46 protein-coding genes (1 of these 46 cut by a window edge) are annotated in these 57,671 nt (G+C 36.1%); 22 read left to right on the forward strand and 24 right to left on the reverse strand.

Annotated elements, in window-relative coordinates:
* The first annotated feature begins 28 nt into the window (after window positions 1-28).
* The 12 genes from ACFQ13_RS14710 to ACFQ13_RS14765 all read left to right on the forward strand — a co-directional run bounded on the left by ACFQ13_RS14710 (window position 29) and on the right by ACFQ13_RS14765 (window position 13,064).
* A complete protein-coding gene (locus ACFQ13_RS14710; protein ID WP_114308262.1) occupies window positions 29-1,030 on the forward strand; it encodes an AAA family ATPase in 1,002 nt (333 codons plus the stop codon).
* 89 nt (window positions 1,031-1,119) lie between these two features.
* A complete protein-coding gene (locus ACFQ13_RS14715) occupies window positions 1,120-1,986 on the forward strand; it encodes a DUF58 domain-containing protein (RefSeq protein WP_386118659.1) in 867 nt (288 codons plus the stop codon).
* A gap of 152 nt (window positions 1,987-2,138) precedes the next feature.
* On the forward strand, window positions 2,139-3,770 hold the full coding sequence (locus ACFQ13_RS14720; protein WP_386119468.1) for a hypothetical protein: 1,632 nt from the start codon (window positions 2,139-2,141) through the stop codon (window positions 3,768-3,770).
* A complete protein-coding gene (locus ACFQ13_RS14725) occupies window positions 3,770-4,774 on the forward strand; it encodes a vWA domain-containing protein (protein WP_386119469.1) in 1,005 nt (334 codons plus the stop codon). The genes ACFQ13_RS14720 and ACFQ13_RS14725 overlap by 1 nt, the downstream gene beginning before the upstream one ends.
* A complete protein-coding gene (locus ACFQ13_RS14730; protein WP_386118661.1) occupies window positions 4,767-5,807 on the forward strand; it encodes a vWA domain-containing protein in 1,041 nt (346 codons plus the stop codon). The genes ACFQ13_RS14725 and ACFQ13_RS14730 overlap by 8 nt, the downstream gene beginning before the upstream one ends.
* A 144-nt stretch (window positions 5,808-5,951) precedes the next feature.
* Window positions 5,952-6,809: an aerotolerance regulator BatC gene (locus ACFQ13_RS14735; protein ID WP_386118662.1), complete on the forward strand. Its 858-nt coding sequence runs from the start codon at window positions 5,952-5,954 to the stop codon at window positions 6,807-6,809.
* A 99-nt stretch (window positions 6,810-6,908) separates the two neighbouring features.
* The gene (locus ACFQ13_RS14740) at window positions 6,909-8,684 is read left to right on the forward strand and encodes a BatD family protein (protein ID WP_386118665.1); all 1,776 of its coding nucleotides are present in this window, start codon (window positions 6,909-6,911) and stop codon (window positions 8,682-8,684) included.
* A 1-nt stretch (window position 8,685) separates the two neighbouring features.
* The gene (locus ACFQ13_RS14745; protein WP_386118667.1) at window positions 8,686-9,444 is read left to right on the forward strand and encodes a tetratricopeptide repeat protein; all 759 of its coding nucleotides are present in this window, start codon (window positions 8,686-8,688) and stop codon (window positions 9,442-9,444) included.
* A 99-nt stretch (window positions 9,445-9,543) separates the two neighbouring features.
* Window positions 9,544-9,789 (forward strand): hypothetical protein, encoded by a 246-nt coding sequence (locus tag ACFQ13_RS14750; protein ID WP_386118670.1) that lies wholly within the window; start codon window positions 9,544-9,546, stop codon window positions 9,787-9,789.
* Between the two features lie 94 nt (window positions 9,790-9,883).
* A complete protein-coding gene (locus tag ACFQ13_RS14755) occupies window positions 9,884-11,476 on the forward strand; it encodes a SulP family inorganic anion transporter (RefSeq protein WP_386118672.1) in 1,593 nt (530 codons plus the stop codon).
* A 141-nt stretch (window positions 11,477-11,617) separates the two neighbouring features.
* Window positions 11,618-12,250: a carbonic anhydrase family protein gene (locus ACFQ13_RS14760; protein ID WP_386118674.1), complete on the forward strand. Its 633-nt coding sequence runs from the start codon at window positions 11,618-11,620 to the stop codon at window positions 12,248-12,250.
* A 187-nt stretch (window positions 12,251-12,437) separates the two neighbouring features.
* Window positions 12,438-13,064, forward strand: a complete 627-nt coding sequence (locus ACFQ13_RS14765) for a carbonic anhydrase (protein WP_386118675.1) — start codon at window positions 12,438-12,440, stop codon at window positions 13,062-13,064.
* A gap of 48 nt (window positions 13,065-13,112) precedes the next feature.
* Here ACFQ13_RS14765 and ACFQ13_RS14770 read toward each other — a convergent pair whose 3' ends face one another.
* Entirely contained in the window at window positions 13,113-13,658 is a 546-nt protein-coding gene (locus ACFQ13_RS14770; RefSeq protein ID WP_386118677.1) for a CvpA family protein, read from the reverse strand.
* A gap of 234 nt (window positions 13,659-13,892) precedes the next feature.
* On the opposite strand from ACFQ13_RS14770, the gene ACFQ13_RS14775 reads away from it, so the two are divergent.
* Together ACFQ13_RS14775 and pheS are read left to right on the forward strand one after the other, a co-directional pair.
* Window positions 13,893-14,249: a hypothetical protein gene (locus tag ACFQ13_RS14775; protein ID WP_114308661.1), complete on the forward strand. Its 357-nt coding sequence runs from the start codon at window positions 13,893-13,895 to the stop codon at window positions 14,247-14,249.
* A gap of 241 nt (window positions 14,250-14,490) precedes the next feature.
* Window positions 14,491-15,510, forward strand: a complete 1,020-nt coding sequence (gene pheS / locus ACFQ13_RS14780) for a phenylalanine--tRNA ligase subunit alpha (protein WP_114308271.1) — start codon at window positions 14,491-14,493, stop codon at window positions 15,508-15,510.
* On the opposite strand, the gene ACFQ13_RS14785 is transcribed toward pheS, so the two are convergent.
* On the reverse strand, window positions 15,507-17,027 hold the full coding sequence (locus tag ACFQ13_RS14785; protein ID WP_386118679.1) for a pyruvate kinase: 1,521 nt from the start codon (window positions 17,025-17,027) through the stop codon (window positions 15,507-15,509). The genes pheS and ACFQ13_RS14785 overlap by 4 nt on opposite strands.
* Window positions 17,028-17,236: 209 nt before the next feature.
* Here ACFQ13_RS14785 and ACFQ13_RS14790 point away from each other — a divergent pair, with 209 nt between their 5' ends.
* On the forward strand, window positions 17,237-17,632 hold the full coding sequence (locus tag ACFQ13_RS14790; RefSeq protein WP_386118682.1) for a hypothetical protein: 396 nt from the start codon (window positions 17,237-17,239) through the stop codon (window positions 17,630-17,632).
* A gap of 54 nt (window positions 17,633-17,686) precedes the next feature.
* Here ACFQ13_RS14790 and ACFQ13_RS14795 read toward each other — a convergent pair whose 3' ends face one another.
* On the reverse strand, window positions 17,687-18,688 hold the full coding sequence (locus ACFQ13_RS14795; protein ID WP_386118683.1) for an NAD(P)H-dependent glycerol-3-phosphate dehydrogenase: 1,002 nt from the start codon (window positions 18,686-18,688) through the stop codon (window positions 17,687-17,689).
* 211 nt (window positions 18,689-18,899) lie between these two features.
* Between ACFQ13_RS14795 and ACFQ13_RS14800 the strand changes: the two genes are divergently transcribed.
* Window positions 18,900-19,841 (forward strand): nicotinic acid mononucleotide adenyltransferase, encoded by a 942-nt coding sequence (locus ACFQ13_RS14800; protein WP_386118685.1) that lies wholly within the window; start codon window positions 18,900-18,902, stop codon window positions 19,839-19,841.
* Between the two features lie 155 nt (window positions 19,842-19,996).
* Here the strand turns inward: ACFQ13_RS14800 and ACFQ13_RS14805 are convergent, their stop codons facing one another.
* The 4 genes from ACFQ13_RS14805 to mfd form a co-directional block, all read right to left on the reverse strand.
* Complete coding sequence (locus ACFQ13_RS14805) at window positions 19,997-24,433, reverse strand: CheR family methyltransferase (RefSeq protein WP_386118686.1); 4,437 nt, start codon at window positions 24,431-24,433, stop codon at window positions 19,997-19,999.
* A 611-nt stretch (window positions 24,434-25,044) separates the two neighbouring features.
* A complete protein-coding gene (locus ACFQ13_RS14810) occupies window positions 25,045-26,346 on the reverse strand; it encodes a TlpA family protein disulfide reductase (RefSeq protein ID WP_386118688.1) in 1,302 nt (433 codons plus the stop codon).
* A 186-nt stretch (window positions 26,347-26,532) separates the two neighbouring features.
* Window positions 26,533-27,390 (reverse strand): DMT family transporter, encoded by an 858-nt coding sequence (locus tag ACFQ13_RS14815; RefSeq protein WP_386118691.1) that lies wholly within the window; start codon window positions 27,388-27,390, stop codon window positions 26,533-26,535.
* Window positions 27,390-30,719: a transcription-repair coupling factor gene (gene mfd / locus ACFQ13_RS14820; RefSeq protein ID WP_386118694.1), complete on the reverse strand. Its 3,330-nt coding sequence runs from the start codon at window positions 30,717-30,719 to the stop codon at window positions 27,390-27,392. Before mfd ends, ACFQ13_RS14815 begins: the two co-directional genes overlap by 1 nt.
* Before the next feature lie 121 nt (window positions 30,720-30,840).
* Between mfd and ACFQ13_RS14825 the strand changes: the two genes are divergently transcribed.
* Window positions 30,841-31,272, forward strand: a complete 432-nt coding sequence (locus ACFQ13_RS14825; protein WP_386118696.1) for a TerB family tellurite resistance protein — start codon at window positions 30,841-30,843, stop codon at window positions 31,270-31,272.
* An 84-nt stretch (window positions 31,273-31,356) separates the two neighbouring features.
* On the opposite strand, the gene fbp is transcribed toward ACFQ13_RS14825, so the two are convergent.
* Window positions 31,357-32,367 carry a class 1 fructose-bisphosphatase gene (gene fbp / locus ACFQ13_RS14830; RefSeq protein ID WP_386118698.1) on the reverse strand — a complete coding sequence of 337 codons (1,011 nt, stop codon included), beginning with the start codon at window positions 32,365-32,367 and terminating at the stop codon, window positions 31,357-31,359.
* Between the two features lie 125 nt (window positions 32,368-32,492).
* Between fbp and ACFQ13_RS14835 the strand changes: the two genes are divergently transcribed.
* The 3 genes from ACFQ13_RS14835 to ACFQ13_RS14845 are packed head-to-tail and all read left to right on the forward strand — an operon-like array spanning window position 32,493 to window position 36,072.
* A complete protein-coding gene (locus tag ACFQ13_RS14835) occupies window positions 32,493-32,969 on the forward strand; it encodes a GNAT family N-acetyltransferase (protein WP_386118700.1) in 477 nt (158 codons plus the stop codon).
* On the forward strand, window positions 32,969-34,219 hold the full coding sequence (locus ACFQ13_RS14840; RefSeq protein ID WP_386118702.1) for an aspartate kinase: 1,251 nt from the start codon (window positions 32,969-32,971) through the stop codon (window positions 34,217-34,219). Before ACFQ13_RS14835 ends, ACFQ13_RS14840 begins: the two co-directional genes overlap by 1 nt.
* Before the next feature lie 20 nt (window positions 34,220-34,239).
* The gene (locus tag ACFQ13_RS14845) at window positions 34,240-36,072 is read left to right on the forward strand and encodes a GNAT family N-acyltransferase (protein WP_386118704.1); all 1,833 of its coding nucleotides are present in this window, start codon (window positions 34,240-34,242) and stop codon (window positions 36,070-36,072) included.
* A 69-nt stretch (window positions 36,073-36,141) separates the two neighbouring features.
* Here ACFQ13_RS14845 and ACFQ13_RS14850 read toward each other — a convergent pair whose 3' ends face one another.
* From ACFQ13_RS14850 to ACFQ13_RS14900, 11 genes are all read right to left on the reverse strand, one after another.
* Window positions 36,142-36,621 carry a YtxH domain-containing protein gene (locus tag ACFQ13_RS14850; protein ID WP_386118706.1) on the reverse strand — a complete coding sequence of 160 codons (480 nt, stop codon included), beginning with the start codon at window positions 36,619-36,621 and terminating at the stop codon, window positions 36,142-36,144.
* A gap of 74 nt (window positions 36,622-36,695) precedes the next feature.
* Window positions 36,696-37,082 carry a VOC family protein gene (locus ACFQ13_RS14855; protein WP_386118708.1) on the reverse strand — a complete coding sequence of 129 codons (387 nt, stop codon included), beginning with the start codon at window positions 37,080-37,082 and terminating at the stop codon, window positions 36,696-36,698.
* 64 nt (window positions 37,083-37,146) lie between these two features.
* Window positions 37,147-37,602, reverse strand: coding sequence for a DUF1801 domain-containing protein (locus ACFQ13_RS14860; protein WP_386118710.1), 456 nt, complete (start codon window positions 37,600-37,602; stop codon window positions 37,147-37,149).
* A 29-nt stretch (window positions 37,603-37,631) separates the two neighbouring features.
* Window positions 37,632-38,570, reverse strand: a complete 939-nt coding sequence (locus tag ACFQ13_RS14865) for a 2-hydroxyacid dehydrogenase (RefSeq protein ID WP_386118712.1) — start codon at window positions 38,568-38,570, stop codon at window positions 37,632-37,634.
* A gap of 202 nt (window positions 38,571-38,772) precedes the next feature.
* Window positions 38,773-40,146: a magnesium transporter gene (gene mgtE / locus ACFQ13_RS14870; RefSeq protein ID WP_386118714.1), complete on the reverse strand. Its 1,374-nt coding sequence runs from the start codon at window positions 40,144-40,146 to the stop codon at window positions 38,773-38,775.
* 58 nt (window positions 40,147-40,204) lie between these two features.
* On the reverse strand, window positions 40,205-40,993 hold the full coding sequence (rsmA, locus tag ACFQ13_RS14875) for a 16S rRNA (adenine(1518)-N(6)/adenine(1519)-N(6))-dimethyltransferase RsmA (protein ID WP_386118716.1): 789 nt from the start codon (window positions 40,991-40,993) through the stop codon (window positions 40,205-40,207).
* A 137-nt stretch (window positions 40,994-41,130) separates the two neighbouring features.
* On the reverse strand, window positions 41,131-41,451 hold the full coding sequence (locus ACFQ13_RS14880) for a DUF4286 family protein (protein ID WP_386118718.1): 321 nt from the start codon (window positions 41,449-41,451) through the stop codon (window positions 41,131-41,133).
* Window positions 41,452-41,618: 167 nt separating this feature from the next.
* Complete coding sequence (locus ACFQ13_RS14885) at window positions 41,619-43,403, reverse strand: tetratricopeptide repeat protein (protein ID WP_386118720.1); 1,785 nt, start codon at window positions 43,401-43,403, stop codon at window positions 41,619-41,621.
* 383 nt (window positions 43,404-43,786) lie between these two features.
* Window positions 43,787-45,058, reverse strand: coding sequence for a serine--tRNA ligase (gene serS, locus ACFQ13_RS14890; protein WP_386118722.1), 1,272 nt, complete (start codon window positions 45,056-45,058; stop codon window positions 43,787-43,789).
* A 208-nt stretch (window positions 45,059-45,266) separates the two neighbouring features.
* The gene (locus ACFQ13_RS14895) at window positions 45,267-46,586 is read right to left on the reverse strand and encodes an HTTM domain-containing protein (protein ID WP_386118723.1); all 1,320 of its coding nucleotides are present in this window, start codon (window positions 46,584-46,586) and stop codon (window positions 45,267-45,269) included.
* The gene (locus ACFQ13_RS14900; protein WP_386118725.1) at window positions 46,579-47,487 is read right to left on the reverse strand and encodes a bifunctional riboflavin kinase/FAD synthetase; all 909 of its coding nucleotides are present in this window, start codon (window positions 47,485-47,487) and stop codon (window positions 46,579-46,581) included. The genes ACFQ13_RS14895 and ACFQ13_RS14900 overlap by 8 nt, the downstream gene beginning before the upstream one ends.
* A gap of 94 nt (window positions 47,488-47,581) precedes the next feature.
* On the opposite strand from ACFQ13_RS14900, the gene ACFQ13_RS14905 reads away from it, so the two are divergent.
* Window positions 47,582-51,544 carry a reprolysin-like metallopeptidase gene (locus ACFQ13_RS14905; RefSeq protein WP_386118727.1) on the forward strand — a complete coding sequence of 1,321 codons (3,963 nt, stop codon included), beginning with the start codon at window positions 47,582-47,584 and terminating at the stop codon, window positions 51,542-51,544.
* 54 nt (window positions 51,545-51,598) lie between these two features.
* Here the strand turns inward: ACFQ13_RS14905 and pth are convergent, their stop codons facing one another.
* The 5 genes from pth to ACFQ13_RS14930 all read right to left on the reverse strand — a co-directional run bounded on the left by pth (window position 51,599) and on the right by ACFQ13_RS14930 (window position 56,976).
* Complete coding sequence (gene pth, locus ACFQ13_RS14910; RefSeq protein WP_386118729.1) at window positions 51,599-52,231, reverse strand: aminoacyl-tRNA hydrolase; 633 nt, start codon at window positions 52,229-52,231, stop codon at window positions 51,599-51,601.
* A gap of 118 nt (window positions 52,232-52,349) precedes the next feature.
* Window positions 52,350-55,085: a carboxypeptidase-like regulatory domain-containing protein gene (locus tag ACFQ13_RS14915; RefSeq protein WP_386118732.1), complete on the reverse strand. Its 2,736-nt coding sequence runs from the start codon at window positions 55,083-55,085 to the stop codon at window positions 52,350-52,352.
* Window positions 55,042-55,797 (reverse strand): GLPGLI family protein, encoded by a 756-nt coding sequence (locus ACFQ13_RS14920; protein ID WP_386118733.1) that lies wholly within the window; start codon window positions 55,795-55,797, stop codon window positions 55,042-55,044. The genes ACFQ13_RS14915 and ACFQ13_RS14920 overlap by 44 nt, the downstream gene beginning before the upstream one ends.
* Before the next feature lie 4 nt (window positions 55,798-55,801).
* Window positions 55,802-56,062 carry a hypothetical protein gene (locus ACFQ13_RS14925; RefSeq protein WP_386118735.1) on the reverse strand — a complete coding sequence of 87 codons (261 nt, stop codon included), beginning with the start codon at window positions 56,060-56,062 and terminating at the stop codon, window positions 55,802-55,804.
* Window positions 56,063-56,847: 785 nt separating this feature from the next.
* Window positions 56,848-56,976 (reverse strand): hypothetical protein, encoded by a 129-nt coding sequence (locus tag ACFQ13_RS14930; protein ID WP_386118736.1) that lies wholly within the window; start codon window positions 56,974-56,976, stop codon window positions 56,848-56,850.
* Window positions 56,977-57,334: 358 nt separating this feature from the next.
* Between ACFQ13_RS14930 and ACFQ13_RS14935 the strand changes: the two genes are divergently transcribed.
* Window positions 57,335-57,671: the start of a homogentisate 1,2-dioxygenase gene (locus ACFQ13_RS14935; protein WP_386118738.1), read on the forward strand. The gene runs 824 nt beyond the window's last position; 337 of the gene's 1,161 nt are visible here — the first part of the coding sequence; the start codon lies at window positions 57,335-57,337; the stop codon falls past the right edge of the window.

Consider the following 57,671-nt stretch of genomic DNA (forward strand, 5'->3'; position numbering starts at 1 on the left):
AATAGTTTTGTTCTTAAACCCTGATAAAATGGAAGAAACGAGTACAGTTGATATTAAATCAATTAATGAAAAGATAGAAAAAGAAAGTGCCTTTGTAGACTTACTAACCTTAGAAATGAACAAGGTTATTGTAGGACAAAAGCACATGGTAGAACGTTTGCTAATTGGTCTCCTTGGTCAAGGTCATATTTTATTAGAAGGTGTACCTGGTTTAGCAAAAACATTAGCTATTAATACACTCTCTAAAGCTATAGATGCTAGTTTTAGTAGAATACAATTTACACCAGATCTCTTACCTGCAGATGTGGTTGGTACCCTAATTTATAACATGAAAGAGAATGATTTCACGATAAAGAAAGGTCCTATTTTTGCAAATTTTGTATTGGCAGATGAGATTAACAGAGCGCCAGCAAAAGTACAATCGGCTTTATTAGAAGCCATGCAAGAAAAGCAGGTAACTATTGGGGATGAAACTTTTGGTTTAGATAAGCCGTTCTTAGTAATGGCCACCATGAACCCGGTAGAACAAGAAGGGACCTACCCACTTCCAGAGGCACAAGTTGACCGTTTTATGCTAAAAACCGTTATCGATTATCCAAAAATCGATGAGGAACAAATGATTGTAAGAGCCAATCTTAAAGGAAGCTATGAAAAGGTAAATCCTGTGGTTTCAGTAGCACAAATCTTAAGTGCTCAAAAAGCCGTGAGAGAGGTGTATATGGATGAAAAAATTGAGAAGTATATTCTCGATATCATTTTTGCAACACGTTACCCAGAGAAATATAAATTAGGAGATTTAAAACCTTTAATTTCATTTGGAGCTTCACCTCGTGGTAGTATTAACTTAGCTACAGCAGCAAAATGTTATGCGTTTATAAAAAGAAGAGGTTATGTGATTCCAGAAGATGTGCGTGCCATTGTACACGATGTTTTACGCCATAGAATTGGAATTACTTATGAAGCTGAAGCTGAAAATGTCACTTCTGAAGATATCATCAATAAGATTGTAAATGTTATTGAAGTGCCATAGAGGTTTACCCCTAGGCAATCAATCTTATTATATATCGAAAATTAAATTTGATCCATTTCGTATTAAGGACGGAATGACAAAATACTACAATGGACACTAAGGAATTACTCAAAAAAGTACGAAAAATAGAGATTAAGACACGTCGCTTGTCTGATCATATATTTGGCGGCGAATATCACTCGACTTTTAAAGGTCGGGGGATGACTTTTTCTGAAGTGCGTCAATACCAATTTGGCGATGATGTTAGAAACATAGATTGGAATGTGACGGCACGGACCAACCAGCCCCACGTTAAAGTCTTTGAAGAAGAACGCGAGCTTACCATGATGCTAATGGTAGATGTATCAGCCAGTGAAATGTTTGGTACCCAGCAGCAATTTAAAAATGAAGTGGTAACGGAGATTGCTGCAACTTTAGCGTTCTCTGCAACGCAAAACAATGATAAAATCGGATTGATTTTATTTTCAGATCAGATAGAACTTTACATTCCGCCAAAAAAAGGACGTTCTCATGTACTTAGAATTATAAGAGAGCTTATTGAGTTTCAACCACAAAGCACAAAGACCAATGTGTCTGAAGCTTTTAAATTCTTGTCTAATGTCTCTAAAAAGAAAGCTATCGTTTTTGTGCTTTCAGACTTTATTGCAGATGCCTATAAGCAAAATTTAAAGATTTCAGCAGGGCGCCACGATATTACAGGGATTAGAGTGTATGATCAGCGTGAAACTGAAATTCCTAATCTAGGAATGGTACAAATGGAAGATGCTGAAACCGGCGAAATGATGCTTGTTAATACCGGCTCTAAACAAGTTAGGAACGATTACAGTAAATTTTACAATGATAAAATAACCTATTTTAAAGATAGTTTTACAAAATCTGGCGCAGGGACTATAGATTGCCGTGTTGATGAAAGTTATGTAAAAAAATTATTAGGTTACTTTAAAAGAAGAGGATAAGGGGCTCTAAACTTTGCGTGAAAGCACAATGAAGTCCAAAAATGTAAAGTAAGACATAAAAGGTGAAAAGTTTAAAAGTTATATACAGTAAATTAAAAGCTATAAAGGGCACGGGTTGGAATAAAAATACCGCCTTAGTTAGCCTTTTTTCTATGCTCTTTTTTTTAGGCACTACTTTGGCAACCGCACAGGTAAAAACAGAAGTAGATACCACAACAATACGCATTGGAGAACAGATTAATTATAAAATTAATGTCCAAGCAGATTCTACAGCATTGGTGGTTTTTCCAGAAGGACAAACCTTTATGCCCTTAGAAAATGTTGAGGCTTTAAAAATTGATACCACCAAACAGAAGGCGCAGTTTTTACTCTCTAGGGTTTATAAACTCACACAATTCGATTCAGGCGCTTATACCATTCCAAGACAAAAAGTTATTATTGGTGAAAAATCATTTTTTACAGACTCTTTACGGGTCAATGTAAACACCGTGGCCGTCGATACCACAAAACAGAAACTCTACGATATAAAACCAATTATAGATGTAGAAGAAGCGGGTAGTGATTGGTGGAAATGGTTACTTGTAATTATCGGTATTGTAGGTCTTGTTGGCTTCTTATTGTATTGGTTTATTTGGCGTAAAAAGCCTTTAAGTGAAGAAGAGCAAATTACATTATTACCACCTTATGATCGTGCAAAACTAGCCTTACAAAAGCTCGATGAAAGTCAGTATTTAATACGTTCAGAAGTGAAGGAATACTATTCTGAATTGACCTTTATTATCCGAAAATATTTAGATGAAAAAGTCTATGATCGTGCTCTAGAAAGTACCACTTCAGAGCTTGTCGCACGATTAAACTTATTGAAGGAAGGAAATCAAATACCGCTGTCTAAAGAAACCATTTTGCATATCGAATCTATTTTGAAGCGTGCCGATTTGGTAAAATTTGCAAAGTCTGCTCCCGATACGGCTCTTGCTGAAATGGACAAGTCTACCATTGATAAAGCCATTGACAATGTTAAGGTGAGTCTGCCGGAGCCTTCCGAAGAAGAAAAACTATTAGACAAAAAATATAAAGAAGCTCAAGAGCGCAAAAAGAAACGTCAAAAAATAGCCTTAACGGTAGGGATATCCTTATTTCTGCTTATCGCCACCTTTATTGGTTTTGGTGTGAAATACGGTTTTGGTTATGTAAAAGACAGCATCATTGGGCATGAGAGTAAAACGCTTTTAGAAGGCCAATGGGTTAAAAGTGCTTACGGATTTCCGCCTGTATATATCGAAACACCTAAAGTATTAAAGCGTGTAGAAATTGAGCTTCCTGAGGACGTACAACAGCAAATGTCTAGAACTACGTTTGCTTATGGAACCTTGTTAGATGTGTTTAGTGTTGTAGTGAATACAACGACCGTAAATACACCAAAACAACCAACACAAGGCGAGACGACTGAAAATTCGACCTTCGATTTATTAAAGGTATCAGAGCAAACCATAGAAGGCTTTGAGGCTAAGGGTGCCGCAAATATTACGGTGAAAAAAGAGAAGTTTATCACCCCAAATAAAGCTGAAGGTTTAAAAACTTTTGGAACCTTGAGTCTTCCTGTACCAAACTCAGAGGCTTTTGTAGATGCTTCTTATATGGTGCTCGCTTTTGCAAATGAGAATGTTTTACAGCAAATAGTGATTACTTGGCCATTAGATGATGATTATGCGGATGATATGATAGAGCGCATTGTAAATTCTGTAGAAGTTAACCCTGAAGACATACAAGACAACATAAAATGATGTTTGAGCATATAGAATTTTTAAATAAAGAATTATTCTGGTTATTACTGCTATTACCTATAGCGATAGTTTGGTATGTCTTAAAACATAGCAAACAAACGGCAGAATTAAAAATGTCTACCCTACAAGGGTTTAAAACTAGTGGTTCTAATTGGGCCAAGTTAAGGCACGTGCTTTTTGCTTTACGTTTAATTGCATTAGGACTTCTTATTACGGCTTTAGCAAGACCACGGACTGTAGATGTTTCTACAAGAACGAAAACAACAAGCGGTATTGATATTGTGATGGCTATTGATGTTTCGGCGAGTATGTTGGCAAAGGATTTAAGACCTAACCGACTTGAGGCTTTAAAAGAAGTCGCAGCAGATTTTATAGATGGTAGACCAAGCGACCGTATTGGATTGGTAGAATATGCGGGTGAGGCCTATACAAAAACACCAATAACAAGCGATAAGTCTATTGTAAAACGTTCGTTAAGAGATATTAATTATAATAATATTATCGAAGGCGGAACCGCTATTGGTATGGGATTAGCCACTTCGGTTAACCGATTAAAAGACAGTAAGGCTAAAAGTAAAGTGATTATCTTACTTACGGATGGGGTGAATAATTCAGGCTTTATAGATCCTAAAATTGCGAGTGAATTGGCCGTAGAATACGGTATAAAAGTTTACGCTATTGGTTTAGGGACTAATGGTATGGCCTTATCGCCAGTAGGGATTAATCCTAATGGAACCTTTAGATATGGGCGTATGCAAGTAGAAATTGATGAGGCCTTACTTAAAGATATTGCGGCAGAAACTGGTGGTAAATATTTTAGAGCGACTAATAATGACAAGTTAGCTCAAATCTATGATGAAATCAATAAGCTAGAGAAAACCGATATTGAAGAAAAGAAATATTACAATTACGAAGAGAAATACAGACCGTTAGTACTACTCGCCGGGTTGTTATTACTGATAGAATTATTATTAAGAAATACAATATTTAGAAGCTTTGTTTAGACTCGATGAAAACATATGGTTTTGGACGCTACTGGTTATACCAGTCATTATTTTGTTGTTTATAGGACTGCAAATTTGGAGGCGTTCTGTGCAGAAAAAATTTGCCGATACAAACCTATTAAAGCGCCTTAGTCCTAATCAATCCTTATTTAAAAGCGTGCTAAAAGTGGTCGTGCTTTGTTCGGCTTTTGCGTGTTTATCTATCGCTTTAGTGAATCCTAAAATAGGAACAAAGTTAGAAACCGTACGTAGTGAGGGCGTCGATATTGTCTTTGCAGTAGACGTTTCTAAGAGTATGCTGGCGGAAGATATTGCCCCTAACCGTTTAGAGAAATCAAAACAATTGGTGACTCAGATTGTCAATAATTTGGTGAGTGATCGTGTGGGGATTATTGCTTACGCCGGTAAAGCCTTTCCGCAGTTACCGATAACCACGGATTACGCTTCGGCAAAGATGTTTTTACAGAATATGAATACCGATATGTTGTCTTCACAAGGAACAGCAATTAGTGAGGCCATTCAGCTTTCTAAAACCTATTATGATAACGAAGATCAAACCAATCGTGTTTTAGTGATTATTTCTGATGGAGAAGACCATGATGGTGAAGCCATGAGTGTTGCAGAAGAAGCGGCAGAACAAGGCATCAAAATCTTAACCGTTGGAGTAGGTGATGTTAAGGGAGGCCCAATTCCTATTAAACGAAATGGTGTGGTCTTAAGCTATAAGAAAGATAATAGTGGCGAAACCGTTATTACACGTCTCAATGAAACGACCTTAAAAGATATCGCTTCAGAAGCCAACGGTGTTTATATTAATGGTAGTAACACGGCAGAGGTGGTTAAAGCCATTAAAGCCGAGCTAGATAAAATGGATAAACAAGAATTTGAGTCCAAACAAATAGCCGACTTTAAAGATCAATTTCAATGGTTTTTAGGACTCGGAATTCTATTGCTATTTATTGATATTTTCTTTTTAGAACGAAAGACCGCATGGTTGAAAAAGTTGAATTTATTCAACGAAACTTATCTTTAAGTCCCCTAAGCTAAGGCAGGCAAAATGCCCTATGAGGGGGAAATGGAAGTGAAATTATTGCGGGTCTAATTTTTAGATTTTTTTTAACGCTAAGTCAATAAAGCCTTTAGTAATTTAGAGGGCGTTTTTATAATGAAAAAACATATGAAATTTTACATATTACTTATTGTACTTTTTAGTGGAGGTTTAAGCTTTGCTCAAGATCTGAATGAAAAACAGCTAGAGGCCGATAAAAATGCAACAAATCTGGTATATAAGGCCAATACCTTAATAGAGGACGACAATTATATAGAAGCTGAAATGGCTTATAGAAAAGCAATTTCTGAAGCGCCATCAAAAGCGGTAGGGTCGTATAATTTAGCCCATTCTTATTATAAAAGAGGAAGCTTTAATGAAGCCTTATTCCGAAGTCAAGAAGCTGCAAAAAACGCCACAACTAAAGACGAAAAACACCGCGCATTCCATAATATTGGAAACATCTTAATGCAGAATGAACAGTGTAAAGAAGCGGTAGAGGCCTTTAAAAATGCGTTGCGGAATAATCCTAATGACGAAGAAACCCGATATAATTTTGCCTTAGCCAAAGAATGTGCAGAGCAACAAAAGCAAGATGGAGGCGGGGAAGACAATAAGGAAGACCCTAATAAAGACCAAGAGCAAGACAAAGAAGATCAGGAAAAGAAAGACGGCGATAAAAATAAAGACGAGAAAGAGGATCAAGAAAATCAAGATAAGAAAGACGAAGGCGATCAGGATAAGAAAGACGGGGATAAGGACGAAGATGAAGACGGAAAGCCTAAAGACGATAAAAAGGATGAAGGTAAAGGCGATGAAGATAATAAAGATCAAAACCAACAACCTAAGCCGCAACCCGGACAAATGTCTCCGCAACAGATGAAAAATATTTTAGAGGCCATGCAAAATCAAGAACAGAAAGTTCAAGAGAAAATGAATGCAGAAAAACAAAAAGGCGCTAAGGTAAAAACCGAAAAGGATTGGTAATTTAACAGAAAGTCCTTAGTTTGCGAGGACCATTTTAGCTCAAGTACGATTCAAAAACTAAAAGATAGCGTTAAAGATGTCTATAAGACAGAAATAGCCATGAAATTAATAAAACACATATCCGTTCTCTTCTTCATCCTTTTTACAAGTGTAACTCTTGCACAGGTAAAGTTTGAAGCAAAAGTCAGTAAAAATAAGTTAGGAATTAATGAACGTTTACGGATAGACTTCGAAATGAATCAGGATGGTGACAATTTTGTGCCACCGAGTTTTGCCAATTTTGATGTGGTTGGTGGTCCTAATACATCGGTAAGTAATTATTCTAGAAACGGAAAACGCTCTTTTTCTAAAACCTATAGCTATTTCTTATCGCCTAAAAAACGTGGTACTTTCACCATAAAACAAGCCACTATTGAGATTGATGGCGAAACTTATAAAACCTTTCCTATTAAAGTTACGGTTACCGAAGCCGTGAATGCACCTAACGGAAATGGTGAGGCGTCTGATGTGGCTGCTGATAAAATTCATTTGGTTGCTGAGGTTTCAAACGCTAACCCTTATTTAAACGAGGCCATAACCGTTGTTTATAAACTCTACGTGTCTCCAGATATTGGGGTGAGTAGCAATTGGCGGGAAAAAGAAATTCCGAGATATAATGACTTTTGGAGTCAGAATATAGAAATTAAAGGTCTTAATATTTTAGAAGGCACCTATAAGGGCGATAAATACCGTTACGTAGTACTTAGAAAAACGGTACTCTATCCGCAGAAAACCGGAGCGCTTAAAATTGATCCATTGGTGATGGATATCACCGCAGAGGTGCCTACCAATCGTGTTAATATTTTTGGACAACGTTTACCGGTTAAAGTGCCTAAAGTGGTTACGGCAGGAAGTAGAACCATTAACGTTAAGCCATTACCAGAAAAAGGAAAACCTTCCGATTTTAAAGGGGCTGTGGGGAATTTTTCATTTCAAGTGACCACCTCAAAAACCGAATTAAAGGCGTCAGAATCGCTTCAGGCTAAAATTGAAGTTAAAGGACGTGGGAATTTAAAACTCTTTGAGCTACCAAAACTTACCGTGCCAAGCTCTTTGGAAGTGTATGAGCCAGAACACCAAGAAAACGTAAGAACCAATTTAAGTGGTATGCAAGGTGGTATTTCAGATACCTATACCTTAGTGCCTCAGTATCGTGGTAAATACCCTTTACCAAGTATTTCATTCTCGTATTTTAATCCTCAAACAGAAACTTATAATCGTATTACTTCAGATGAGATTATTATCGATGTTTTAGATGGACCAATGGCCGCAAATACCAATGCAGATAATACTGTGGCTAATGCCTCTAAACAACCTGTAACTCCAAATAACAATACGTTTGCCTTTATAAAAACGAAGGCCAATTGGGAGCCTGTGAACTCAGAACCTTTCTTTAAATCCACAGGATTTTGGGCCTTGTTGCTATTGCCATTCTTAGCCATTCCTTTAGCTATTGTGGTAAGGCGTAAACAAGATGCGCGCCAAGCCGATGTGGTTGGAAACCGTATAAGAAAAGCCGATCGTTTAGCTAAAAAGTACCTCACAGAAGCTAAAAAAGCGATGGGACAAAAAGAAACCTTCTACTTAGCTTTAGAGAAGGCCTTACATAATTACTTAAAAGCGAAACTGCATATTGAAACTAGTGATTTTAATAAGGAAAAGATTGAAAACCTCCTAAAAGAGCGTCATGTGGAGACGGCGGTAGTTTCAGATTTTATAGCCATTTTAGAGAGCTGCGAATTGGCACGATACACGCCAATTACTCAGGTTACAATGCAAAATGATTATGATAAAGCAGCCAAAACAATTTCATTAATAGATAAACAACTCAAATAATATGAGAGTCCTTACCATCTTACTTTTTTGTTGTTTTAGTGTTTTTGGATTTTCACAAAAAGACCAACAATTTGATGCCGCTAACGCTTTATATAACGACGGAAAATATGCCGAGGCTATTGACAAGTATGAGGCTATTTTAGATGCTGAAACCCACTCAGCAGAACTTTATTTTAATTTAGGGAATGCCAATTATAAGCTTAATAATATTGCGCCTAGTATTTATTATTTTGAAAAAGCCCTTTTATTAAACCCGAAGGATGAAGCGATTCAGAATAATTTAGCCTTTGCACAGAACATGACAATTGATGCTATAGAAACCGTACCTGATGTTGGTTTTTCCAGAATTATCAATAATATGGTTAACACCTTTAGTGCCGATACTTGGGCTAAAATAGCGGTAGGCGGTGTGCTCTTATTTGTGGTGATATTTTTAGCTTATCATTTTTCGTATTCGAGTGTAAAAAAACGGATTGCCTTTATCACTAGTGTGGTTAGCTTAATCATTGCCTGTTTGTCGGTGGCTATGGCATTTCAGAAATCGGCCTTAGACAAAAAGAATAATCCGGCTATAGTGTTTAGTCAAGAGAGTAGAGTTAAAACAGATCCTAATCCTAAAAGTGAGGAAGTCTTTAGATTGCATGAAGGAACTAAGGTTTGGGTTCTAGAAACTTTTGAAGATTGGAAAAAAATTAGATTGGCAGATAACTCTACCGGTTGGATTCCTTTTAAAGATATTAAGTTATTAAAAGATTTTTAGAGCGAATTTAACGCGCCGTTAAGGTCTAACCTATTATATTTGCAGCCTATGCAAAAACGTTCAAAATACAGGGTTTCTGTTTTTTTCTTCATATTATTTATGGCGTTACTTTCTGCGCCTTCTATAATTGCCTCTGTAGATGACTCTATAGACACTACCTGTTTTTTTAGTGTGAACGAAGAAGAAGATCAACTTAGTTTTAAATTGCTTTTCAATAAAAACGAAGAAGTTTCTGATACTGTATTTGAAAACCAATCTAACGAAAATTTAGGCGAGTATACCTTTAAACAGTATCCTAAGCCTCACCTCAATTTAATTTCGCCTCCCCCCGACTACGTTTCATAATTTTTAGATGTTATAGGGACCCTCTTAGTCTCGAAAAAAAATTATTGAAAATTTGCTTTAGAGTCAACCGCTCTTCAGCACAAATTATTTATACATGTTTAAAACTTTAAAAAACGACTTGCCAGCAAGTGTCGTTGTATTTTTTGTGGCATTACCATTGTGTTTAGGTATTGCTTTAGCCAGTGGAGCTCCACTTTTTTCTGGTGTTATTTCGGGAATTATTGGAGGGATCGTTGTCGGTGCGCTAAGTGGTTCTAAAATTGGAGTTAGTGGTCCTGCAGCAGGATTAGCCGCAATTGTATTAACTGCTATTGGAACCTTAGGAGGTTATGAAAACTTTCTTGTTGCCGTAGTGCTTGGAGGAGCTATTCAGTTGCTCTTTGGCGTATTAAAAGCCGGAATTATCGGTTATTATTTTCCTTCTTCAGTAATTAAAGGAATGCTTACCGGTATTGGTATTATCATTATCTTAAAACAGATTCCTCACTTTTTCGGTTACGATGCCGAGCCAGAAGGTGCTGATAGTTTTATTGAAGCCTCAGGTGAAAACACCTTTTCTGCCCTGTTAAATATCTTTGATAACCTTATTTTAGGCTCTATGGTAGCCGGATTTATAGCTTTGGCTATTTTGTTATTGTGGAGTAATGTTTTAGCGAAAAAAGGAAAATTTTTTCAAATTATTCAAGGGCCTTTAGTGGCGGTAGTGATTGGGATTATCTTTCATGTATTAACACAATCTAGTGAAGCTTTAAGTATTGCAGAATCTCATTTAGTAAGTGTTCCTGTACCGGATAGTTTTGATTCGTTTTTAGGGCAGTTTAGCTTTCCTAATTTCAATGCAATATTTAATCCAGAAGTTTGGGTGGTTGCCTTTACCATTGCCTTAGTGGCCAGTTTAGAAACCTTACTTTGTGTTGAAGCTACTGATAAAATAGATCCGCATAAAAATGTAACACCAACCAATAGAGAGTTATTAGCACAAGGAACCGGAAACATTATTTCTGGTCTTATAGGAGGCTTGCCAATTACGCAGGTTATTGTAAGAAGTTCTGCGAATATTCAATCGGGTGGACGTTCAAAATTATCGGCCATCATTCACGGGTTTCTATTGTTAATCTCTGTGGTGTCTATTCCAAGATTATTAAACATGATTCCGTTATCTGTTTTAGCAGCCATTTTATTAATTGTAGGTTATAAATTAGCCAAACCGGCCTTGTTTATGCAGATGTATAAGTTGGGATGGAAACAATCGGTACCATTTTTTGTGACCGTTGTCGGAATTGTATTTACAGATTTATTAGTTGGAATTGGTCTTGGTTTACTTGTAGGTATTGTTGTAATTTTATTGAAAAATTACCAAAACTCACACTTCTTACATATAGAAGACCAAAGTAACGGTAAGCATAAAATAAAAATGACCTTAGCTGAAGAAGTTACCTTTTTTAATAAAGGAGCTATTTTAAAGGAATTAGATCGTCTTCCTGAAAATACGTATTTTGAATTTGATGTAACTAAAACACGTTATTTGGATTATGATATTATTGAAATTTTAGAAGATTTTGCCTTTAAAGCGAAGGAACGAAATATAGATATCAAGTTGATTTCTAAACGTGGAATTGTTGAAAATCCACCAAGTTTTATAGAGTTCTTTAAACTAAGACCCAAATCGAGTATTAGTTTAAGTTAAACGCTAACGCTATAAAAGAAAACAGGAAAGCTGCTGTTGCAATTGAAGACTTATGGTAAGTTGTCGTCGTAGAACGTACAAGAGTTAAACCCAAGCTTCACAGCATTAAAAAAAACAGAATTAAGACGTAAAAAAGTACAGATGAAAGCACATACTAAGGAAACACAAGCCACAATGACGCCTGAAAAGGCTTTACAATTTTTAAAAGAAGGAAACGTAAGGTTTCAAAATAATTTAAAAGCGAATAGAAATTTACTTGAGCAAGTTAACGATACGAGTGAAGGGCAATTTCCTTTTGCGACAATTTTAAGTTGTATTGACTCTAGAGTTTCTGCAGAATTGGTATTCGATCAAGGTTTAGGAGATATTTTTAGTGTTCGTATTGCGGGTAACTTTGTAAATGAAGATATCTTAGGAAGTATGGAGTTTGCTTCAAAATTAGCCGGAACAAAATTAATTGTAGTTTTAGGACACACCAGCTGTGGTGCTATAAAAGGCGCTTGCGATGATGCTAAGCTTGGAAACTTAACCAAATTAATTGATAAGATTAAACCTGCTGTAGAAGCGGTAAAAGAACCTCAAGAGGCGAGTTTAAGAAACTCTAAAAATTTAGCCTTTGTAGATGAGGTTTCACATATGAATGTCGATTTAACCATAAAACGAATCCACAATGAGAGTCCTGTACTTTCAGAAATGGAACAAAATGGAGAAATAAAAATCATTGGGGCTATGTATGATGTTAATACAGGTGCCGTAGAATTTTATGAGGCCTAGAGTCCAATAAAATTTACTCATATAGAAATGTAAAGACAGCATGATCGTATAAGGTCATGCTGCCTTATTTATAATAGGACTGTTTTATAGCAGTAAGCGCTTATAAAAGAGATCATTTTACCATTGGCCTTGTCATATTTAGTACATTTGAATAGGCAACGTCCTAAACCAACCTAAACGAAACACTATGGATATAGCAGATGTATTTAAGAATAATGCCAATTGGATAAAGGGGAAACTGTCTCAGGATGCCGATTATTTTGAAACCTTAGGGAAAGGGCAAAAACCAGAGCTTTTATATATTGGTTGCTCAGATAGTAGAGTAACGGCCGAAGACCTTATGGGCTTAGGTCCAGGAGAGGCTTTTGTACATCGTAATATTGCCAATATGGTTGTGGGTACGGATGCTAATGGCATGTCTGTTGTTAATTATGCTGTTACCCATTTAAAGGTTAACCATGTTGTGGTATGTGGGCATTATGCTTGTGGTGGGGTCAAAGCCGCTATGGAGTCGTCCGATTTAGGGGTGCTCAATGGTTGGTTAAGAAATATAAGAGACGTTTACAGAATGCACAAGGAGGAGTTAAACGCCATAACTTGTGAAGAACAAAAATACGATCGCTTAGTAGAACTCAACGTCAAGGAGCAATGTGTTAACCTCATTAAAACCGCTGCCGTACAAAAGGCCTATCGAGACCGTGGGCTTAAAGTACATGGTTGGGTGTTTGATGTGCACACAGGAGAACTGATAGATCTTAAAATAGATTTTGAAAAGTATCTCAAAGATATCATGGAAATTTACCATTTAGATTAAGGTTTTACACTTATAAAATGCTTAATCCAATACCATAAAAAACATTAATTAAGAGGCTTCCGTGGTCTCTTCAGTCGTTTCCTTTTCTGTTGTTTCAGTAGCATCGTCTTCAGACTTTTTAATGATAGTAGGGAAAAGTAGTGGTGCTAAAGACTTAATAGGATTGTAAAGTACACTTTTATCTAAGTCGTCGTCTTCCATAAAAGGTAAGGTGTCGTTCATTTTGGCAAAGACGCCTAAAAGAACACTTAAGATAAGACCAATTTTTAAGGCGCCAAATACAGCACCCGCAAGTTTGTTAATGATCCCTAAAGCGGCAAAATCGGCCAGTTTGGTTAGGGCTTTTCCGGCCAAACTAATGGTAAGTACAATAACCACAAACGTAATGGCAAATGCCACAATATTAATCGTTTTTATATTCCAATCGACTTTAGCTTGAAGAAAATCAGAGGCAAAACCACTAAAGTGAATCGCTCCCCATACGCCTAAAACTAATGCAACTAAGGATGCAACTTCAACAAAGAAGCCCTTAAATAAACCGCGTATAAAGCCAAATAATAATAAGGCTGCTAAAATAATATCGATAACACTCATGCCATTGGTGGTTTAGACAAAAATACATGAATTTTTTAAGTTGAAAATCTAACCGTCTTCAAAAGCAAATGCCTTGAGTTAACATTATCAATCCTTTTTTAGGATTTGTAGCCCATAACCGAATTCAAGCTCTATAAGTTTATTAACTTTGAAGCTTTAAATGGTGTTGAAACTTTAAACAACACAACGATTTATATTAATTAAAGGATTTCCGTTTTTCGGAAAAAAATGAACATGGCAAGAGACGAACAATTAAAAGAACGATGGGATTTAGTGGTTGAAAAACTCTCTAATCAGTTTGCCGATGGCGACCGTTTAGACCTCGATTCCATTATTTATTTAATAGGGGTGCAAGAGTTAGGACAGTTGCACCGAGAGTATAAAAAAGACCATAAGTTAGACCTAATGCATATTGCCATTTGCAAAGTCTTAGAACCCTATGGGTTTTATGAATTTGATTATGTAGATGACGACGGTTGGCCGCATTATAAAGTATTAGCGCAATTGCCACACCTAAAAGCAGGAGAGCAAAGTATTCTTATGAAAGAAGCTATTGTGAACTACTTTTTGGAAGCTGAATATATTGATTAATTTTTAAAGTAAACGCCCAGAATTGCAGGTCTTGTAAAGGCCTCAGACGTTTAATTATAAAGGGTCATTAATAGTATAACGGAGTACAAATACGTGTCAATTTAAAGCAGAATTTACCAAGAGCGGTACAAAACTGAAATTTCAAGTTGAAAATAGCAATCCGAAAGCTTGCGGTATATCCTGTAATTTTTGTGTTTTTACGTTCATAATTCCTTAAATTTGCCACCTACTTTTAGAAACCATGATAGACAAGATAAAAGAACTTATAGCAGAAGCCGAAGCTTTTAAAGCCCAATCTAAAGAGGAAGTTGAAGCCTTCAGAATAAAATATTTAGGCTCAAAAGGCCATTTAAAAGCATTTTATGGCGAATTAAAAAACGTTGCGAATGATCAGAAGCGTGAATTCGGACAAATTATTAATGAGCTTAAAAACACCGCAGAGGCTAAGGTAAACACCTTAAAGGAAGCCTTAGAAAGTGCTGAGGAAGATAAAGGGATTTATGGCGACTTATCGCGCCCTAGTGAACCGATTGCCTTAGGTGCACGTCATCCAATCTCTATTGTTAAAAATGAAATTATAGATATCTTTTCTCGTATTGGTTTTAACGTTAGTGAAGGTCCAGAGATTGAAGATGATTGGCATAACTTTACCGCCTTAAACTTGCCAGAATACCATCCGGCACGCGATATGCAGGATACCTTTTTTATTCAAACTGATCCTGATATTTTATTGCGTACGCATACCAGTTCTGTTCAAGTGCGTTACATGGAGAATAATCAACCTCCTATTAGAACAATTTCTCCTGGACGTGTATACCGTAATGAAGCTATTTCGGCACGTGCGCACTGTTTCTTTCACCAAGTAGAAGGCTTGTATATTGATAAGGATGTAAGTTTTGCAGACTTAAAACAAACCCTTCAGTATTTTACCACAGAGATGTTTGGGAAATCTAAAATTAGATTGCGTCCATCTTACTTTCCATTTACAGAACCTAGTGCTGAGGTAGATGTGTATTGGGGACTAGAAACAGAAACCGATTACAAAATTACTAAAGGAACGGGTTGGTTAGAAATTATGGGTTGTGGTATGGTAGATCCTAACGTATTAGAAAACTGTGGTATTGATTCTAAAGAATACTCTGGTTTTGCTTTTGGTATGGGGATTGACCGTATTGCTATGTTATTAAATCAAATTAGCGATATTCGTTTATTAAGTGAAAATGATGTTCGTTTCTTAGAGCAATTTAAAAGTTCGCTTTAAGGTCTAAATAGTTTTTCGGTTGAATGTATAGCGAGATTTAAAGGTCGTAACGCATTTTTTCTTTTAAACGCATTAGATTCCATTCTAATTAAAATATTCTCAAGGGTTCTTATCGCATTATTGATATAAGGACCCTTGTTTAGCATTACACACTCTGCATAAGCCCCAAGCGTGGCATCACTAATCTCTGCACGAGTAGGAATGCCGGTTTTTGCTAAATTTTCTAAGACCTGTGTGGCCCAAATGACAGGAATATGAGCGGCTTCGCAAATCCATAAAATTTGATTTTGCACTTCAGAAATCCGTTCAAAACCGACCTCTACAGCAAGATCTCCACGGGCAATCATCACCCCAATACTGTTGTGTTTCATGCCTTCTAATAATATTTCAGGTAAGTTTTCAAAAGCCTCGACATTTTCAATCTTAAAAATCACTCCGAGATTGCTAGCGTTGTGAAGATGGAGTTGCTCAAATAAAAAGCTCACATCTTCCTTATTTCGGACAAAAGAATAGCCAAGCATATCGGCATGCGCACAGGCAAAAGGCAGATTGTTAATGTCCTTTTCGGTTAATGCCGGTAAGTTGTATTTGGTATGCGGAAGGTTAATTCCTTTTTCAGAAGAGAGTTTCGATTTGTAACAGTCCGTTATTAAAAGCTCTACATCGGCTTCCGATTTTTTAAGAACCTGAGCCTTAATCATACCATCATCAAAAAACACGACATCTTCGACTTTAATATCATCAATAATTTCATGAAGTAATACCCCAATTTCGGCTTTTTCAATTTGAGTATTGGTATGGTCAAATTTTGAGCCTTTACCTTTGGTACGGCGCTTGGTTAAGATAATATGATCGCCCTTTTTAATGGCGATACTGTGTTTTATTTTGCCATTATCATTTCTTATTTCTATGGTTGAGGTTCTAAATTTTGGACCCGCCAGATCCATATAAATTTTAATATTAAAATGCGTTTGGTTATTAATTTCCTTAATGTAGTTCACCATCTGCGTCCAATCTTCAATACTATCATGGCCTAGATTAATACGGGCTATTTCCATACCATTTTCTGCCATTTCTCTAATGATGGCCTTGTCTTTGGCAGCTTGTTTAGGCAGTGTAACCATTATTTCAGCAAAATGCTTGGTACGGTTTCTTTTAAAGAGGGCATTGGCATTTTTTTTAACCAATTTTTTACTTTTCTTATAGCCAATGACTTCCATATGCGAATGCTCCGGTACTGGCAAGCCTTGTAAAAGTTTAAGGTTTCTAACCACGTTAAAGATGTTGCTGTACACATAACCTTCTGACGTTCTGATAGACGAGACACCAACCTCGGAGAGATGGTCTTGGTATTTTCTTAAGTCGTAAGTACGGAGCATTAAATAGCGGCAAAGGTTTTTTGCACTAAGTTTATAGTTTTGATGTATTTCTGAGGTCACACGGTTAATATTGGACTCATTCGTTTCAAGCGTTTCTAAAATGGCTTCCAGTCCTTTAGTGAGTTTATTCAATTTCATAAGACAACAATTTTACACATCAATAAGCGCTGTAAAAGTACCGCCTTAAGGCGATTTAAATCATGATTTCCATCATAGTCTCAAGGGGGAGAAAGCCTAGAAAAAGAGATGTTTGTTTTAGAAATTAAGATGGGCTTTAGACGGTAAATACCGGATTTGTATTATTTTTGAAAATTGAATGAAAAAGTCGTGCCTTAAAGCCTGAGATTATGAAAAAAGATATTGAAATTCCAGAAGTAAAAGATGTTCATGTTGCTGTAGTGCAAGAAAAGCATTTGGAGTATAAAACCTTAGATTGGAATGCCTATATCATTAATAACAGTGATGAAGATTTAGAAACTGTACTTATTGTAGCACGAGGTTATAGTGATACAAAAATTACACCTGTAATGCGTCATACCATTGCTAAGCTACCAGGCAGAAGTTATGCAAAAATTGAGTTTTTACAAGAGAAGGTTTTGGCTTTAAATAACGAGTTTAAAATCACCTATTTTATAGGCAACCAAATGTTTGATAAAAGCTATTTGTTTAGAAAGAATACCATTAATGAAAACGCGTTACAGACGGTGCCGTTAATGCAGTTGAAGGGGATACTGGTAAAATAAAAAATTCCTGCCGAAGCAGGAATCTTAATGCGGTTATCTTAAAATTGACAAGGCTTAATCAAGTTTGTCAACTAATTTTTCAAAGACTTTTTTAGGGTTTTTGTTTTCATAAAGAATATCGTAAACGGCTTTAATAATCGGAAGCTGAGTTTTACGTTTATTTTTTTTGTTTAAATCGTGTGCACTTTTTGTCGCATAATACCCTTCAGCGACCATATTCATTTCCATTTGCGCAGATTTTACGGTATATCCTTTACCAATCATACTTCCAAACATACGGTTACGAGAAAAGACGGAATATCCTGTCACTAATAAATCCCCTAGATAGGCTGAGTTATTAATGTTTCGTTTCATCTTATGGCGCTTTTTAATAAAGCGTTTCATCTCACGGATGGCATTACTCATTAATACACTTTGGAAATTGTCGCCATAACCCAATCCATGGGCAATTCCGGCTGCAATTGCGTAGATGTTTTTTAGCATAACAGCATATTCAATACCAATAACATCATCGCTAGTTTTTGTCTTTATATAAGCACTAGAGAGGTTTTTAGCAATGGCTTCAGCCTTTTCTTTATCGGCACAAGAGATGGTAAGGTAAGATAGACGTTCTAAAGCAACTTCTTCTGCATGACACGGCCCTGCGATGACCGCAATATGATCAAAAGGAATTTTGTAAATATCGTGGAAATGTTCTCCAACTAATTTTCCAGACTCGGGCATAATGCCTTTTACGGCAGAAACAATAGTCTTATTGCTAATATCGACATTGAGTTGTTCTAATTCTGAATGAATAAATGCAGACGGAATAACAAAGATTAAGACATCGGCCCATGCTGCAATTTCATTAATGTCATTGCTTAATTTTAATTGTTCTGTATGAAACTCTACTGAACTTAAATAACTCGGGTTATGCTGCTCTTTTAAGAGGTGCTCTTTGGTGTAAGCGCTTCGCATATACCAACCAATTTCATCTAAATTCTCGCTGAGCATTTTTACAATTGCTGTTGCCCAACTTCCGGCGCCAAAAACGGCATATTTTTTAGTGTCACTCATAGTGATAGATTCAATTTTGTACTTCAAAAATACGGAAAATTAAGGGAAAAATCTTTGCGGAATTCTGTTATGTTCGCGTTAAACTCTCCGTGTTTATAGGACTTTAAAGCCTTTTCGGATTTATAATCTTTGTTGTTGTGAAATTTGATAAATAAGTTTTGGCACGTGTTTTGAAACGCTATAGATGATAACGATTTAAAATCATATGCTTATGAGAACTGCAAAACTACTTTTAGGATTCGCTTTTATAGCCACGTTTTTCACTTCGTGTTATACGGAGGAGGTTTACGTTAATGAACAGCCTGTAATGTCTATAAATGAGCTGTTAAACGCTTATGAATTATGGTATGTAGATATCAATGCAACTCAAGGCTATGGGGAAACCCCTTTTTTACAAATGGCCTTTACGGTAAGTTTTATCAATGGTCATTTATACGCCAATAATAATTTAGTTGGTTTTGGGAGCCAAGGGAATGGTTATGGTGTGCATATAGGAAGTTATGACGCTTATGGCGCCATCTTAGATACGGATCATGTTATTGATGGTTATGATAGTTTTGATGTTTATCAAGTTGATTACAATACCATTGAATTATTTAACCCTTATAACAATACCTCTTATTTTTTACACGGTTACCAGAAGTCTACGTTTGATTATAACTTTGTGTTTTACGATAATATTCATTATTTTCTACAGGAATATGACGCTTGGGAGAAAACCTATACCAGTCATCATGGTGCGTTAAATGACTTTGATAGCGAAAACTATTTGCAGTTTTTAGCAGGAGGAAATGATGATACGTTTAGAAGCTCTCAGGACTTTAATGTGTATAACACCAATGCTATTTATTGGGATTTTATTGGCGATTATAGTGTGGGGAATATTTCAGGGAGTAGTTACCTTAAAACATTAACATTAGATTATGATTACTTCGACAATGAATTCTTCGAACTTACCGTTATTAATGATAGTACTATAGAGTTGTATCATGCTAGTTCTGGGACAACTTATCGTTTTAAAGGTCGTGGTTATATTGCTTATTACAGAAGTTCTGATGCGGACGGAAAATCGGCAAATACCGAATTAGACCGTAAAAAACGAAAACAACAAACAGCGAAAGTAGAGAATACAAGAACCAATACACGAAGCTAAATTTGGTTGGTTATTTAGCTTCGAGGTACTCATCCGGATATTAGTTTTGGATGAGTACTTTTTTTTTGTGGCCTTATCAATACTTCGCCTAGGGATACACCAAAAAAAATCCAACACAGAACGTGTTGGATTTTTAATTTTAAGGTCAATGGATTTTAAACTTCTGTATTTACCCATTTGTATAGGGTAGCATAAAGCTCATCTTTTATTATCGGTTTAGAGAGGAATCCTAAACAGCCTTTTTGGTAGCAACGTTCCTTTTCATCGGGCATAGAATAGGCCGTTTGCATGATAATCTTAGCCTTTGGATTGATATTTAAAATTTTACCCATAGCTTCAATACCACTCATAGTAGGCATTCTAATATCTAGTAAAACAACATCAATTTGTTCGGTTTCTCTGTAGATTTCTACAGCTTCCCAACCTGTTTTAGCAAAGAGAACGTTGGCCTCAGTATCCTTTAATACAATTTTGAATAATAATCGTATTAGGGAGTCGTCTTCAGCAATTAAAATCGTTTTTCCTTTTAAGAAATTCTTTTCTTTAGGAAGTGTGGCTTGTGTAGGCTCTGCACTAGACTCGGCATACTTTACAGGAATAGTAAATTCAAATAAGGTACCTTTATGTTCTTCAGAACTGACTGTGATATCACCGCCTAATAAGGTTAGGATACCTTTACAAATGGTAAGGCCTAAGCCGGTCCCACCGTACTTGGCATTGCTTTCGTAATTGAGTTGCTTAAAGCGTTCAAAAATCTCTAATTGCTTGCTCTTTTTAATGCCCATCCCATTATCTTGAACAAAGAACTTTATTTCATTTTCTACGAGGTCGAATCCAAAGGAAATTTCTCCCTTTTCTGAGAATTTTAAGGCGTTGTTTAAAAGGTTAGAAACTACTTGCTGTAAGCGTTGCCCATCCGTAATAATGCGTAAATTCTCAATAGGAATATGGGTTCTAAAGACAATGTCTTTTTTATGCTTCGCAATTTTTAACTGGTTATAGGTAATCTCTAAATTGGCAATTAAGCTAGAGATGTTACACTCTTTAAACGTCACTTTTAACTCGTTAGACTCTATTTTTGCAATATCAATGATGTCATCAATAAGGTTAAGGAGTTGCTTAGAGTTACCATCTATAATTTCTAAATATTTAAAGCGTTCTTCTTTGGTTAAACTATCGTTCTTCAACAATTCAGAAAATCCTAGAACCCCATTCATTGGAGTTCTAATTTCATGACTCATATTGGCTAGGAAATAGTTTTTATGAAGATTGGCTTCTTCTGCTATTTTTCTAGCATTGATAAGTTCTACCTCGGCATTTTTTTGCTGGGTAATATCTTGTGCAGCACCTCTTAAGCCAATAATTTCTCCTTCTTTATTCTTCACAGCTTCCCCTTGAGCCTTAATCCAGACTTCTTGGTTTTCAACATTATAAAGACAGAGTTCTAACTCGTAAGGAACACCTTGTTTTTGTGTTTTTTCTACGGCTTCAGACAAGCGTTTCCAACTTTCTTCAGTAAAAATATCTTGTTGCTCAATGTAGGTTGGTGGAGGGGTGTTAGGATCTATTCCAAAAATATTAAAGAGTTGACCCGTCCATGTCACAGCGTTGGTGTTGATATCTAAATACCAGCCACCAACACTAGTTAATTCTTGAACTCTATTAAGTTCGTTTTCACTTTTACTTAAGGCTTCTTCTTTATTTTTTAGATCGGTATAATCCGAAATGGTTCCTGCAAATTCTCCTTTTTTAGGAGAGAAAATATTAATAAAATAGTGTTTGTTAGACTCCGGTACATAGGTTTCAAAGATTTGGTTTTCGCCCGTTAAAGCTGTTTTACCATATTTTGCGATCCAATTGTTAGGGTCGTCTTTTAACTCCGGACGCAGGTCTAAAATGCGTTTGCCTAGGATGTCTTCGGTTTTTAAATTTAGGATTTTTTCAAAAGCCGGATTAATATCGATGTACTCCCAATCAACAGGTTCATCTTTCTCATTGGTGATAATCTTAGCATGCATAAAACCTTCATTAAGGTTTCTAAACAGCTTCTGGTACTTTCTACCCGTTTCAACAAGTTGTAATTCCGTTTCTTTGAGCTTATTAATATTGTTAAGCGTAATTACAACCCCATTAATAAGTTTATTAGAGGTTATAAATGGGCTAATACGTAATAAGTAGTGGTTACCATTTTGGTCGTTTACCTGTTTTTCAACGATTTTTAATTTCTCTAAAACATACTTTGAATCTTCTATAATGGAGTTTCTAGTATCTTCTTTAAAATTCGATGTAAAGCTTGATAGCGTGCGGCCTAAGTCTACTTCATCTAAATTAAATACCGCTTTTAGCGCTGGTGTAAATTTTCTAATTCTTAAATCGGTATCTAAGAATAGTGTCGCAATTTGGGTATTGTCTAAAAGGTTGGTAATATCATTATTAAGATTGGTAAGCTCCTTATTTTTTTCTTGCATTTCGGTGTTTACCGTATACAATTCTTCGTTTACAGATTGCAACTCCTCATTGGTACTCTGAAGTTCTTCATTAGAAGCCATCAGTTCTTCGTTAGAAGATTGCAGCTCTTCATTACTGGTCTCTAGCTCTTCAATAGCATTTTGTAACTCGGTCTTCGCAATTTTAAGTGCCGTTTCTAGGTCTTCTAATCGTTGGTTAGAAACTTCATCTAAATCAATATTCGCTAAAACAAGTGGCGTGCTATTGGTTATAGGAACATCATTAGTGAATTCAATTAAATAACAATTATTGAGGTCTTCATAATTCTGAGATTTATGAAATTTTAAGTCGAAGGTGTAGCTCTGACCCGCAATATCATTAGTAATACCTTCAATAACAACATCTTCCTTTGAGGCTTCTACACGTCGTATACCACTTCTAATGATGATCGCAATATCTGGACTTACCATTTTTAATAAGTTATTCTGAAAGATTCCAGAATTGTGTGATAAGCGTTTTCCGGCATCGCCATTAATGAATAAAATATTGAAATCTTCATCAATAAAGATGGATGCTGGACTAAATTTCTGACTTAAATATTTATGAAAAATAAGTTCAGGACTTTCCTTTAAACTTACAGGAGGCGTGCTCCGTGGTGTTTCGGGGTGTTTATAAGAAAGCGTAGTAATCCGATCTAAATTAGAACTGTGTGACGGAATTTGTTTTGCAAGCGCAATATTCTGAAAAATCTTCCATTTCACATCAATGGTCTTAAAAAGCTTAGCCGTTTCACCTAAAGATTCGCTATTCCCTAAAAATAAATAAGAGTACTGATTTAAGGCGAATTGAAAATTATACATCACCTTCTTTTGAATTTTAGAATCAAAATAGATGAGTAGGTTTCTACATGAAATAAGATCCATTTTTATGAATGGGGGATCTTTAATTAGGTTGTGATTAGAAAAGACAATTTTTTCGCGGACACGTTTTATAATCTGAATTTTATCGCCGTGTTTAATGAAATACTGATCGAGATAAGGTTTTTCTATTTCATTAATAATATTAACATGGTAGACCCCAATACTGGCAATCGCCAACGCTCTTGGGTCAATATCAGTCGCAAATATTTTATACTCTAAATTAATTTGATGGGTACGCAAATAATTGTCTATTAACATGGCTAAAGAGTAAACCTCTTCGCCTGTAGAACAACCGGCCACCCAAACGCGTATGGTGTTTTCTCTATTTTTGTTTTTACAGATTTCAGGAATCACCTTATTCTTTAACTGTTCGAAGGCTTCCGTATCTCTAAAAAAGCGGGTAACCCCAATTAAAAAATCTTCCTTTAAGGATTGTTGTTCGTTAACATTGCTACTTAAAAATGTGGCATAGTCGTAAACATGTTCAATATTATTAATGTTCATTCGCTTTTCAATACGTCGTAAAAGCGTATTCTTTTTATACTCTCTAAAATCTATACCAGAGAATTTAAAAACGATAGTTAGGATGTCGTTAATTAAGGTTTCGTTTGAAGGATGTTTATTAAAATCTTCACGAAGTAATGGTCTACTTAAAGGATTTTTATGGATAATCTCTGCAATTTTCGGAGGACTTAAAATATAGTCTGGGGTATTTGTTGAAATTGCCGAATTTGGCATGCCGTCAAACTGTGCCGTTAAAGGATCTTGAACAATGATTGTACCACCACCCTCTTTAATGGTTTTAATACCTCTAGAACCATCTGAGCCCGTTCCCGATAAAATAACGCCAATAGAATGGTCTTTATACTCTTCACCCAAGGTATGGAAAAAGATATCTATAGGCAGGTTTAGATTATGTTTAGGCCCTTTGTCTAACAAGTAGAGTTGCGTGCCTTTGATATGCAAATTTTTACTCCTTTGGTTGAGGTAAATACAATTTGGTTTTATAGTTTGCTTATCCTCGGCCGTAAAAATGGGCATTTTGGTGTGCTTACTTAAGAGCTCTGGCATAAGACTTTTAAAGTCTAAGGATAGATGCTGAATGATGATAAAGGCCATTCCGGTGTCACTAGGTATATGATCAAAAAGGTTTTGAATGGCGTCTAAACCACCGGCAGAAGCACCAATACCAACAACGTAAAATTTTGGGTCGTTATTTTTCATTTATTCTAAACTATATAAGAGGTCATTATCAGAGCACTTCTCAAATACCTATAGAATTGTAGAAGTACAAGTGGTTAATATTAAAAGCGTTTTATAGATCTACGTAAAAAACCGTAATGTGGGTTTTATAACGTAAAAAAAGGATAAGATTTAATCCTGAATTGCCCATTTCTAACCGTGTTATCCTTTGGGATGTTTACATTAGAATGGTCACGGAATGGTTACAAGATTAACGGTTTGTAGAGTTGTGTAGACGCCTTTTCATCATAACGTAGTTTAAGGTATCTACAAATGCGATTGCTTTTTGTTGGATTCTTAAATTGAGATGTTTTTACGAGATAGCTATAGCTAAAGCGCATTCCGTTCTTTAATTTACAACCTATAGCGTTGCAGGCTATGGTGGCAAACATTGTTGATAAATACAAAGTTGTAGGACTACAATTTGAATCAGAATAGGTCATGAAGAAGGTCTAAAAGGTTCAAATATAACGATAAAATCAGTTACTTCAACGATGATTTATATTAAGTGTAGATTATGAATTGTTAATTAAATATAATGATATCAATAAGATAGCGGGTTTTGTCTTGTAGGGTAATACGTACTTGTAAGATTATAAGTCTGTTATTACTTTTTCTAGCGCCTCAAAGTTATAAGGTTTGGCCACAATATTTTTTTTAGCATCTAATAAAAAATAAGTTGGCGTTGCAGAAATCCCATAGGTTTTCACAATTGGATTCTCCCACTTATTAAGTCCTTTGGTATGAATAAACATAGGATACTGTTTAATTTCTTTGTCCCAATGGCTCTTCTCATTCTCTAAACCAAAGGCTACAACCTTTAATTCTGGATGGTTGGCCACTAATTTTTTTACTTGAGGTAATTCATTTAAACAATGGCTACAGGTGCTACTCCAAAAAATTAATAAATAATGTTTTGCGCCTTCTAACTGATGTAAACTTGTTTTCCTGTCGCTTAATTGAATTTCAAAATCTGGAGCTAAGGCACCAAGGTGTGTGTTTTTATAAGCAATAAGCATCCCTTCTAAATCTATATTTTTTGTTTGCTTTGCCAATTCTAAAAGGTAAGTGTCTGTTATATAATTGGCCATGTTAGCATGGTCTAAGTCCACAAAGGTTTGCCAAAGCATTTGTAATAAGCTGGTTTTAATACTTAAATCGTCATTACCAATAGAGGTTGCAACATCGTCTATATGCGATTTGTAAACGCTTTCATTAGGGTTCATAACCATATTAAACACGTAGGCGGTGACACGGTCGGTTAAATAAGAAGAACTCTGTAATAAGGCATCGCTAAAATCTACTTGACTTAAAAAATGAGCCTTTAAATGTTTAGAGTAGGTACTTATATCTTCGTAATTTGTTGGAATATAAGGTCTGTTGGCTTTAATAAAACGGGCTACCAATTTTCCTTCTGCTAATTCTTCATACGCCGTTTGTGTGTCTTTGAGGGTTTTAAATATGGCCTGAAAACCTTTCTTGTCTTTATTCTTTTTTCCGTAATAATTACTAATAGTTTGGTTAATCATATCCATACTCTTAAGATAAGAGTCCCAAAGTTTATTTTCTTCGGAAATGGTAAATTGAACGCCTTTTTCTAAACTGAAATTGAAAGCAACCTGTTCCTTTCCATCATAAATAAAGTCGAAATTATTCTCCTCAGGAGGCGTGGCATAAACAATTTTATAAATCCCTGGGGTTAGCGTAGAATCTAAATCAATTTTAAAATGGCCTTCGGCATCTAATTGACCTCGGTCTACATAATTAGCACTTTCTGGAGTAGCATGGTAAAGAAAAGCATAGCTATAATCTTCAGCAGGCGTAAATGTCCCTTCTACACTTTGAGCAAATGTTAAAACGGGTAAAACTAATAGGAGGACAAGTAAGTTTTTCATGATGTGTAGTCTTTTCAAATTCTAGGCTAAAGGGCGCAATGTGTAATGCCTTAGGTCTTGTTGTAAAAGTAACGGATATATTCGACTTCAAAATAATCAGTTTTAAATATTTAACAGGAATTTCTGACTTTTCGATAAGGGTGAACCGATTTCATCATTTTACAGTGTAAAGTGTTAACCCTATTCCTATTTAGAACGAATACTTTCTATGATGACGGTGGCAAGGATTAGACTTCCTCCAATAAATGTATTTACTGTTGGAATCTCGTTTAAAAACAAATAAGCGATTAAAATACCAAAAATGGGCTGAGAGCTCCCAATAATACTCGCAGTGCTGGCCTTAAAATACTTTAGGCTTTTCACAAACATAGAATGACCAATGGCGGTGGTTAAAATCGCTAATATTAACACATACGGATATTGGTTACTAATCGCTGAGGTTCCCATAAAATAAAGGGCGGGAGCGAGAAGAATGGAAAGAATCAATACTTGGAAAAACATAATCATGGTGCTATTGTAACTGGCGACATGATCTTTAAGCAATAGTATTCTTACGGCATAGCACAGGGCCGATAGAAGCCCGAGCAAAAGCCCTTGTAGATGACTGCTTTCTAAATTGAATTCTGGAGCTAAAATATAAATCCCTAAGAGGACGAGGCCACCTAAAAGAAGGTGGATCGGATCTAGTTTTGACTTTGTAAAGAGCGGTTCTAAAAGTGCAATCATAACCGGAAAGGTAAACAGAGACAACATCCCAATGGCTACATTAGATAGCTTTAGGGCATAGAAATAAAAAATCCAATGCCCGCCCAGACATAATGCGGCAATAAAAAAAGTACCCCGGTCTTTTTTATTCTCGACTTTTAAAGAAATGCCTTTGTAGCGGCAAAAGCCCCATAAAATGATAGCCGCCAAAAAGGAGCGCCACCAAATAATAACAGGAGGGGGTAAGTTGATGTACTTTCCTAACGGTCCAGAGGTGCTAATAAAGATGGTGGCAATACTAAGTAATAAGAGATTATTTAAATGATGCTTTTCATTCATTAGATATCCTTTAGGGCTCGCAATGCTTGTTTGGTATTCTTTATATTTTCAAAGGTAATGAGTAAGCGTAAGCCTTTTCGGGTTTGCTTTTCCTTTATGGTACAACGTCCGGCGTTCATTTGAATAAATTGCATCACCTTAGAGAAATCGGCACTTTGGTAAAAACTACTGTGTTGGTCTTGAATAAAATAACCAATCATTTTGCCTTGTTTCATAATAAGTTTCTCAATTCCCATTTTGGTGGCAATCCATTTTAAACGGACGCTATCAAAAAGATCAGAAACTTGTGTTGGGAGCTCTCCAAAACGGTCAATAATTTCACTTTCAAAAGTGCTGAGTTCTTCCTCGTTCTTAATCCCATTTAATTTGGTATAAAGGTTAAGGCGTTCAGTGATATTATTGATATAATCGTCAGGGAATAACAACTCAAAATCGGTATCTATAGTGATATCTTTTACATACGTTTTAGGTTTACCATCGTCTTTGTACAACTCTGAAAACTCCGTTTCTTTTAATTCCTCAATAGCTTCATTGAGTATTTTTTGATAGGTGTCAAAGCCAATATCGCTAATAAATCCACTTTGTTCACCACCTAATAAGTCTCCGGCACCACGAATTTCTAAATCTTTCATGGCAATGTTAAATCCGCTACCTAGCTCGGTAAACTGTTCTAAGGCCGAGATTCGTTTTCGAGCATCAGAGGTCATTGCAGGATATTCCGGAGTAATAAAATAACAGAAGGCTTTTTTATTGCTTCGTCCTACACGACCACGCATTTGGTGTAAGTCACTTAACCCGAAATTATTCGCATTATTAATAAAAATAGTATTGGCATTAGGCACATCTAATCCACTTTCAATAATGGTTGTACTGACTAAAACATCAAAATCCCCGTTCATAAAACCAAGCATCAGATTTTCTAGTTTTTTTCCATCAAGTTGGCCGTGACCTATTGCAATCTTAGCATCAGGGACTAAGCGCTGAATCATGCCCGCAACTTCGCGGATGTTTTCAATCCTATTATGGATAAAAAAGATTTGTCCACCACGCTGAATTTCATAACTCACCGCATCGCGTATGGTTTCTTCATTAAAACGAATCACATGACTTTCTATAGGGTAGCGATTTGGTGGAGCCGTATTAATTACCGATAAATCTCGAGCCGCCATTAAACTAAATTGTAAGGTTCTCGGGATTGGAGTAGCGGTTAAGGTAAGAACATCTACATTCTCTTTAATGGTCTTCAGTTTTTCTTTAACAGCAACGCCAAATTTCTGTTCCTCATCGACAATAAGAAGTCCTAAGTCTTTAAATTTTACGTTTTTATTAGCGAGTTGGTGGGTGCCAATAATAATATCTACACTTCCTTTCTCTAAACCTTCTAAGGTTTCGCGCTTTTCTTTTGCCGTTCTAAAACGGTTAACATAATCTACGGTTACAGGAAAATCTTTAAGACGTTCTTTGAAAGTACGTGCATGCTGATACGCTAAGATCGTGGTTGGTACTAAAACAGCCACTTGTTTTCCGTTATCTACAGCTTTAAATGCGGCTCTGATGGCAACTTCCGTTTTTCCAAAACCAACATCTCCACATATTAAACGGTCCATAGGGCGCTCACTTTCCATATCGGCTTTGATATCTGCGGTAGAGGCCATTTGGTCAGGGGTGTCTTCATAGACAAATGAGGCTTCTAGCTCCAGTTGCATATGACTATCGGGAGCGTATTGAAATCCTTTTTTAAGTTTCCGCTTGGCGTATAATTTTATAAGGTTAAAAGCAATTTCTTTAACGCGAGACTTGGTCTTTTGTTTTAAGGCTGTCCACGCTTTACTTCCTAATTTATAAACCGTTGGGGGTTTACCATCTTTACCATTAAACTTGGTGATTTTATGTAAAGAGTGAATGCTGAGGTAGAGAATATCGCGTTCGCCATACACTAACTTTATGGCTTCTTGCTTTTTACCTTCAACATCTATTTTTTGCAGGCCTCCAAACTTTCCAATCCCGTGGTCGATATGCGTTACATAATCACCTATTTCTAGATTGGTGAGTTCTTTAAGGGTAATGGCTTGCTTTTTAGCATAACCGTTTTTAAGCTGAAATTTATGATAACGATCAAAAATTTGATGATCGGTATAGACCGCAATTTGTTGTTCGGTATCTACAAACCCTTGGTATAAGGAAAGTACAACCGTTTTATAATGTACTTCTTGCTCGGCGTCGTCAAAAATATCATGAAAACGTTTGGCTTGCTGCTCACTAACACAAGAAATATAATTGGTAATGCCGTTGGCGTGGTTGGTATTTAAATCTTCTATTAGCAGGTGAAACTGCTTATTAAATGACGGTTGCGGTGTGGTATAGAAGGCAATAAGTTGCTGTGCAAATAAGGCATCGGTTCCAAATTCAACTAGAGTATAGTCTAAAAACTGACGTTTTAATAACTCTGAATTACAGAATAACTCCTCAGGAGAGGCGTGCTTCATTTCAGAAGATAAACTTTTAAAAGCTTCTTCTGCTTTGCTGTAAAAGTCATCAATTCTAGAAAAAATAAAGGATGCATTTTTAGTAAAAACTACGGTATTATTAGCAATGTACTTTAAAAAACTCTGGCGTTGTTCGGCCATAAGTTTGTTTGCCACATTGGGGATAATACTCACTTTTTTAATGCGCTCTGTAGACAATTGGGTTTCTACATCAAAGGTTCTAATGCTGTCTACTTCATCTCCAAAAAATTCAATACGGTAAGGTTCGTCATTAGAGAACGAAAACACATCTACAATCCCACCTCTTACAGAGAAATCGCCCGGTTCGGTAACAAAATCTACACGTTTAAATTTATATTCAAACAACACCTCATTAACAAAATCGATACTTAAATCGTTACCAACAGCAATTTTTAAGGTGTTCTTTTCCAATTCCTTTTTGGTCACCACTTTTTCAAAAAGCGCATCGGGATAGGTTACAATAATACAAGGTTTTTTACGCGAATTGATACGGTTTAAAACCTCGGCACGTAGAAGAACATTGGCGTTATTGGTCTCTTCAATTTGGTAAGGTCTCCGGTAGCTTCCAGGATAGAACAAGACATCTTTAGTATTAATAAGCTGTTCTAAGTCGTTCAGGTGGTAAGCGGCTTCTTCCTTGTCGTTAAAAACCAGTAAAAAAGGTTTTTCTGCCGTTTTATAGGCTTCGGCAACGGCAATTGAAAAAGACGATCCTATAAGACCTTTTAAATGTGTTTTTGTTTCGTTTTGGGCAATAGCAGTTTGCAGATTCTGCAACTGCAAAGTCTTTGCGAATGTTTGGGTGATAGATACTTTACTCAAGTTTCTGTGTTTGGAACTGCAAATATAAAATTTTTGAAGTGCCCAATACTGATAATTCTTTTGAATAGAATTATATTTGTTCAGAATTAGTATTAAGAGAATTTAAACAACAATAAAAAATATGTCATTTTCAGATTTATTCGATAGCGGATTTAAAACACGTAATGAAGATCATTTTGCTGCCATCGTTAGAGTTGCAATGAGTGATGGTGTGATTACCGATAAAGAAAAAGCTTTTTTAGATCGTTTAGCAACACGCTTAGATATTTCCGCAGAGGATTACGAAAAAATATTAGAGAACTATAAAACGCACCCTATTAATCCACCAACATCTTACGATAAGCGTTTAGAGCGTTTATACGATTTAGCGCGTATGGTTTGGATCGATGATATTGAAGGGCCAAACCAACATTGGTTACTAGAAAAATTATGCGTTGGTTTAGGGTTTCACGCTCAAAATGTAAGATATATTGCTGATAAAGCCTTAGCTCTTGCTTATGATAAAGTGGATGCTGATACCTTTATTAACGAAATGAAAAACATGAACAAATAGATTTATCTGTTCGTTTGTATCGTATAAAAAAAAGCAACCTCAATAGGGTTGCTTTTTTCGTTGTTGTTTATAAAGTTGCAAAAATTAATCTTCAGCATTTCGCATAAATTCTTCAGCTTTTTCTACCATATTTTTACTTCCGCAGATAAAAGGCACACGTTCGTGTAATTCTTTAGGTTCAATATCCATAATTCGTGTAAAACCGTCACTCGCTTTACCATTGGCTTGTTCCGCTAAAAAGGCCATAGGGTTACATTCATAAAGTAAACGTAGCTTTCCATTTGAGTTTTTAGAGCTTTTAGGGTACATATAAATACCACCTTTAATCATATTTCTATGAAAATCGGACACTAAAGAACCAATATAACGGCTTGTGTAAGGGCGATCGCCTTCCTCTTCTTGACAATATTTGATGTATTTTTTAATGCCCGTAGGAAAGTGCGAGTAGTTGCCTTCGTTTACCGAATAGATATGACCGTCTTCAGGGAATTTCATGTCCGGATGCGATAAGTAATACGACCCAATTGCAGGGTTTAAAGTAAATCCGTTAACGCCATGGCCTGTGGTGTAAACTAACATGGTTGAGGTTCCGTAAACGACGTATCCTGCTGCAACTTGAGCGCTTCCTTTTTGTAAAAAATCTTCAATTTTTACGGGTGTACCAATTGGGGTAACACGGCGGTAAATTGAAAATATGGTTCCTACAGAAACATTAACATCAATATTAGAAGAGCCATCTAAGGGGTCTATCAATACCACATATTTATTTTGGTAGTTTTCATCTTGACTGTTAATCGCAATAAAATCATCTTCTTCTTCACTAGCAATACCACAGACAATATTTCTTTTGGTTAAGGTCTGAATAAACTTGTCATTAGCATAGACATCTAGTTTTTGTTGGTCTTCACCTTGAATGTTGGTTTCACCAACGGCTCCAATAATATCTACGAGACCAGCCTTGTTTACTTCGTGATTCACAACCTTGGCGGCTAGGCGAATAGAGTTAAGAAGCCGAGAAAGTTCTCCAGATGTATATTTAAAAGCACTTTGATTTTCAATAATAAATTCCCCTAAGGTTTGGTTTGGTTGCGACATGAAGTATGAGATTGATTAATACCTCACAAATATCGTATTTTTTAACAAACTATATCGTTTTCGTAGCTTAAAAAAATTGTTTAATAAGACGAGTTTAGACTATCTTTGAGGTTTTTATTTAGATAATGGGACAACCAAGATTAGCAATTAAACAAGATATGCCACGGGTTTTAGAACTCATCCAAGAGCTGGCAACTTTCGAAAAAGAAGCGGATGCTGTAGAGGTTACCCTAACCGATTTAGAGCAAGATGGTTTTGGACCACATCCTAAATTTACGTGTTTTGTCATTGAAGCCGAAGGAAAAGTGGAAGGTATTGCCTTGGTCTATCCGCGTTATTCCACTTGGAAAGGCGGTATTTTACATCTAGAAGATCTTATTGTAAGTGAAAACTCAAGAGGTTTAGGCCTAGGAACGCAACTTTTAAATGCTGTGGTGAGTTATGGACAACAATTAGGCGTTAAACGCGTTAGTTGGGAAGTTCTAGATTGGAACGATCCTGCGATTGCTTTTTATGAAAGTAAAGGAGCGGACGTAAAGCGCGATTGGAATGTGGTGCATCTCGATGAAAACGGAATTAAAAATTACTTAGAACAATTATAATGCGCATTTTTAAGTTTGGTGGTGCTTCTGTTAAGGATGCAAATGGAGTAAGAAATGTAGCGAAGGTTTTAAAAACAACAGGGTATGATAATACCTTAGTGGTCATTTCTGCTATGGGGAAAACGACCAACAGCATGGAGCTGGTAATAAAGTCCTATTTTGAAACTAAAGCGGCTTTACCAAATGCCATCCATGAAGTGGTTAAATACCATGATAGCATTTTAAAAGATCTTTTTACGAATGATCGCCATCAAGTTTTTACGGACGTTAAAGCGCTTTTTGAAGATTTAAATCTCTTTTTTAAAACAAATAAATCCCCTGATTACAATTTTGTTTACGATCAGGTTATCGGTTATGGCGAATTAATTTCAACCACCATTGTGAGTCACTACTTCAATGAAATTGGGATTAAAAATCAATGGAACGACGTTAGGGAGTTTATAAAAACCGATAATTACTACCGCCATTCTAATGTGAATTGGGAAGCTACTCAGAGAAATATTGCCACGCATTTAGAGCCTTCAGTTTTAAATATTACACAAGGATTTTTAGGGAGTGATGCCAATAACTTTACAACCACTTTAGGGCGTGAAGGCAGTGATTATACGGCCGCTATTTTTGCCTATTGTTTAAATGCGAGTAGTGTTACCATTTGGAAAGATGTTCCAGGCGTGTTAAACGCAGATCCACGATATTTTGAAAACGCACAACTGCTTAACCAAATTTCGTATAGAGAAGCCATTGAGTTGGCCTTTTACGGCGCTTCTGTAATTCATCCTAAGACCTTACAACCTTTACAGCGCAAAGAAATTCCTTTGTATGTAAAATCCTTTTTAAACCCTGAGGCCAACGGTACTTGCGTCAGTAAAGGAAAAGCCATAGAACCGGAAATTCCTTGTTTTATAGTGAAGAAGAATCAGACATTAATTTCGTTATCATCCTTAGATTTTTCGTACATTATGGAAGATAATATTAGTGATATTTTTAGTCTTTTGCACTTGTATAAAATGAAGGTTGATGTGATTCAGAATTCCGCCATAAGTTTTTCGGTTTGTATAGAGAATTTATACGATAATTTAGAGAAATTACTTCAGCACCTGAAAGCTAAATTTAAAGTCACCTGTCATCAACATGTTAATTTATACACCATAAGACATTACAATGATAAGGTGGTAGACGCGTTAGAAAAGGATAAAACTGTTTTACTAAAACAGTTAACTCAAGGGACCGTTCAGATTGTTACTAATTAAATAGTTGTTACATTTGTTTTATGGGTAAATCATCAGATAGTGGATTAGTAACGGCTAAAGAAGTCGCCAAGGCAATTCATGTTGATAAATATGGGTTTTTAGGGACCTTTTCTGGTTGGGTTTTAATGAAAGTTCTTAAAATTTCAACCATCAATAAGTTCTATAAACGCAATAAGCATCTTAGTCATGTAGACTTCTTAGATGCTATTTTAGAGGAATTTCAGATTAAATTTGAGATCCCCGAAGAAGACATTAAGCGTCTCCCAAAAGAGGGACCTTATATTACCGTTTCTAATCATCCGCTTGGAGGGATTGATGGTATTTTGTTGTTAAAGTTAATGATGGAGCAGCGCAGTGATTTTAAAATTATTGCCAACTTCTTACTGCATCGTATTGCGCCGTTAAAGCCCTACATTATGCCCGTAAATCCTTTTGAAGATCGTAAGGATGTAAAAAGCAGTATTACCGGTTTTAAAAATTCAATTTTACACTTAAGAGCAGGGCATCCGTTAGGCGTGTTCCCGGCAGGAGAAGTGTCTACTTATAGAGATGGCAAATTGGTGGTTGATAAAGAATGGGAACCATCGGCAATGAAGCTTATTCAAAAAGCCGAAGTACCTGTAGTTCCAATTTATTTTCATGCTAAAAATAGCCGTCTGTTTTATCGCCTTTCTAAGATTAGCGATACACTAAGAACAGCCAAGTTACCTTCTGAAGTCTTAACGCAAAAACGCCGTGTTATTAAGGTGCGTATTGGTAGACCGATTTCGGTAAAAGATCAGAATGAACATCCAACGCTTCCGGAGTTTTCAGAATTTTTAAGACGAAAAACCTATATGTTGTCTAAAACTTTTGAAGATAAACCGAAGATTTTAGATAATATTCAGTCGCAATTAAAAGTGGCTAAAATGCCTAAACGTATTGTTACGCCTATTGCACCTAAGATTATGATTGCTGAGGTGGATAAGCTACGTGTGAACGACAGCAGGCTACTCATGAGCAAGAATTACGAAGTGTTTTTAGCCTCGCCTAAGGACATTCCTAATATTCTGAGAGAAATAGGGCGTTTGCGCGAAATTACCTTTAGAGAGGTCGGAGAAGGGACCAATGAAGCTATAGATTTAGATAAGTTTGATACGTATTATCACCATATGTTCTTATGGGATAACGAGCAAAATATTATTGCAGGCGCATACCGTATGGGCTTAGGGTCTAAGATCTATGAACGTTTTGGTATTGATGGATTTTACCTTCAAGATTTGTTTCGCTTTGAGCCGGAATTGCATAAAATGATGAGCCAATCTATTGAGATGGGTCGTGCTTTTATTGTTAAAGAATACCAGCAAAAACCAATGCCTTTATTTTTACTTTGGAAAGGTATTGTGCATATTACCTTACGTTTCCCTGAGCACAAGTATTTAATTGGTGGAGTCAGTATTAGCAATCAATTTTCTAACTTCTCTAAAAGTTTGATGATTGAGTTTATGAAGTCGCATTATTACGATCCTTATGTGGCGCAATACGTGCATCCTAAAAAGGAATTTAAGGTGAAATTAAAAGATGCGGATAAGGAGTTTGTTTTTGACGAAACCGAAGCCGATCTTAATAAATTTGATAAGATTATTGACGAAGTAGAGCCTGGTGCTTTACGTTTACCGGTATTATTGAAAAAGTACATTAAGCAAAATGCCAAATTGGTGGCTTTTAATGTAGATCCGCTCTTTAATAACGCTGTAGATGGCTTAATGTATATAAAGATTGCTGATCTTCCCGATAGTACTGTAAGACCGGTGATGGAAGAATTTCAGGCCGAATTAGAACGTAAATTTATGGATAGTACTGAAGATAAATAAGGCGGTCTCAACGTCGCTATTATGAGTATAAAATAAAAAACCCAGGACTAAAAGTTCTGGGTTTTTCATTTAAAGGCTTTTAAACCATTCTTGAAACTGTTTACCAAACAAGAATGTTGGTTTCATTTCTCCGCTTAATGCGCTCATAAGGCTCATAAGCCAAGCGATAATTAAGACTAGGCCAACTAATAAGTTTATGCCTGGGATCCATCCTAAAATTAATCCCACCAAGCCTAAACCAAGCATTTGTCTAATGTAGAATGCACCAAATTCGGTTTTGTTTTTGCCGTTCATAATAAAGGCAATTATCCATCCAATAATGGTAATATGGGCAATAATAGCCACGTTTTTGCCGTCGCTGAAGACCTCTTCTGCCTCATGGCTAAAGTCTTCGGCAGCCTTTTTTGCATCTCGACTAAAGTCTTTGGCGTCTTTTGAGAATTCTTGCGCTTTTTGGCTAATCTTATCCCCAGCTTTTCTAGCGTTATCCTTGGCGTCATCTAACATAGCGTTAAGATCATCGCTTAAGTCATTTGTACTGTCTGACATCTTTATCGGTTTTAAAGGGTTAATAATCAGTAGGTCAATTGCCGCTTAAAAATGAGGTAAACTACATATTGAGATTATTGAAATGCCGCATCAACGGGCTCCCATAATTCAATTTTGTTTTGGTCATTATCTAAGATCCAAGCAAACTTTCCATACTCATAAGTCTCCATATCACCTATAATTGTTACACCTTCTTCTTTTAAAACTTTTAAAAGCGCTTCTAAATCTTCAACTCGGTAGTTAAACATGAAGTCTTTTTTTGAAGGTTCAAAGTATTTAGAATCTGCCGGAAATGGGCTCCATTGTGTAGAACAGTCTTGGCCTTCTTTGTTTTTCCACCAAAAGGTAGATCCATAATCGTCCGTATTAAAACCAAGGTGTTTTTGGTACCAATCTTTCGCTGCTTTAGGATCTTTAGTTTTAAAAAATAGACCGCCTACTCCTGTAACACGCTTTTTCATTTGAGATGTATTTAAGGCCTCTTATTGCTAAGATGCTGTTAGAATTTTTTAAAGGTTATCCCTTTTATTTTTTTATTGCCGATTCGTAAATCTTAATCCAAGCTTCACAGGTCATTTTTTCGCAAAGTTGTCCAATGAGTTCAAAGGGGATATCATCCATTTTTTTAAACCGAACACAGCTCTTACCCATGTCTAACTTGCGTTTGCAATGCTTTGGGTAGGCCTCTACAAACCAATCGTGCAATTTCGGATCGGCGTAAATACCGCTGTGATAGAGGTTAATTGAGTTTTTTTGTGAGGCAAAACTCATAAAGGGTAGCGGAATTTTAGGATCGCAATGGTAGCCATCTGGATACTTAGAATGCGGCACATAATAGCCCACCATACCATATTGAATACCTTCTTCAAAGCCTTCTGGGAGATGAGTGGTGATTACGCTGCGTAATTTTTTTAAAACGTCTTGGCGCTCTTCTGGAACTTGACTGATATAATCGTCTACGGAACTGGCTTTATATTGCATACTTCATCGCTTTAGTTAGGTTTATAAAATTAACAAAATTTCGCTTTAATTTTATCGACGATGGTTTGCGAGAGTTTAATATTACTTTCAATGGTCCAACCCGCCACATGAGGTGATAATATTACTTTTTCAGAGGCAATGAGGTACTGAAAGGCTTCTGGCATTTTTGTGGAGGTGAATAAATTTTCGAAGGACGCTTTTTCGTATTCTAAAACATCGAGTCCGGCGCCTAAAATTTTACCAGATTCTAAGGCAGCAACCAAATCTTTGGTCACGACGCTTTTCCCTCTTGCCGTATTAAGTAACCAAAACGATTTTTTAAAACCATTGATAAATTCTGAATTGACCATGTTTAGCGTTAGTGCTGTTTGCGGAATATGAAGACTAAGCACATCGGCTTTAGCTTTTAGTTCTTCTAGTAACACTTGTTTGGCATTGGCATCGCCAATATTGGCTTTTAAATCGTAGCATAGCACTTCAACATCAAAGCCACGAAGTTTCTTGGCAAAGGCTTTTCCCATATTGCCATAACCAATAAGGCCTACTGTTTTACCATCTAATTCTAAACCGCGGTTTTCTTCGCGTAACCATTGGCCTTGGCGTACTTCTTTGTCGGCTTTATTAAGTTTGTTAAACAAGGAGAGCAACATGCCTAAGGTGTGTTCGCCAACGGCATTACGATTGCCTTCTGGAGCAGAAATTAGGTAGATGCCTTTAGATTCTGCATAGGCGGTGTCTATATTTTCTAAGCCGGCACCAACACGACCAATAAATTTTAAATGACTTGCTGCATCTATAAACTGTTGGTCTATAGAAAAACGGCTTCTAATAATGATGCCATCGCAATTGGCGATTTTAGCTTCTATTTCTGATTTAGAAGCCTTGTAATCGGTATGATTGGTGAAACCAAGGGCATTTAATTGTTCTATTAATAGGGGGTGATTAGCGTCTATATGTAGTATGTTCATAGCAAAACCTTAAAGATGAGGTAGTCGTTAATTTTTAAGTTGAATTTAAGGCTTTAAAGTTACGAAGATTTACGATAGTCTTATAGACTGTAGTGTTGCTTGTTTAGACCGCGTTAAGGATTGAGCGATTTGTTTGAGCTCTTTTGCTTTTTTTGCAAAAAGCGAGTCGTGAAAGCCTGACCCTTGTGGTAACGCCCAAAGCTTAAATCCCTAAAATTAATTTGGCGATAAGAAAATAGATTAAAATACCAAAAACATCGTTGCTAGTGGTGATAAAAGGTCCGGTAGCAACGGCGGGGTCTATACCGCGTTTATCTAGGAAAATAGGAATAAAAGTCCCAATTAAAGCGGCCATAATTATCACTGCAATAAGAGCGATACTGATGGTGATAGACACGATGTATGGGGTGCCAAAAATGAAATGTGTTATAATAATAGCAACGAGTGAAATGGCAACACCATTGACTAAGCCTAGTAAAAATTCTTTAAATAAACGTTTTAAAATTTTACCATCAATAGTGCCATTGGCAATACCTTGAACCACGATGGCAGAAGATTGTACACCTACATTTCCTGCGGTGGCTTGAATGAGGGGAACAAAACTCAGTAAGACCACAAAATTGCCCATGTTGTCGTTAAACTGTTCTATAATACTAGCGGCACCAAGGCCACCAAACATACCAATAAACAACCAAGGTAGGCGGGCTTTGGTAAGTTTTAGGATGCTATCATCGGCTTCAACATCTTGCGAAATCCCGGCAGCCATTTGGTAATCTTTGTCGGCTTCCTCTCGGATAACATCTAAAATATCATCAATAGTAATGCGACCTACAAGAACGTTATGATCGTTTATGACGGGGATGGCTTCTAAATCGTACTTTGCCATCACCTTAGCAACGTCTTCTACATTGTCATTAACATGAACCCAGGCCACGTTTTCTTTGGCGATATCTGCAATTTTTTGATCACTTTTAGAGACAATTAAATCTTTTAAAGAGAGCCGGCCAATAAGGCGTCCTTGACGATCTACGACATAAACGGAGTGCACTCTGGTGACGTCTCTGGCTTGTCCTCTAATGCGGCGTAAACAGCCGGCAACGGTCCAAGTTTCGTAAACCTTTACAAGCTCTTTGGCCATAAGTCCACCAGCGGTATCCTCATCATAGGCTAGAAGTTCTTGTATTTCTTCACGGTGTTCAGTATCTCCAATTTGCGAAATTACTTCGGCTTGGCGCTCTTCAGGAAGTTCGGCAATGATATCTGCAGCATCATCGGTATCTAACTCCTCAATTTCTTCGGCAATCTCCTTATTGGATAAGTTTTTAAGGACTTTTTCTCGAATATCTTCATCGAGTTCCATTAAAATCTCAGCGGTAGTTTCTGAGTCGAGAAGCTTTATAACGTAAACGGCCTCATCTAGGTTTAACTCATCAAGAATCTCTGCAATATCTGCATGGTGATACTCATTTAAAAGGACTTTAAGCGCCTTGTCGTTCTGTTGTTCAACAAGGATTTCTACCTTTTCAATAAGTTCATCAGAAAGCTGAAATTGTATATTTTCTTGAAGTTCTTCCACGCTAAAATTCTGGATTTAAAAGTTTAGAGTCTTAATTGGCGTTAGGGCCAAATTTTACCTATTCGCTATCGTTTTCTATCAGCAAAGTGAGTTCAATAAATTGCGCTACACTTAACTGTTCTGGTCGTTGGCCAAATATAGCATTTGCTTTTAAATTATCGGAGAGATTAAAGGTTTTTAAACTGTTACGTAATGTTTTTCTTCGTTGTTGAAATCCTGTTTTTACCACGCGAAAAAATAATTTCTCATCACAAGGTAGGCTATAGTTTTCTTTTCGTTTTAAACGCAGTACACCCGAGTCTACTTTTGGCGGTGGATTAAACACTGTTGGGGGTACTGTAAAGAGGTATTCGGCCTCATAAAAAGCTTGCGTAAGTACCGATAAAATACCGTAAACCTTAGAGCCTTCTTTAGAGCAAATTCTTAAAGCAACTTCCTTTTGAAACATTCCAGAGAATTCTGGAATCTGATCTCTTAATTCTAGGGTTTTGAATACAATTTGCGAGGAAATGTTATACGGGAAATTTCCTATGATGGCAAAAGGTTTGTTATTAAAAACAAGGTTTAAATCGTATTTTAAAAAATCTTGTTCTATAACTCTATCAGCAAGATGCAGATAATTATTTTTTAAATAGGCAACCGACTCGGTATCAATTTCTATAACGTGCGTGGTGGTGTCCTTTTTTAAGAGGTACTTGGTAAGCACGCCCATTCCTGGACCAATTTCTAAAACGTCGTTATAGCCTTCAAGAGATAGGCTGTCTGCGATATCTTGGGCTATAGATTCGTCTGTTAGGAAATGCTGTCCTAGATGTTTTTTGGCTTTAACTTGGTTTTGATTTTCCACGACTACACGACGGTTTTTAAATGGTTAGGGTACAAAGATACGGGTTGTTGCTAAGCGATAACGGCTTGGCACTGCTTTTCTAGCTTTAAGCCTTGGATCTTCTTAAAAGAGATAAGGCTTTAGGGGTCAATTTCTGTTTAATTGAAATTAACCGTGTATTCATCTACCACCTCTAATTCGGTTCTAAACGATAAAACTTTATCTCCAAAACGCTGAAGTCCAATTTGCTTTAAACGCTCGGCATCATTGGCATAGTAGGCTTCTAAAGCTTCTCTAGATAAGGCACGAAACTGTATGGAGTAGGTGTCAGATTCTGGATCTTCAACCAAAACTTTAGTCAGTTTTGCTTCTTTAAACTTTCCGGTGGCTAAAACTTGAGGGATGTGTTCTTTTACCCATTCTAGCCATTCGTTAGTGATGGTTTTATCGATATTTAGAGTGACGTTATATATGATCATTACGCTGAAATTAGAAATTATAAATGTTTTGCAAAAGTATGAATTTATAATAAGAGTAATCTGCGCGACTTAAGGCTAGCGAAATTTATGAATCTTAGAAGCCTTTAAGGTTGCTATACAATGAAGTATTAGTCCTTAGATTGGGTGGTAAGGCTTAGGAAATTGGATTAGTTGATGAAGTCGCCACGGAGCATACGGAATCTACGGCGGGCTTCTACAAAATAAATACTGTCTTGATATTTAAATAAGATGATTTCGTAATAGTCTTTCGCTTTTTCGGGTTGGTCTAAAGCGTTACGGTACAATTCGGCCAAATGGTAATGGGCATCATCGGCTAAAATACCGTCTCTGTAATCTTTAATAAGCTGTAGATAGTTGGCTTCAGCCTTATCAAATTGTTTTGTTTGTTCAAAGAGTTGGGCTTGCTTAAAGAGGGCTTGGTCTGTAATGCTTTCGCCTTGATGTGCTTTTAAGAGTTGGTCTAACAGTGAAATTGCTGCTTTTGGTTTATTCTGAAAGGCCAATAAATCGGCTTTAGCATAAGATTTTAAGGCCGTCTGTGTGCTGTCTTCGTATTTGTTATCTGAAATTAATAGTTTTAAATCTAAGGCGTCGTTAGCAATAAGTTGCGAGGTTGAAGATTTTAAGACTTTTAATTGCGATTCTGCCCAATCAAAATCACCTTTATAATAACTGGTTTTAGCGACTTTAAAGCGGGCTTCTTGAGCAATAGGACTGTTTTTTAAATTCAGTTGTATTTGCGAATAAAAGATTAGGGCTTCATTAAATTTTTCTTGAAGGACTAAAATATCGGCAAGGAGCAATTTAATTTCGGCTTCTTCAAATTTAGTGAGGTTTAACGTTAAGCTCTGTTTTAAGAAGGTGGTGGCTGCATTAGGGTCTTTTTTATGAAAGGCTAAAAATTTGCCGTAAGCCAATTGTAAGTCTAGGGTGCGTTCATTTTTTCCGTAGGTCTTAAATAAGCCCTTGTAATTTTCATCGATGACTTCTAGCTGTTGTGGGTCTGCTGTCTTGGTGTCAATTTCTAATAGGGCTTGATGGGCACTTAAAACGGCACCGAGATTTTGCGTGACGTCTAAGATGAAATTATAAATGGTTTTAGCGGTAGCATCATCATGATCTGTATGCGCTAGGTTAGCCAATTCTATAATACGATAAAGGCTTTCGGGTTGACGTTTGTATAACGCTTTTTCTTGTATAAACGCTTTTTGGTAGGCTTTCTCCTGTATGTATAACCAGCTTAACATTTCGTACCAATAGGTGCTTGGTTCTTGCTGAATGCGTATTAAAAGTTGACGTCTTAAATAGCGGTTATTTTCATTCTCACTATTTTCAGAAATAAAATCGCTAATGGCACGTTTTATACTGTTAATATGGCTAGGTGCATAGGCAATATAGGTGATGTAATTAGAAAACATTTGCTCCACATTTCCTAAGTCGCCATATATTTTAGCCAATTGAATACTGTAATCTTTTTGCGGCGTTAGCACTTTTGCTTTTTCATACACCTGAATGGCCCGTTCTAAAAGCGCGTACTCTTCAAACTTTCTAGCAATGGAGTAGATGTAGTTGGGGTGTTCATCGGTAAAAGCAATAGCATTTTCGTAATGGGCATTGGCACGATCTTTACGGTCCTGAAGCTGAAAATTATAGCCTAGCATAATTTCAATCATCGGGTTGTAGCGTCGCTCTAAAATGCTTCTAATTATCGTTTCAGACTTATCGTATTGCTCTAATTGCTGATGAATATCTATAAGTTTTATACGGTAGTTATAACTGTTAGGATATTGTTTGGCTAAGGATTCGTAAATAATTAAGGCTTTGTTAAACGCTCCTTTTTCATAATAGCTCTCGGCTTGTTCTGCGGTGTGCTGAGCAGCACTAGACAAGCTATTTAAGACGAAAAGAAAAATAAAAAACCGTTGTAACATTTTAATCAATTAGTAAGCGCTGTTCAAATATAAGCAATGCAAGATGGGGAACTTGTGAAATTAATGATAAAAAAAATGCCTAAACCGAGGTTTAGGCATCACGACCAGTAAAATAAATGTGCTATTAACCAATATTATACAATATGATTCAATTATTCTAGCGTGGTTGTCTTTTATATGATTTTGAAAAATTAAAACAACACCTTGCTAACGAGTGCTATTAATGCGACAAGTAATACGATGCGTTTTAAGTTTTTCATATTTAGAGCTGTTTGGTGTGAGACACTAAATACAGAAAATTACACGAATATAGCGAGTAAATGCCTTAATATTCGATAAAGCGCATTAAAAATTAACATTTGTAAGGTAAGTATCGCTTTTAATTACGAAATTTTATCAAAACCTGTATAAGGCCTTAAGGCTTCAGGAATCTCAATACCATCTTCAGTTTGGTAATTTTCTAAGATGCCCGCTAGGACTCTTGGGAGTGCTAATGAGCTTCCGTTTAGGGTGTGACATAATTCGTTTTTACCTTCACTGTTTTTAAAACGTAGTTTTAAGCGGTTCGCTTGGAAGGTCTCAAAATTAGATACAGAAGAAATTTCTAACCAACGGTCTTGAGCGGTTGAGAACACTTCAAAATCATAGGTTAACGCAGAGGTAAATCCTAAATCGCCACCACATAATCTAAGAATTCTGTAAGGTAATTTTAAGTCTTGTAAAATGCTTTTAACATGGGCTACCATACCTTCCAAAGCCTTATAAGAATTATCTGGGTGCTCTACGCGTAAGATTTCAACTTTATCAAATTGATGTAATCTGTTTAAACCTCTTACATGAGCGCCATAACTTCCTGCTTCACGTCTAAAACATGGTGTATAGCCTGTAATACCAATAGGAAGATCGCTTTCATTTAATAAAGTGTCTCTAAAGATATTAGTGGCAGGGACTTCAGCCGTAGGAATTAAGTATAAATTATCTGCCGTTACATGGTACATTTGTCCTTCTTTATCTGGCAATTGTCCGGTTCCGAAGCCAGAAGCTTCATTGACCAAATGCGGAACTTGATATTCGGTATATCCTGCAGCGGTATTTTTATCTAAGAAATAAGCAATTAAAGCACGTTGTAATCGGGCTCCTTTTCCAATATAAACTGGGAAACCAGCACCCGTAATTTTATTTCCTAATTCAAAATCAATAAGGTTGTATTTTTTAGCCAATTCCCAATGCGGTAAGGCGCCCTCGTGTAATTTTGGGATATCACCTTCTCTAAAAGTTTCCTCATTATCCTCGTCAGTGTTTCCTGAAGGAACAATAGTATTTGGGACGTTAGGAATTCTGTACAACAATTCTGAAAGCGCTTCCACTTTACCGTTAAGCTCTTGCTCTAAAGTTTTTGTGGTCTCTTTAAGTTGTGTGGTTTTTTCTTTTAAAATATTGGCTTTTTGTTTTTCGCCAGATTTAAATAGATTTCCTATTTCCTTAGATAAGACGTTCGATTCTGCTTTTGTATTGTCTAATTTTGTTTGAATTGCTTTACGGTCTTCATCTAAAGCAATCGCATCATTAATCATTTCTGTGGCATCAATATTTCGTTTTGCTAAACGTGCAATGATGTCTTCTTTGTTCTCTTGTATAAAAGCAACTTGTAGCATATCTATTTTTTAGGTTTTAAACCAATTGTTCTTAATGACAATAAGCAACAAAAGTAAAAAGAAAAAGAGCAGGAAAAAATATAATTGAGTCTATTTTAATAGGCAATTGGCATTAAAGAAGTCCCGTAAAAACTAAAGCAGCACGGTCTAAGTTTTTATTTATAGTATGGCGCTTTAAGCTTAGCTAAGGTTTTTAATGCGGTTTCGTCTAAAATGTTTCTTTTTTTGAAGGTAATAGCCAATCGTGATGCTTAAAATGCTGCCAAGGTTCATTGGCAAGATCGACTTCAGGATCTATAAGGCGTTGGGCCGGATTACCATTAACACGGACATACGAGTTAACATAGACTTTTACCGGAATTCCTTCTTTAGCAAAATGAGTTTTTAGGTGCTGCGAAAACTGCCAAATCACATCGGGTTTAGTACCGGCACTACGTTGTTGTTTTTTTGTAAGAAATGCATCTAAGCGAATAGGAATAGACTGTCCTGTTTCTGCATTAATAACACGGTAGGTTGTTCTCCCGCCTTTAGATCGTAGCATCATTCTCCATGATAAACGATGGCCTTCTTCCGTCCATAGCACATCATCTTTAAAAAAGTGATGACGTAAAGGAAGTCCCAATTGAACGATAAAATAAACGAAAAATAAAGGCAGTAATACAACGCGAGATTTTGGAACTATTACTTCCTGAGCGTTGTAATACGGTTTGTGCTTTAGGAAGCGATCTTTTATAAGTTTAGGATCAAAAAAGAATAAGCTAAACGCTAAAGACATGTATGGAAAGATGCCGATTTGAAAAACAAATGAATTAAAAAGGTGAAAGAAAATGGACCCAAAAAAGGCATATTTTCTTGTGGGTTTAAAGAGGAGAAGTGGAATGATGAGACCATCAAATAAAATTCCACCATAGGCTAAAAAATAGTGAACAGGTTTCTGTTGCAGAAGCGTGCCCACTAATGGGTAATCTGATTTGCTGTGCATTAAAATTTCCATAACCGTGCCATCTAACCAATCGGGATAGAATTTTGCAGCAGAGGCGTAAGTGTAAAGTATAAACAACTGCAGTACAAAAAGCCATTTGCACCAACTTGGCATGGAAATCCGCTGTAATTTAGGATTTAGTTTTACATCTAATGAGGCATAGCGATTGGCAGGTAAAAACAGCATTAAAAAGCTAAGCAACATCAATAAGTAATAATGATTGTTGTACGATGATTTTTGCATGAGGTACGTTGCCGTCCACATTAAGGCAAACATTAACATGCTAAATCGGTATTTGTAGCCTAGCATAATAAAAAGCCCAAAAAGGCCCATAAGCCCATAATACGCATACATCCAATTTCCGGGAAGTGGTTGTAGCCATTCAAACCCTATAAACGAAAAGGTGAATTCTGGTTCAATTAAAACGCGTCTTACCCAGCCTGTGAAAATTGCGCCAACAGCCTCTAAGAAGCAGAGTAATCCAAAAATTATTCTAAAGACAATAAGGCCTGAATTGTCTATGTGCTTAAAGAGAAATTTATTCATTTAAACCGTTTATGTAGTCAGAAGCTTCAGTCATATCTTGCTGTAATTGCGTTTTTAAGGCGTCTAAATTTTCAAATTTCTGCTCGCTACGGAGGCGTTTTAAGAATTCAATTCTTAATTCTACATCATAGATATCTTTATTGAAGTTGAAAAAATGAACTTCAATAGAACGGACTTTACCATCCACAGTGGGGTTGCTTCCTATATTCATCATACCAAAGACAATATTACCGTCTATAATAGATTTAACCACATAAACACCATCATTTGGAATCAATTTATACGAGGCCGTTACATCAATATTAGCGGTAGGGAAATCAATCGTTCTCCCGAGTTCTTTCCCTTTAATAACGGTGCCCGTGATGAAAAAATTATAACCTAAATAGCTGTTTGCTAAGTCCACTTCACCTTGGTTGAGTGCGGCTCTAATTTTTGTGGAACTTATAGTTACATCTTCAATGTCTTGTGCGGTAATTTCTTCAACCTTAAAATCAAACTGATCAGCAAATATTTTAAGGTCTTTAATATTGGCACTTCTATTTTTTCCAAAGTGATGATCATAGCCAATAACAACCTGTTTGGTATTCAATTCTTCAACCAAAATCTGTTCTACATAAGCTTCAGCCGATAGGTTGGCAAAATCTTGGGTGAATTTTTTTACGACGACCTCTTCAATTCCTATAGATTTTAAAAGCGCTACCCGTTCTTCAATAGTATTGAGAAGCCGAATAGAATTATCTTTCTGAAGCACCATTCTAGGATGTGGAAAAAGAGTAAGTACCACTGGGGTATAGCCTTGTTGCTTGGCTAGTTTTACCACGCGTTTTAGTATCTTTTGATGCCCGATATGAACGCCATCAAAGGTGCCTATGGTTGTAACTTTTGGCGAAGGATTCGTCAAGTTTTGAAATTTATAAAGGGTTGATATTCCTGATATTTTTACTAACGAAAAAAAGCTTAAATTAGTCAACTACTAATTTTTATTCCTTTCGTTTATGAAAACAAAACTACATTTTGTTTTGTCATTATCCATTTTTTTAACGGTATTTTCAGTGTCTGCACAACAGTCTTATTGGCAGAAAACCAAAAATAAAGCTGTGAATAGCGCGAACACTTCAAGCGTATCATTTCAAAAGCCATCACAAACCTTTTCTTTAAATATAGAAGATTTTAAAACGGAACTTGAGGGGACACCTTTAAGAGCTAGTGGTAATACGGGTAGTACAACCATTTACCTTCCCAATTATAATGGGGAATTAGAACCTTTTGAGGTGGTAGAAACAAGGGTGTTATCTGCAGCGTTGTCTGAGCGTTATCCGCAGATTAAAACGTATTTAGGTTTTGGTACCCAAACACGTGGCGCCAGAGCCCGATTTAGCGTTTCACCGCAAGGCTTACAAGCTATGGTGAGCTATGCAGAAGGACCAATGACGTTTGTAGTGCCCTTGCAACGCGGAGATGCGTCTAATTACACGGTTTATACACGTGAAGAAAAAATAGATCAGATTAAGGATTTTGAATGCCTTACGGAAGATATACCATTACGGACACTTGAAATAGAAACAAGTCCGAGAGATGCTAATGATCAAGTTTTAAGGCGATTTAGAATTGCGATATCTACTACGGCAGAGTACACCAACTTTTGGGATGATGGTATTGCAAGCAACGGAAATGCTCAAGAAGATGCCTTGGCACAAGTGGTGTCTACCTTAAATAGAGTCAATGAAGTTTTTGAAGTGGATATGGCCGTTACCTTTTCGCTTGTAACGGGGACGGAACTTATCTATGAAGATGCGAATGAAGATCCGTATACCGGCAATTATAATTCGCAATTACAAACAACCTTAAGTGCTACTATAGGTGAAGCGAATTACGATATTGGGCATTTATTTGCGTACGGATCTAATAACGGGAATGCAGGATGTATAGGCTGTGTTTGTGTTAATAATGCTAAAGGAAGTGGTTTCTCGTCGCATCAATTTACAGATAATGATGGCGGACCTTATCAAACAGATTTTTTTGATATTGATTATGTGCCTCATGAAATTGGACACCAAATGGGCGCCAATCATACCTATTCTAATTCCTCGGAAGGAACGGGTGTTAATGCAGAACCAGGGAGTGGAACCACTATTATGGGTTATGCAGGGATTACAGGAAATAATGATGTTCAAGATCACTCCGATCCTTATTTTCATTACTACAGTATTTTACAAATATTAGATAATTTAGAGACAAGAACCTGTTGGGTAGGTACTGTGATTGCCAATCAGGCGCCTGTGGCCAATGCGGGCTTAGATTATTCTATTCCTAAAGGAACTGCCTTTGTATTAAAAGGAGCTGCTACAGATGCCGATGCTAATGATGTGCTTAGCTATACTTGGGAGCAAATTGATGATGGGGTAAGTACGTTTTCAAATTTTGGTCCAGATAAATCGTCAGGTGCTGTTTGGAGGTCTAGGCCGCCAAGTTGGTCGTCAGAGCGTTATATGCCAGTAAAAGAGCGTGTCATTGCTGGTGAACTTACCGAAACCAATCCTTCGGTTACCGTAAATAATGTCTCATGGGAAACGGTTTCTAATGTTGGGCGAAGTTTAAACTTTGCTTTAACCGTAAGAGATCGAAGCGAAGGACAAGGCATTGGACTTACGCCTCAAAGCGATTTTGATACCATGACGGTTAATGTAGACGCTAATGCAGGACCGTTTGTGCTGACCTCGCAGTTGGTAGATGAGATCTGGGATGTAGGCTCTAGTCAAGTTGTTACTTGGGATGTTGCGGGTACAGATGTTGGTAATGTCAATGCCGCTGAGGTCAATATCTTATTATCTACAGATGGCGGTTATACCTTTCCTTATGTTTTAGCGGCTAATGTTCCTAATGATGGCGAGCAGCTTATTACGGTGCCTTCCATTGGAGGAGAAACGTCCATAGCACGAATAAAAGTGGAAGCTAGTGCAAATATTTTTTATGCCATTAACCCTGTTAATCTAACGCTTCAAGAATCGGAATTTGTCTTAAATATGGAAGAAGAGGCGGTTTCGGTTTGTGCTCCAGAAGCTGTGGTGTTTAATTTTACCTATCATACTTTTTTAGGCTTTTCAGAAACCACAACCTTTAGTGCTACAGGCCTACCGTCAGGTGCATCAGTTGTATTTTCTCCGAGTCAAGCGGTTACAGATGGGACTAATGTTACGGCAACTGTAACGGGTATTTCTAATATTTCAATAGGAGATTATCCAATTACTTTAGTAGGGACGTCGGGGAATATTACGCATAGCGCTGAAGGGACTTTTAGTGTTTATAATTCTACCTTTTTAGATCTTAACTTGCTAACACCTTCAAACGGTGCTGTGGATGTCCCTGCGGAAATGGTTAATTTTTCTTGGGATGAAGATCCTAATGCCACCTCTTATACTATTGAAGTGGCTACGGATGCTAGTTTTACAACACTTGTTGAAGTTTCAGACGTCACGGAACCTTCATACGTCGCTACTAATTTAAATGTTTTAACATCTTACTATTGGAGAGTACGAAGTGTGAATGCTTGTGGTGTAGGGAATTATTCTGAATCTAATTTTACCACAGCCAACATAGCATGTCAAAGTTATATAACGGAAGATGCTCCAAGGGATATTCCGGACGCGTCGCCCGAAGGTATTAATGCGGTGATCTCTATTACTGAACCTATGGTTATTACAGATGTGAATGTTACTGTAAATGTAGCGCACAACTGGATTGAAGATGTGGTTTTAAAACTTATTGCTCCAGATGGTACTGAAGTGCTACTTTCTCAAAGTAATGGCGATAATGGTGATAATTATGAAACCACCGTTTTTGATAGTGATGCTGAGATTGCTATTACATCGGGTTCAGCGCCCTTTACAGGAACCTTTCAACCGGAAGGCGATTTATCGGTTTTTAATGGAAGCCTTTCTAGTGGAGATTGGACCTTGAACGTGTCTGATGTTTATTTGTATTTAGAAGGAAGTTTAAATAGTTGGTCACTTGATATATGTGGTGTACCTCAAGAAGATGATGATAATGATGGTGTTCCTAATGATTTAGATAACTGCCCTATGACGGCCAATTCAGATCAATCGGATATAGATGGCGATGGTATTGGTGATTTGTGTGATGATGATATTGATGGCGATGGAATTTTAAATGCTGATGATAACTGTCCTTTAGTGGCTAATACAAACCAATCTGATATAAATGGCAATGGTATTGGTGATGTGTGCGATTATGTCTGTAATACAACAACGGCATTAGATACGCCTATTTCTATTTCTACTGAAGGAAATGTGGTTTATACGTCATCGGTAACTGTAGTTGAAGAAGGTATAGTAACAGATCTTGATGTATTAATAACAATTGCACATTCGTGGACAGCTGATTTAGATATTTCCTTAACTAGTCCTAATGGTACCGTTGTAGAATTGTCTTCTGATAATGGTGGAAATGGTGAAAATTATACCGCTACAGTATTTGATGCTGAAGCTTCAATGCCTATCGGGGAAGCCTCGGCACCATTTACGGGAAGTTATTTACCAGAAGGAGATTTATCTTTGCTCTATGGGGAATCCGTCACCGGAGAATGGGTTTTAACGGTGGTAGATGATACAGCACAAGATGGAGGTACTCTTGAGGCTTTTGCCTTAGATATTTGTGTGCTACCTACCTTATCGGTTGCTGATGTGGATTATAATGCCAGTATACGGGTTTATCCGAACCCTAATAATGGTTGGTTTAATGTCTTTATGTCTAACCCAAAATCTAGCCAAATAGAGGTCATTGTTTACGATATTAATGGAAGGCGTATTTTTGAAAAGCAATATAATGCTACTCAAGATTTCCTTGAGACCATAGATCTCAACCAAGTGGAGTCTGGTGTTTATTTAGTAAACATAAAAGATGGACTTCAGCAAAACCTTAAGAAGATTGTAGTGGACTAAGCGCAGGTTATAGAAATAAAAAAAGGAGTCTAAATTTATATTAGACTCCTTTTTTTATTTTCCATTAAATTGGTTCATCGTATTATTTACTCCGGCTAAAGCAAAAGATTTTACCAATTCTGCCGAAATTTTTAAGCGTTCTTTCAGCTGTGTGTTTTCGTCGTCAGTCCATTCTCCAAGAACGTAGTCTATTTGTCGGCCTTTGCTAAACTCATCACTGATACCAAATCTAAAACGGTTATATTTTGAGGTTTGCAATTTGTCTTGGGTGTCTTTTAGGCCATTATGGCCTCCGTCGCTACCTTTAGTTTTTAATCTAAGCGATCCAAAGGGAAGATTGAGATCGTCTGTGATGACAAGCATATTCTCTAAAGGGATTTTTTCTTTTTCTAACCAGTATTTTATGGCTTTTCCGCTGAGGTTCATAAATGTACTCGGCTTTAAAAGAATCAACGTTCTACCTTTAACTTTTAGGGTCGCAACGTCACCTAGTTTCACGGTTTCAAAAGTTAGGTCATTCGTTTCGGCTAAATAATCGAGGATTTTAAAACCAATATTATGTCTGGTATTGGTGTATTTGTCACCAATGTTTCCTAAGCCAACGATTAAGAATTTTTTCATTGTATCTTCTTCTGTGAGTTCTACTTCGTCACTAAAACCAAACCATTGTTTAAAAAACGTAATCATGAGGTGTTTTTAGTTTGTGCAAAAGTAAAAAGAAGTTGACTAAAAACTAATTTTATTGGAATGGTCTTAGTGTTGTAGGTTTCGTTTTTTGAAGCTGTTTCAAAGATTACAAATAGAATTATAACTTATAACTCACTTTAAACATCACAATCCGTGGTAAAATAAATGTTCTGCTATCACTAATTACAAAAGCATTAAAGGAATTTTGTTGTTTAAATCGCGTATCGAAAAGGTTAGTTGCATTAACCTCAAATCCCCAAGGACTATCTTCTTTTCGGTAAAATAATGAGGCATTTGCTGTATCAAAAGTGGTTTTAGTATCTAAACTTTTATTAGTGTAATTATCAAAGGTATAATCGGCTTTAAAGATAAAATCCTTTAAAAAATCGTATTCCAAAATAACTTCAAATTGGTCATTTTCAAATTTAGAGATGTTATCTAAAGCTTTATAAGTATTAAAATCTTTGGTGTAATTAATTTCTAAGTTAGGATGATTTTTAAATGAAGTTTCCACGCTAATCGTTGAAGCAATGGATTTTGAAATATTAAGATTGGTTTCGTTATTCAAAATTTGGTAAAAATCATTATAACTAAAACGACTACTCAGGTTATAGCGAATTTTATTGATTTTTTTTGAAACGCGTCCACTCAGCATCCAGTTATGTTCTGGTTGGTCAAACATTATCGTTGTGTTGAAGGATTCGATGCCATTAAGTTCTGAAACTGTTTTTATGCTTTTTATACGTTTATTAAAACTGGTATTGAAGTTAAGGTTTAAATTTCTAAACAAACTAAACTTATAATAACTCAAGGTTGCGGAATGGTACAATTGGTTTTCTAACTGATTGTTTCCTCTGTAAACACTATTAAAGTTAGACAACACAAAATTATTCGCCAATTGATTGATGGCTGGGAAACGCGCATTCAGTTTGTATTTAAAATTCAGTTTTTCACTGTTATTAAAATCTACTTTAGTGGTGAACTGCGGTAATAACAGATTTTTAGAAGAGGTTTCAGCATCTTCAAATTGTTGTGTTCGCCACAAATACCCATGATAAAAAACAGCAGGTTTAAAAGTCGCAATCCCAATTTGAAATTTATACTCTAATCCCAAATAGGTGTCTATAAAGCTATATCCAAAATCATTACCAAAACCAGCCGAACTAAAATTATTAATACTGCCATCACTCAGCAATTGTACATCTTCATTGTAGAAATCATTAAAAGATGTGTTAATACCAACACTTGTATAAAGGTGGTTAAAGTTATTAATTACCCAATAATCTTTTATAATGGCATTAAAATTATGCGACGTTGATTTTTTAGTTTGAAGAATATTATACACATCAGCATCTTCTAAAGGGATTAAACCTTGTAAAATTTGCTGATTAGTGAGCCATTCAGTTATGGGTTTATCATTCTGAAAATTATAAGTCGCTTCTAAAGTGGCTGTATGCGCTTTAGACAATTTACGACTGTAGGTAATATTTTGTTTTAGATTAAGTGCTGCAACATCTGTTACTGTCGTAATCCTATTATTTTGGTCTGGGTTAATTGTATTTACAAAACCATGACTATCATTATTGGTCACTTTTACAAAAGCACTATAAGCAAAATCTTCTTTAAAACTGGGCTCGTAGTCAACGGTGAGCTTGCCAATAGTAAAAAAGTTATTGAGGTTGTTGGTAACGGTTCTATCTTCTGTAAAAGGGTCTGTGATATTTTGGTAAGCATTCAACGTATTGCTGGCCGTTTGGGTTTTAGAGTTAGAGGTTATAAGGTAACCGCTAATATCCGTAACATTTGAAATCGATTGTCTAATATTTAAGGCACCAAACTGGTTAATATTATCTGTGTAATCTTGATTATTGAGGTATTGTGCAAAATCGCTATTAGAAAGGCTAAAATAACTACCTGCATCATCTAATAGTTTAGCAAAACCACCTTCAAATTCTAAGTAATCTTGAAAACTAAAACTTTTAATGCCTTGGTTATTAAGGTCGCCAATAAAATTAACATTGGTTTTTGGGCTGTAGTAAAATAGATTAGGATGCAATAAGTAACGCTCTTTAATACCTGCACCAACCTCAATATCACCAAACACAAATTTTTTTTTATCTTCTTTTAATAAGATATTCATTGCCATATCTTCAGAGTCTTGTAGGCCTTTAAGCATGGCGACCTCATTGTAATTATCTAATACTTCAACTTTTTCAACCGCATCTGCTGGTATATTATTTACAGCCAATTTGCTATTACCAGTAAAAAACGTTTTATTCTCTACTAAGACTTTAGTGACTTTTTTACCTTGTACCATTACATTACCTTCCCTATCCACTTCTACACCAGGTAATTTTTTTAAGGCGTCTCTTAGCTTGCGTTCTTCTCCTGTTACAAATTTGGTGACATCATAGGTTATAGTGTCTTTTTTAACGGTAATTGGTGGTGTGTATTTTATGTTAACCTCATCTAGTTGGTCTGGGTTTTCTTTGAGGATAAAATTTTTAATGAGGTTTTGGTCGGTTGTGGTTATACTAAGTTTATGTGGTTTGTAGCCCAAGTAACTCACGGTAAGCTCGTAAGTTTGGTTTTTCACAAGTCCTAGTTTATAGCTGCCATTGTTTTTTGTAATTGCGTATTTTATGTCTTGGTTGTCTGCTTTTGGGATGGCTAGAATATTGCTATAAGGTAATGGGTTTTGTATAGTGTCAGTTACTACTCCAAAAATAAGGATTTGTTGAGCATTACAGACTGAAAAAAATCCCGCTAAAAATAGCAGGACTTTAAAATTAAAAATTTTTTCTAATGAACTAATTTCTATTGATATTAAAATTTTGTTGAGCTTTTTCACCATATTCTTCTAACTCTTCTTTTGTGATTAATTTCCCATTTGGTTTTTTAATGGTTTTCATTTTACTTTCTTTGAATTTGATAGTGTCAGCACTATAAGTTATTTTATCATCCTTTAGTTCAATAATCAAACCTGGTAATCCGCTAAAACCTTTTGGTCCAAAATTGTACTGTAAACTCGGATCATACCAAGCAATCACTTCAACAGTATGCTCTCGAAGATTATTTTTAACTTTATAGCTTGTAGTAGCTTTGAAGCATTTTAAATCACCAATAATTTTAGTTTCTTTTGATAGTTTCCAAATTAAACTATCTACAGGTGTTTTTATTTTGAATTTAATACCGTATGCACTAAAAAAATGCGTAGAGTTGCCACTTAATTGATTTGAATAATAACTATCACCATAACCAATCATGATTTTAGCCATATCATAATCCATTATATTAATATCTGAAGGCATTGTATTCTCAAACCAAAAATAAGATTCACTTTTTGAGGCTATTAGATGAGCTTTCATCGAATTCAATAATTTTAAAGATCTATTAAAACCTTCAATTATTTCTTTTGATTTTTCTTTAGCTATTCCTTCGAAATCTTTCTCTTCGTTAAAAAGAGAATTTGTTTCGATATTATAGTCCACAATAATGTGCTGGGCGTAAGTGTTCTTATTGCAAAATAATAATGCAATTATAAGACAGGTTATTATTTTCTTCATTTAATTAATTGTAATTCCAGTATCCTCCAGCCCTTAAATCAACGTTGTCAATACAGTATTGATATGCATTGCCTGCCATTTCATGTGCTTGTGCATTTGAGAACCCGACGAATCGCGCAAGTAAAAGGCGAGAATCATATTCGTTTGAACAGTCATCATAGTTAAAGGTTGGGTCATCAATTGAAGTTATAGTTGATGGCGACATACTAATTAAACTACTCGCAAACATTACCACAGCCAAAAGGCTAAATACTTTTTTCTTCATAATTTTAAGATTTTAAACCCATCACATTTTTTTAGACAGGTTGGTTAATAACTATTAGCTCCCTAAAAATTAGGGAATAGAAGTCTTTTAAATTTAGAAGTCATTTGTTTTCTCATTAAGGGAATGAGAAGTAGAAGTCATTTTTGTTAGAAGTCTTTTTTGCTACTAATTTTAATTCTTAGGGGTAAAAAATAAAAAAGCTTGCACAAGCTATATGTTTAAACATTTTTGTCGTCCACATTCTTAAGAGCGACTTCTTACATAACTCTATAAAATGCTTTCAACTCTGTAAATCTAAAAATAAAAAATAGAAATAATCAAGGGAAATGTGAGAATTTTATATCAATTTTAAGTTTACGGTCTTTCCGTAATTTTACTGCGGAAAAACCGTAACTGAAACTGTAAAATAATTAAAACTTTAACAGTTTTACGTTTGGATTTTAACACTAAGTTTTTGTTTGTGAATGCGTTGATGTAATATGTGAATGAAATTAATCCTTAAATATTAAAGATTTAAGATACTCATTAACCACATAATCTACAAATCTTGAAACTATAACATCGCTACTGTTCACTGTGTGAGTCAAACCATCTTTTAAAGGACCACAACCTCTAGAGTAATCGAACTCATTTTGATAGTTGTTTTCAAATAGGTTCAAATTAGAAAATACTTTTGAATTAAATATCTCAGAATTAAGCTCAAAATCAGTGTCAGCTTCCAACATAGAAAACTTAGAATCGTTTTGTTGAAGTAGAAGCGGTAATGGTGTTGTAATTCTTGTAAATTAAAAAGCGGTTAATTCTTCATTTGAAAATGCAGAAGTACTAAAGTCAACATTTTTAAAGTCTAAGGTTTGGGCAAAACAAAATGAACCCAGTACAAATGCAAATACGAATGTAATACGTTGTTTCATTTCAAATGATTTTTTCTAATATTTTAAAAATAAGGAAAAATTATGGATATTTGTAAGACATGAACGGAGCACAAAAGAAAGTTTTGTAGCTCAGCGTATGGTTTTAGTGCGAACCGCATATAACCATAAAAAGCAATAGTTTTAAATACATGACACCATTCTGGGCTAACATAAAATTGCATCTTCATTTCCTCATTAAAAGGAATCCAGAATAAACACGCCGTATACCTGCAGCGAGTGCTGAATATATTTCAGTAAAGCAGGAATCTTTACAAATTTCGTACCTTTAAAATTGCAAATAAAGTGTCACCTTGAGCGCAGTCAAAAGGGCTTTATAATATTTAAAACCACTCAAAAGATGCCATTCTATCATAAATTAGGGAAAATTCCACTAAAACGCCATACACAGTTTAAAAAACCAAATGGCGATTTTTATTACGAGCAATTGTTCGGGACTATTGGTTTTGACGGCATGTCTACTAATAGTTACCATGAGCAACGCCCAACGCAAGTCAAGGAAATTAAAAAACAATACACTGTTGCGCCTAAAATTGCTAAGGAAAACAATATGCAATCGTATCGATTTAGGGGCTTTCAAGTACCACCAGAAAATGACTATTTAGAGAGTCGTAAAATTGTACTCACCAATAGCGATTGTAATATCATCTTAGCAGCACCAAAACAATCAACTAAAG

Source organism: Winogradskyella rapida (assembly GCF_042675845.1).
Classification (GTDB): Bacteria; Bacteroidota; Bacteroidia; order Flavobacteriales; family Flavobacteriaceae; genus Winogradskyella; species Winogradskyella rapida.

Bases quoted from the DNA above. Each gene is read 5' to 3' on its own strand.
- ACFQ13_RS14905 (WP_386118727.1), top strand. From the start codon at position 47,582: ATGAAAACAAAACTACATTTTGTTTTGTCATTATCCATTTTTTTAACG.
- ACFQ13_RS14795 (WP_386118683.1), bottom strand. From the start codon at position 18,688: ATGAGTGACACTAAAAAATATGCCGTTTTTGGCGCCGGAAGTTGGGCA.
- ACFQ13_RS14810 (WP_386118688.1), bottom strand. From the start codon at position 26,346: ATGAAAAACTTACTTGTCCTCCTATTAGTTTTACCCGTTTTAACATTT.
- ACFQ13_RS14845 (WP_386118704.1), top strand. From the start codon at position 34,240: ATGGGTAAATCATCAGATAGTGGATTAGTAACGGCTAAAGAAGTCGCC.
- ACFQ13_RS14865 (WP_386118712.1), bottom strand. From the start codon at position 38,570: ATGAACATACTACATATAGACGCTAATCACCCCCTATTAATAGAACAA.
- ACFQ13_RS14840 (WP_386118702.1), top strand. From the start codon at position 32,969: ATGCGCATTTTTAAGTTTGGTGGTGCTTCTGTTAAGGATGCAAATGGA.
- ACFQ13_RS14915 (WP_386118732.1), bottom strand. From the start codon at position 55,085: ATGGTGAAAAAGCTCAACAAAATTTTAATATCAATAGAAATTAGTTCA.
- ACFQ13_RS14920 (WP_386118733.1), bottom strand. From the start codon at position 55,797: ATGAAGAAAATAATAACCTGTCTTATAATTGCATTATTATTTTGCAAT.
- ACFQ13_RS14815 (WP_386118691.1), bottom strand. From the start codon at position 27,390: ATGAATGAAAAGCATCATTTAAATAATCTCTTATTACTTAGTATTGCC.
- ACFQ13_RS14825 (WP_386118696.1), top strand. From the start codon at position 30,841: ATGTCATTTTCAGATTTATTCGATAGCGGATTTAAAACACGTAATGAA.
- ACFQ13_RS14790 (WP_386118682.1), top strand. From the start codon at position 17,237: ATGAAAAAAGATATTGAAATTCCAGAAGTAAAAGATGTTCATGTTGCT.
- ACFQ13_RS14885 (WP_386118720.1), bottom strand. From the start codon at position 43,403: ATGTTACAACGGTTTTTTATTTTTCTTTTCGTCTTAAATAGCTTGTCT.
- ACFQ13_RS14770 (WP_386118677.1), bottom strand. From the start codon at position 13,658: ATGAGTGTTATCGATATTATTTTAGCAGCCTTATTATTATTTGGCTTT.
- ACFQ13_RS14860 (WP_386118710.1), bottom strand. From the start codon at position 37,602: ATGCAATATAAAGCCAGTTCCGTAGACGATTATATCAGTCAAGTTCCA.
- ACFQ13_RS14710 (WP_114308262.1), top strand. From the start codon at position 29: ATGGAAGAAACGAGTACAGTTGATATTAAATCAATTAATGAAAAGATA.
- fbp (WP_386118698.1), bottom strand. From the start codon at position 32,367: ATGTCGCAACCAAACCAAACCTTAGGGGAATTTATTATTGAAAATCAA.
- ACFQ13_RS14855 (WP_386118708.1), bottom strand. From the start codon at position 37,082: ATGAAAAAGCGTGTTACAGGAGTAGGCGGTCTATTTTTTAAAACTAAA.
- ACFQ13_RS14760 (WP_386118674.1), top strand. From the start codon at position 11,618: ATGAAAGCACATACTAAGGAAACACAAGCCACAATGACGCCTGAAAAG.
- ACFQ13_RS14735 (WP_386118662.1), top strand. From the start codon at position 5,952: ATGAAATTTTACATATTACTTATTGTACTTTTTAGTGGAGGTTTAAGC.
- ACFQ13_RS14895 (WP_386118723.1), bottom strand. From the start codon at position 46,586: ATGAATAAATTTCTCTTTAAGCACATAGACAATTCAGGCCTTATTGTC.
- ACFQ13_RS14740 (WP_386118665.1), top strand. From the start codon at position 6,909: ATGAAATTAATAAAACACATATCCGTTCTCTTCTTCATCCTTTTTACA.
- ACFQ13_RS14775 (WP_114308661.1), top strand. From the start codon at position 13,893: ATGGCAAGAGACGAACAATTAAAAGAACGATGGGATTTAGTGGTTGAA.
- ACFQ13_RS14805 (WP_386118686.1), bottom strand. From the start codon at position 24,433: ATGAAAAATAACGACCCAAAATTTTACGTTGTTGGTATTGGTGCTTCT.
- pth (WP_386118729.1), bottom strand. From the start codon at position 52,231: ATGATTACGTTTTTTAAACAATGGTTTGGTTTTAGTGACGAAGTAGAA.
- ACFQ13_RS14800 (WP_386118685.1), top strand. From the start codon at position 18,900: ATGAGAACTGCAAAACTACTTTTAGGATTCGCTTTTATAGCCACGTTT.
- ACFQ13_RS14725 (WP_386119469.1), top strand. From the start codon at position 3,770: ATGTTTGAGCATATAGAATTTTTAAATAAAGAATTATTCTGGTTATTA.
- ACFQ13_RS14835 (WP_386118700.1), top strand. From the start codon at position 32,493: ATGGGACAACCAAGATTAGCAATTAAACAAGATATGCCACGGGTTTTA.
- ACFQ13_RS14880 (WP_386118718.1), bottom strand. From the start codon at position 41,451: ATGATCATATATAACGTCACTCTAAATATCGATAAAACCATCACTAAC.
- ACFQ13_RS14755 (WP_386118672.1), top strand. From the start codon at position 9,884: ATGTTTAAAACTTTAAAAAACGACTTGCCAGCAAGTGTCGTTGTATTT.
- pheS (WP_114308271.1), top strand. From the start codon at position 14,491: ATGATAGACAAGATAAAAGAACTTATAGCAGAAGCCGAAGCTTTTAAA.
- ACFQ13_RS14720 (WP_386119468.1), top strand. From the start codon at position 2,139: ATGCTCTTTTTTTTAGGCACTACTTTGGCAACCGCACAGGTAAAAACA.
- serS (WP_386118722.1), bottom strand. From the start codon at position 45,058: ATGCTACAAGTTGCTTTTATACAAGAGAACAAAGAAGACATCATTGCA.
- ACFQ13_RS14925 (WP_386118735.1), bottom strand. From the start codon at position 56,062: ATGAAGAAAAAAGTATTTAGCCTTTTGGCTGTGGTAATGTTTGCGAGT.
- ACFQ13_RS14850 (WP_386118706.1), bottom strand. From the start codon at position 36,621: ATGTCAGACAGTACAAATGACTTAAGCGATGATCTTAACGCTATGTTA.
- ACFQ13_RS14765 (WP_386118675.1), top strand. From the start codon at position 12,438: ATGGATATAGCAGATGTATTTAAGAATAATGCCAATTGGATAAAGGGG.
- ACFQ13_RS14930 (WP_386118736.1), bottom strand. From the start codon at position 56,976: ATGAAACAACGTATTACATTCGTATTTGCATTTGTACTGGGTTCATTT.
- ACFQ13_RS14715 (WP_386118659.1), top strand. From the start codon at position 1,120: ATGGACACTAAGGAATTACTCAAAAAAGTACGAAAAATAGAGATTAAG.
- ACFQ13_RS14745 (WP_386118667.1), top strand. From the start codon at position 8,686: ATGAGAGTCCTTACCATCTTACTTTTTTGTTGTTTTAGTGTTTTTGGA.
- ACFQ13_RS14785 (WP_386118679.1), bottom strand. From the start codon at position 17,027: ATGAAATTGAATAAACTCACTAAAGGACTGGAAGCCATTTTAGAAACG.
- ACFQ13_RS14750 (WP_386118670.1), top strand. From the start codon at position 9,544: ATGGCGTTACTTTCTGCGCCTTCTATAATTGCCTCTGTAGATGACTCT.